Below are 57,671 nucleotides of genomic sequence, written 5' to 3' on the forward strand. Positions count from 1 at the left end.
AATAATTCAAGCTATAATGAAGTAACAGAGGTTGTTTGTACCATGAATCAGCAAATGCCAAAAGCCTTTGAAACGGTCCTCCCGGATACACAAGATTTAGATACACTCCTTGACTACGCATTTAGTCAAAAAGAGAATAAAGAATATGAGCACGCGTTATCAGCATTTCGACATATTCTACAGCTTTTTCCAGAAGATTCAGCTGCTCCTTTTATTACGATTGAAATTGGTAACATTCTGAAATTGCTAGGTTCTTACGATGATGCAATACAAGTATTTGTTGATGGAAAAACTAGCGCAGCACTTCATGATGAGTATCAATTTGAGCAGGAGTTTATCAATACGATTGCCTACTTACGAATTATAAAAAACACTTTAATTCATCGTCGACTAGGTCTTATTCCTTATCATAAAATTCCGACGGATGTGTTGGAAGAAATTAATGCAGAATTTCGCGAATGGCGTAATTTAATATAGTCAAAAATTAATAGGGGGTTATGAATTTATATGAAAAAAAGCACTGATATTCTTGGATTGCCTGTAATTAGCATAATGGAAGGCAAGGAGTTAGGAAATGTTAAGGGCCTGGTAATTAATCCAAATGGCGGCATTGTAACCGCATTGGTTAGAGATGAGATCAAATGGTATCTTGAGGCAAAATTACTTCCTTTTTCAGCAATTACCGGCGTTGGTGAATATGCCGTAACAATTGAGGATAGCAGTTCAGTAGCATCGATAACAACTGCACCTGAATTTGAGAAGTTGTTATCCGATGATATAAAAGTAATCGGCACTAAAGTGTTGACCAAAAGCGGCCGTATTCAAGGCAAAGTAACGGAAATTCTTATTGATGATGCCGGGCAAATTACTGCCTGTGAAATAGAAGATGTATCAGGACAATCAGCTGAGATTCCTGCACAACGCATTCTTACCTATGGTAAAGATGTGCTTATCATAAAAGAAACTACTGATGAACAACAACCTGTAGCAGCTGCAACTCTTGTCCAGTCTTCAGTTCAACCAATTGCAGAACCTGAGCCTGTAGCAGCAGTACCAGCAGCTCCTGCAGCAGATGCTGCACCAGCGATCGCTGAAGTTCCAGCACCGGCTGCTGCCACAAATGATGGTAATGCAGATGCTGCTCGCAAGTTTGATGATAAGCACCGTAAATATCTTCTAGGAAAAAAAGCTAATCGACGTATTGAAACCGATAATGGTATGGTCATTATTGATCAAGGCGGCGAAATTACAGAGGAAGTATTACAAAAAGCTAAGTTAGCTGGAAAATTCGTTGAATTATCGATGAGTATTCAATAAGTAAAGAGCCCCCCTTTTTACGGGGGCTTTGCTTCTTAATAGCGTAAAATAGATCGGAGTGTACAAAATGCCTGCAGCAAATACTCGCAGAGCTAATTTAATCTTGTTTCTTGGCTTAATTATTGCGTTTAGCATTATTAGTTTTGTTGCAGCTAACACCGCATTCATCGTTACAAATGAAATTTACAGTGGCGTTTCGGTCGCAGACATTCCACTTGGCGGACTTTCGGTGAAAGAAGCGGAAGTGAAAATTCGTGAAAGAATACTTACCCGAATGTCACAGCCGATTCAACTTCATTATAAAGATAAAACATGGCCAATTTCGTTAGAAGAGATTAATGTAGCAATTGATGCATCTTCATTAGCCCAAAAAGCTTATGAAATAGGCAGAACAGGAAATATATTCCACCAATTACAAGAGCGGTATTTGACAGTCAATCGAGGTTATATCATACCAATTGCAGTTGCTTATGATACTGCCAAATTAGAACTTATTCTTCATTTTATTGCACAATCCCTAGATACGAAGGCTCAAAATGCAACGCTCTTGTATAATGGTTCGGATGTTACCGTCATTCCAGAAGTGATAGGTAAAAAACTTGATATTCATAAAACAGTAGCAGAATTTACTACGCAGCTTAATAACCAATTAAATTTTTCTGTGCCATTAGTTGTAGATGAGATTAACCCGGTGATTTATGCTGCGGATTTATCCTCTATTGATAGTTTAATTACCTCCTATACTACACAATTTGATGCTTTTAATACAAATCGTGCTGAAAACATTCGACTTGCGGCACGTAGTATTAACGGTACGCTTGTAAAACAGGGAGATGATTTTTCTTTTAATCGTAATGTTGGTCTTCGTTTAGCGGAATATGGTTATAAAGAAGCGCCGGTATTTATTGAAGGAAAAATTGTACCTGATTGGGGTGGGGGAGTTTGCCAGGTCAGCAGCACTCTCTATAATGCCGTACTGCTTGCCGATATGAATATTGAAGAGCGTACTTCTCATTTTTACCCACCAGGATATGTACCAATTGGCCAGGATGCAACAGTGGCTGATAACCTGCTGGATTTTAGATTTAAGAATTCCACTGAAACCAACATATACATTAAAAGTGAGGTTTCCGATGACCAGCTGACTATTTACATCTTGGGTAAACAGCTGGAAAACAGACCAACCATTCAAGTTGTCGCGACAGATACCAAGGTTATTGAGCCAAAAACAATTATTAAGCAAGATGCGACACTAGATCTTGGTAAGCAGCTGACGGAAGTTGAAGGTCAAAAAGGGTTTCACGTCACAACTTACCGTATTAAGAAAAGTAATGATGGCAAAGAAATTAGTCGTGAGTTACTGGCAAATGATGAATTTAAAGCTGTAGATAAAGTCATTCGCGTAGGCACTAAAGCTTTGCCGCAGCAAAAATCCAAATAGCGAGTAATAAAAAGCAATAGCCGTGAATATTCACGGCTATTGCTTTTTATATTGTTAGTGCTTGCTATTTCTATAACAGTCGGAAAACACCGATGACTTTGCCTAATATAGTGACATCGCGGCTAAAAATCGGATCATAGGCTGGATTCTCAGGCTGTAGGCGAATCCGGTCGTGTTCTTTATAAAATCGTTTTACCGTAGCCTCATCATCAATCATGGCAACAATAATATCACCATTATTAGCTGAGCGCTGAACGCGAACAATAATCAGATCGCCGTCCAGGATGCCGGCATTCATCATGCTGTCTCCCTGGACAGTAAGCATAAATGTTTCCTCTTCACCAACTAATTCGGTCGGAAGGGGATATGTTTCTTCAATGTTTTCTATCGCCAGAATAGGCTGACCGGCAGTTACCTTGCCGATCAATGGTATCGGGGTAAGACGCTTTTGCCTCCAGGGAGCTTCATCAAGCACATCGATTGCTCTCGGCTTAGTTGGGTCGCGTTTTATAAAACCCATTTCTTCTAATTTGGCTAAATGACCATGCACAGTTGAGCTGGAACTTAATCCGACAGCCTCGCCAATTTCTCTGACGGAAGGGGGATAACCTTTAGAACGAAGGGTATCCTTAATATGCTTCAAAATTTGTTTTTGGCGGTTATTTATCAAACATTCTTTATTCACAGGAATCCACTCCTAATCAACGGATAAAACTCATATACTCATTATACCAATTTATGCATAAAAACGCAAACACTCGTTCGAAAAATAGTCATAAATCTATTGACCAGAACATATGTGCTATGTTATTATAAATTCAGGCGAACAAATGTTCAGAGGTGTTATATATGAATAAACTTACTTTTATATTATTTCTTACATTATTAGCCACGTCAGCTGGTAATCTTTTTACCGGTTTTAATGAAGCAGTCTCGTTACATTATAAAACTGTTATTGTGGAGACAGGAGATACCGTTTGGAATATTGCAGCAAAACACTCTACCAGACAGGAAGATATTCGCGATGTAATTGCCGCTATAAAACATGCCAATCAGTTAGATCAATCCGTTCAGATATACCCGGGTCAGACTTTGCGGATACCAGTCAAAGACAATTACTCCGGATGGGCTAGTATCAGTAAAGAATAAAAAGAGTTAGGTCCGATAATAAATATTATGTAGACTAATTTTTAATGCAATACCTGCCGTAGTATATTACGGCAGGTATTGCATTAAAACATTTTATTGAGGGCATTATTTTTAAACAAATTACCTTGCTCGATATATCTGCGAACCATTTTCTCCGATTTATGGCGAGTTTGCTGCATAATCGTGCGTTCGTCTACATCATGCTGAGCTGCGCTTGTTGCAAATCCGCGTCTTAGGCTGTGTCCGGCGAAATCATCCGCATTGCGGCCAATCAGAGCGGCATATCTTTTTACAATCAGCGCTACGGATTTATCCGTTAAGCGCCGGGGACGAACCTGTTGATATTTGTTCAACGGACGGAAGAGGGCACCCGTTCTAATTTGAGCGATATTAATCCAATTCTGCAAAGCAATGACAGCACATACCTCGGGATCTGAGTTATAAGGAATAGCTACGAATTCGCCTTGACCTTCCTGATCGCCTTTGGATTGACTCACTAAAATGATGATACCTTCCCGCGCAAAGGTTAAATCTTCAACATCTATCCGCACTAATTCGGAACGACGGAAAGCGCCCATGAATCCGGTGAGCAGAAGGGCCTTATCCCTGATTCCGGCAATTTCCTCCGTATTAAAACAACAGGCGATATCCTGCAAATCTTCAATGAGAAGAGGGGACTTACCGCGCTGTATTGTTCCTTTTTCTCTTTTTATTGCATCTAAGGCGTTTCGCACAAGACCGCCACGACAAGGATTTTTTTCTTCGCAGCCGGCGGCTTTGTGATTTTCAGAAATAGCACTAAGTCGTCTTGACACAGTATTAGCTTTTGCATCATCGGCTAAATCATTAATATAATTGACAATTGTTTCAGGCTCAGCAGGCAATGCCTGGAGGTCGTGATGATGACACCAATCATAAAAGTCAAGCCAATCAGCTTCATAGGCACGCAGAGTATTATCAGCTTTGGATTTTTTCATACGACGTTTGCTTTTCTCAGAAAGTTTTTCATTGTTTTCGATAAATTCGTTTTCCCGCAGAAAAAATTGTTTGTTTTTTGTATTCAAGCAAAGCACCTCGCAATAATCTAACATGATCATAACTCATCCTGAATTCATTGTCAACTTCCGATAACTATAAATTATCGGAAGTAATAAAAAAGTTATTTTCATGTAAGTTTTAATTCATTACAGCATTGAATATTCAGTCTATTGCTTGCAATTAAAAAACCAGGATTATCTCCTGGTTTTTATTATTCATTAAAATTTAATATTCAAGGCATCAAGTACGTTGTCAATTCGATTGAGCATCGTAACTTTATCTGAGCCTGCGAATAACAAGCCAATCGCATAATTATCTTCAGTTAGAATTATCGATCCACTATCACCAGGTATGCTCATAGGACCTGCCAATATCTGATCGGTAAAAATTCCATATTCCTTATTTCCCACATCTACTCGTACGGTTACGTCAGTTGCTAAGATAAAACTCGAAGTAATTCCGCTGCTGCGGCCGCTTTTTTTAATTTCTAGTCCAATCTCGGGTTCCTTGACGCCTGCGATTTTTCCTAGTCCTAAAATATCTTGTGTTATAGCAGCTTCGCTAACGGGCTTTGCAACTGCACAGTCAACAATATTAACAGCGTCATTCTCTCGCAATACGCGAACCTGATAATTGGGGCGGAAAATAGCAATGCATTTATTTAATGTTGTTTCAAACAATTTTGCTATTGGACACTGAGACGTGGATACGCGCCTATTTAATGGCACAAAGCGCTGCAAATATCCGATAGTGGCATCGACTTGCTCATTATTGCCATCGATTGAACCAGGCTGCAATATGATATCACCAATCGCGGCCCTGTCATCTGCACCATCGGAACTATTAGCAAGTACGTGGTTATTGGATAAAATTAGTGTTTCTCCGGTTGTGCGATCTTTAACAATTGCACCTAACGTACCTGCTGATACTTTGTAATGCCCAATGCTGATTCCTGGCCGGGCAGGTCTCATGAATCCTGTTCGGTCATTAAAAAGACGAATATCGCCAACCTCAATAACATCGGTCGGCCTATTATTAATTCTCTGTGGAATCAGCGTACTGCGCATCAAATTATCTTTAGCAAGCTTTTTTCTCACTAAAACTACGGTAGCTTTTTGACCGGAGTTCTCTCCCCTTATCCATTTATGCCCTTGACCAATACCGATAATATTATCATCACCCGAAAGCTCCTGAAAAAGAGGTGGTATGCCTCGCTTTAACACAAACAATCCCCTCCTGCTTCCGATTGCCTATTGCAGCCATATCTACGGAAGCAAATTTCTGATTTCATTCATTTTTTCTTTTGCTGCTTGCTCGCCGCGTTCTATTGCCAGTAACATATAATTAGAGTCCTTCATGTTTAAATCGTATACTCCTGGTCGGATAACGACATCTGCGTATTGACTTCCCTTCAGCAGAGTTACCTCACGTCCCATAATTTCAATACATTGCATGAGTATTTCACCTACAGTTTTAATCTCATTATTGGGTTGACCGTCATAGCCTAAATCTACGGCAATAACAACGTCTGCTCCCATATGACGTAAAATATCAGTAGGCAAATTATTCTTTACTGCACCGTCTACTAATGTCATTCCCCGGTATTTCTTTGGAAAGAAGACACCAGGTATTGAAATACTTGCCCGTACAGCTTCAACAAGCGATGTATTATGATAATATCGCGCATTCAATATGTCACGGCTGCCAGGAATGGGCGTGGTAAAGAAAACTGTATCTGCCGAATTAATATCTACTGCCGTAATCGCAACAGGAATTTTAGTATCTCGCACCGTTCGTTCTTGCCAAAAATTATATAAATACTTCTCTATGCGATCCCCTTTAATCAATCCGGTCGGCAAGACAGACCAAAAACGAAATTTTCCACTAAACAACCACTTTGCCCCATGCTTAACCAAGTCGCCCACAGTAACTTTGAGATCAATTAATTCGTTTGTCTTTAACGTTTGCGCATAATTTACCATTTGCTTTGGCGTATAGCCACAGGCATACATTCCCGCTATAACAGCTCCGGCACTAGTACCGGATATCATATCAATCGGGATACGTTCACGTGCTAAAGCTGCTAATACTCCTATATGCGAGGCACCTCGTAAGCCCCCGCCGCTTAAAGCAAGGCCAACTTTTACCGGGCGTCCCTTTTCGTGTTTTGTTCCGTTGACTCGTACAATCATGTAATCACCTCACTGACCTCCTATATTATCTTATGAAGATTAATAAGAAGGGTGAAAAAGACCACCCATGATTATGTAATAATCATGGGTGGTCTTTTTCGCGTATTTATATCCGATATCTTAACTTTTTTGAGCTAATATAATCATTCTGGGAGCTTCTGAATTGTAAGGCCGATAATCAAAGCCGCCATAGGTAGTTACTATTGACAATCCAGCTTGCGTTAAAATATCGGTCATCTCAGTTAATGAATACGCCCGCAGAACAAATTCATACTGCATTTTCTTCCCTGTTATTTGGTTAATGAGTTGGCGTTTCATCGTAACAATGCCTTGATTAAGTTCCACTTTATAAGAAAGCACATATTCTCCACTAGGGTGACGCCAATAACGATTAAGATTATTATGTACCATCCATTCACGATTCAATAGATCGATTAAAAAAACGCCCCTAGGTTTAAGTGATTGAGCAACTAATTGCAGTACCCGAGAGTTCTCTTCATCAGTAAAGTAACCAAAAGCGGCAAACATATTAATAACTGCATCAAATTGATTACTATAGTCCAACTCTCGCATATCCTGCTGACGAAAACTGACTTCAACGCCCTCTTCCTGGGCTTTTTGACTGGCAATATCCAAAAAATCTTGTGTAGCATCTACGCCAGTTAGTATGTAATTGCGTTTCGCCAAAGCGATTGCATGCCGGCCATAACCGCAATATAAATCAAGTATTGATGATTGTGCTGGAAGATTTAATACATCAGCAATAAACCGAACTTCTTGGTCGGTTCCTGCTAGCGAATATGTTTTCCAATCACCAAATGTTTCATGCATATCAGAATAGACACCACCATTTATACAAATCTGCCTAGCAGAAATAATTTTTAATGAATTATAGCGGATTAGTATACCGACGATATAGACAAACACAGTTACGCGTTGATCTCTTTGCTTGATATAGCGCAGCATCCGCGTGATCAAGTAATTCAAGTATAGAAATAGCATCTGTCGGATAATTGGCTAATCCTAAACTGATAGTAAGACACTGATTCGGCTGCTTTTCCCGATTAACAAACGGATATTCCTCAATAGACTGACGAAGGCGCTCAGCAATAGACAGCGCTTCATCAACGGACGTTTCTGGTAAAAGAACAGCGAATTCTTCTCCCCCATAACGAACAGCAAAATCAACATCCCGGCAAGAATTCTTAATAAGGGCTGCTACCTTGCGCAAGGTCTCATCACCCTGCAAATGTCCATTTGTATCATTATATTTTTTAAAATGATCAATATCAATCATGATAAGAGAAATGGTACGATTATAGCGGGAAGCCCGCTTGTATTCCCGTTCTAGTAACGTTTGAAAGTGACGATAATTAAATAATCCGGTCATGCCATCCGTAATAGCCTGTACTTCTACTTTGCATACGTGAGTAGCATGCTCAATCGTCATAGCAATTTGGCTGGCTAAAGAACGCAGCATGTCCAAATCATAATCTTGTAATATCTTTTCTTGAGAAGATTCAACATCAAGTATTCCGATTACCCGGTCATCCACTATTAATGGAACGGCAACTTCACTAACACCTGAGGCTGCGCCAGATATATAGCGAGGATCATTTGTAACATCAGGAACATACACCAATTCACGGTGAAGTGCAGCATATCCGGTGATTCCCTTTCCGATAGGAATACAGATTCCTTCCGGATACCCACGATGTGCACGAGCTTTTAATTCCTGAGTAGCATCATCAAGCAAAAGTATTGCTGCATTAGTAAATCCGAGCTCACGGGTAATACCGTCCAGTATTTCTTCCAGTACTTCATGTTCATTGACTGTCTTTTGCGCAATAGCAGTTACCCGGTAAAGTGCGGCTAGTTTTTTCCGGGCTTGTTCCAAATCCATTAAATGAAAATCCAGATTGGATATAGCAATACACAGTTCACGATTCACCGACTCATGTTGCTCAGTAAAGCAGACAAATTCTTCATCTAACAACACACTTTCCGTTGTACTGCGGATATATATGATAACTTTATCGGCAGTGAGGTGCGCTGCAAAACGCATGTCCAGGTATTCCTGCAGACCATGAGTTGATGTATGCTCAAACCGGTTAATTTCAGCAGGTATCTGCTCTGCAATGCATTGTTGCCAGCTTGACATGATTTGTTTAGCTCCGTCTAATCCGAACATCAACCGGCTAATTCGATAGATATTCTGACCAAGCAGATATTGTAGTTTGTGCTGTGATTGTTTAGAAATATACGCGTGGGTAATATTTCCTAGCATATCAGTTGCAATAAAAGCAGATGGCAGGGTCTCAGTAGCCATACTCAGCATTGCTGTATAAAGTGATATTTGACTCAACCGAATCGACCACCTAATGATTCATTATTTAGTATGGATTCGCTATTTGGTAAAGAAATCCTCCCCATCGTAAAAATAAGGCATCACGAAAGAAATCCCAGCTAGGTAACCAGGATTTCATCATGATGCCTTTTATTTATAGACTTTGAGCACCTCGATTGAGTGCCTGTTGATTAATAGTAAGCAGCTCCGGCTTTTTGGCGAACATTTTTGCAAAAGCTTTCAATACCGATTCGCTGTCCACAGCATTTGTTGCTGCAAGCAAAGCCCCCAGTACGACCATATTAGCAACTTTAGAATTTCCGAGCTCAGCTGCAATGTCATTTGCAGCTACATAATGAACTTGAAGATCATCACGTTTGGCTTTTCGCTCGATAAGCGAGCTATTAATAATCAAGATTCCCCCCGGTACGAGTAAAGGCTCAAATTTATCAAGCGAAGGTAAATTCATAGCAATTACAGCCGTTGGCTCCGATACGATAGGAGCTCCTATTGGCTCATCAGAGACAATCACGGAACAATTTGCTGTTCCGCCTCTCATCTCCGGTCCATAGGAAGGAATCCATGATACTTGTTTATTAGCCAGCATTCCTCCATATGTCATGAGCTGACCAATTAACATGACGCCTTGCCCACCAAACCCTGCCATAACAATTTCGTGAATCATTTCAATCCCCCCTCAGGAGTCTTAAAAGTTCCCAGTGGATAATAGGGAATCATATTCTTTTCCAACCACTCAGCAGAATCGAGTGGCGTCATTCCCCAATTTGTTGGGCAAGTTGATAAAACCTCAACCAAGGCAAAACCCTCACCCTTAAGCTGGATTTCAAAGGCCTTTTTTATAGCGGTCTTAGCCTTTGCCATATTAGCAGGATTATTAACGGCTACACGGGCAACAAACTTCGCTCCATCCAAAGTAGCCAGCATCTCCGATACACGTATAGGCAAACCAGTTCCATCTTCCTTCCGGCCATAGGGGGATGTATTTGTGACCTGACCCACTAGGCTGGTAGGTGCCATTTGACCTCCTGTCATTCCATAGATGGCATTATTCACGAAAATAGTGGTGATTTTTTCTCCCCGGGCTGCAGCATGAACAATTTCTGCACAGCCAATAGCTGCTAAATCGCCATCACCTTGATATGTAAAAACTAAAGCATCAGGGTGAACCCGCTTAACGCCTGTAGCAACTGCCGGGGCACGACCATGGGCCGCTTCGTACATATCACAGTTAAAGTACTCATACGCTAAAACGGAACAACCTACTGGTGCAATACCGATAGTCTTGTCACCAGCATCCAGCTCATCGATTACTTCTGCCACCAGACGGTGAATAATACCATGATGGCACCCTGGACAGTAGTGAAATGACACATCCTTTAAGGATTGTGGCCTTTGAAAAATTTTAGTAGACACTACTATTTCCCTCCCTTGCCCGACATAACGGCAATAATCTGTTCGTAAATCGCCTTAGGATTAGGCATCATTCCACCAGTACGGCCGTAAAAATATACCGGTTTAGCGCCATTAACAGCTAAGCGAACATCTTCTACCATTTGGCCGGCACTAAGCTCAATTGTAAGAAAAGCATTTGCGGTAACAGCAAGCTTAGCTAGTGGCTCGGCAGGAAAGGGCCAAAGTGAAATGGGACGCAGCATTCCGACTTTAATTCCCTCGGAGCGTGCTTTTTCAATTGCAGACCGGGCAATACGTGATGTTATGCCATAGGCAACGATAATTAGTTCTGCATCTTCGGTATGTAATTCTTCATAGCGAATTTCATTCGCTTCAATCAAAGCATATTTCTTTTGTAAGCGTATATTGTGTTTTTCCAATTCTTCGGGCTGAAGATACAGTGAATTAATAATATTGGGTTCTTTGCGACCTCTCATGCCCCCTGCTGCCCACGGCTTTTCTGGTGCAACGGATGAACTGGGAGTAAATTCTACCGGCTCCATCATTTGTCCTAAAGCACCATCGCCTAAGAGCATAACCGGATTGCGATACTTATCAGCCAAATCAAATGATAAGATAGTAATATCCACTAATTCTTGTACGGAGTTTGGAGCCAGAACAATATTGCGATAGTCGCCATGCCCACCGCCTTTAGTAGCTTGAAAGTAATCACCCTGACCTGGTTGAATACCGCCAAGGCCAGGTCCACCCCTCATAATATTGACAATCACACACGGCAGTTCTGCTCCCGCTATATACGATATTCCTTCCTGTTTCAAGCTTATGCCAGGACTGGAAGAAGAGGTCATTGTTCGTGCTCCGGCTCCTGCTGCTCCATACACCATGTTGATGGCAGCAACTTCACTTTCTGCTTGTACAAATACTCCGTCAACTTGCGGCATCCGTTTTGCCATATATTCGGTCAATTCGGTTTGAGGTGTTATCGGATAGCCGAAATAGTGGCGACAGCCGGCAACAATGGCCGCTTCTCCAATGGCTTCGTTGCCTTTCATTAAAACCTTTTCGGACACATTGATCACTCTCCGTTGTCAATTTATTTATGGATTTCAATCACAATATCAGGACATGTTTTTGCACATAAGGAACAGCCGATACATTTAGCTTCATCAATACAGGCCGCCGGCCGATATCCTTTGCTGTTAAACCGATTGGAAATTTCGATGATTTTCTTTGGACATGCTTTTGTACATAACGCACATCCCTTACAGCGTTCTTCCGTAAATACAGGTCTAGGCATTGAGATTCCTCCTTAATTAAATAAATACAAGTTAAGAATTGCCCGGCTGTCCAAGACGTTGTGAGATAAATGCTGCTTTTTGCTTTAACGTAGCAATAATAGGGTCATAACCATTGAGATTAATCAGGGAGCTGGCACTTGACACCGATAGAGCTGCAACTACCTGGTTAGCGGCATTATAAATAGGTACAGCAAAGCAGGAAACGCCCTCAATTGTTTCATCACAGCCTATGGCATAGGTATCTTGACGAACTTTGCTTAGTTCCAGCTGAATTTCATCGACATCAGTAATAGTAAACGGAGTAAAAGGAGATAGCTGCTTCGTAAGAATCGCATTTCTGATTTCTTCAGCAGCAAAAGCTAATAGCACCTTTCCAACAGCAGTACTATGAAATGCCAAACTGAAATCGAATTTAGGAATAATCAAAAAAGGACGCTCAGGCTCTACTTTGTCAATAATAATTAGTTCATGTCGCGATAATACTGCTAATAAGGCGACCTTACCCGTTTCATCAGCAAGCTCTGTTAGAACTGGTTTCGCTACTGATCGAATATCCAGCCGCTGAGCGAACAATTCACCAAGCTGTAGTAATTTTACCCCTAGTGCGTATCGTCCTGTCTCAGTCTGCTGAACGAAATCCCGTGCCAGCATAGTCTGCAGCAGGCTGTGAACTGTACTTTTTTGAACACCTAAAACCTTTGCCAGTTCTGTTATGCCTAGTTCCCGTGAAGATTTTCCTAATAAATTCAGGATTTCTAAGGCTCGATCTACAGCTGCAACGGTATATTGTACTTGTTTATCCAATAAATCACCACCTGCCGTTTCCACTAGCCGAACAACGTTCTTGTTCTTATTATCAATATATTCGAAAATTTGTTAAAAAATCCTGCTTTTTTAAACAAATTTGATTATGAATACAGAATACCCCGTGCATCGCACGGGGTATTCAAAAAATCCTACTTTTTAATTATATTCACTAATTCACCAGTTTTTATCATAGCCGCATTACCTTCATCGGTATCAATATGCATTTCCAGTTGATACGATGGACTGACGCGTACAAGAACTTGATCAAAGAGAAGTCCACGCTCACCGCCACAGCGCACTTGCACAATTTCCTTATCCGTCACATTCATACGGACAGCATCTTCCGGAGTCATATGAATATGCCTACAGGCGGCAATAACCCCTTCGTTTAACTGAACTGATCCTTTAGGTCCAACAAGCGTTACTCCTGGCGATCCTTTAAGATCTCCCGAATCACGTACCGGTGGTTTGATCCCTAATTTCACAGCATCAGTCAGCGCAATTTCAACTTGACTTTGGCTGCGTACCGGTCCTAAAATACGAACATTTTTGAAGGATCCTTTTTCAGTTACTAAATCAATTGTTTCCTGGGCTGCGAATTGTCCAGGCTGAGATAATTCTTTGATGGAAGTAAGTTCGTAGCCTTCTCCGTAAAGAATATTCAAATGTTCACGGGAAACATGGGCATGACGCCCCGAGACACCAATAGGAACTTTAATTTCTGCCATGTGAGTCGCACTCCTTATACATCTAATCTATATCATTTACTCAATGATTTCGGAAAAATACACAACTGTAACTGTATCACCAGGTGTAATCACTTTATCATAAATAGACTGGATAAAAACCAAAAAATCATCAATACTCGCAATATCCGGATTCTCACCTTGAAGATCTTCTGTAGTAAGCTGGGCAATCGGTTTGACTAAGACACGATCTATCATCGCGGTAAATATTTTCTTTTTCTGGGCAAAGCGTTTACCTACTGTAACCCAAACGATATCGCCTTCTGTATACTTGTGTGTTTTATCACCTAGCCGAATGGTACAAGTTTTACGACGACAAACTAATTGACTATGATAGTTCGATGAATAAAAATTTAAGGCTCGCATACTAGCTCTCTCCTCATCATAATTTGCCCAGCCAGGATTGAATGCGATCAATAGCCTCAGCCAGCCTTTCTTCGGGCTGAACGAGAGCAATTCGGACAAAACCTTCACCAAATTGACCAAACCCACTACCCGGAATAAGTGCAACACCTGCATGTTTTAATAAGTCAACCACAAAGTCAAAGGAAGATTGTTGTGTAGGTACCGGAGCCCACACATACATTGAAGCCCGGGGTCGATCTACATGCCACCCCATTCCTCTTAATCCATCAACTATAATATCCCTGCGCCGCTGATAAGTCAAGGCCGTTTCTCTCACGCAGTCCTGGGGGCCAGATAAAGCAGCTACAGCCGCTTGTTGTATCGGCTGAAATATTCCATAATCAAAATTTGATTTCACTTTTCCCAGTAAACTTATCACTTGTTTATTACCGACAACCATACCAGCACGGCAGCCAGCCATATTATAAGTTTTAGATAAGGAGTGAAATTCAATAGCTACTTCTTTGGCTCCCGGAATGCTAAGGAAACTGTCCGGCCGGTAACCATCAAACACTAGTTCACTATATGCAAAGTCATGGCAAACTAGTATATTATTGCGTTTTGCAAAGGCAACAACTTGTTCAAAGAAATCACGCGGTGCAGTTGCTGCTAATGGATTATTAGGGTAGTTAAGAATCATCATCTTTGCTCGTTTAAGAACAGAATCACTGATAGCGGAAAGATCAGGCAGATAGTGATTCGCTGCTGTTAAAGGCATACGATATAAATCGGCTCCAGCCATAAGTGGCCCTGCGCTGAAGATCGGATATCCCGGATCTGGAACTAACACAACATCGCCGGGATTTACAAGGCATAACGCAATATGAGCCAGGCCATCCTGCGATCCAATGAGGGAATACACTTCCGTCTCCGCATCCAAATCGACATTAAAGCGGTCTTTATACCAATTAGAAATAGCACTAGTAAAAGCAGGAATCCCCTTAGATAGCGTGTAGCCGTAATTATTTTGGTTCCTTACTCCCTCCTGCAATGCCTCAATAATATGAGGTGCAGGCGCTAAGTCAGGGCTGCCGATGCTAAGCGTGATAATATCTTTGCCTGCGGCAACTTGTTCTTTACGCAGATTATCTACTTCAGTAAAAATAGCTGATGTCAATCCATGCATCCGCTGCGCTTGGCGAAACTCCACTTACAGTCACCATCCTAGAGAAAATCCAACTTTTATTTAAATTCCAGGAAGAGTCTTTAAATCCCTTTCACTGCATTCTTTTTTTGTATATATTCATGAATAGCAACAGCCGCCTTTTTTCCTGCGCCCATTGCCAGAATGACGGTTGCAGCTCCAGTAACAATATCGCCACCGGCAAACACACCCTCTTTTGAAGTTTGGCCATTTTCGTCAGCCATAATATTGCCGCGGCGATCCACTTCTAACCCAGGAGTAGTTTGCTGTACCAGAGGATTAGGCCCTTGTCCTATTGCCATGATAACGGTATCAACTTCAAGAATGAAATTTGAGGAAGGTACGGCTATTGGTTTACGGCGTCCTGAGGCATCAGGCTCACCCAGCTCCATACGGATACATTCCAGTCCCTTTACCCAGCCTTTTTCATCACCAAGTATTGCTTGAGGATTTGTAAGCAGCCGGAATTGGACTCCTTCCTCTTTGGCATGCTCCTTTTCTTCCGCTCTGGCTGGCATTTCATCTTCGGAGCGACGATAGACAATATAAACATTTTCAGCACCTAAACGCAATGCTGTACGCGCAGCATCCATCGCAACATTACCAGCTCCGACAACAGCAACATTTCTTCCCGCATGTACAGGAGTGCCTGATGCAGGATATTTATATGCCTTCATCAAATTAACACGTGTCAAAAATTCGTTAGCCGAATAAACACCATTTAAGTTTTCGCCTGGAATCTCCAGAAAATGCGGCAGTCCGGCACCAGTTGAAATAAATACGCTATCGAAGCCTTCGTCATTCAATAATTCATCAATGGTAAATGTTTTGCCGACAATAGCATTCACCATAATTTCTACGCCAAGTTCTTTTAATTCATTAATTTCTCCGGCAACAATGTCTTTAGGTAAACGAAATTCAGGTATTCCATACATTAAGACCCCGCCAGGAGCGTGCAAAGCTTCAAGCACTGTTACTTTATAGCCTAAGCGTGCTAAATCACCGGCAGCGGCTAATCCTGCAGGTCCAGCGCCAATAATGGCAACCTTCCCCAGAGTACCCTCGAGCGCTTGAGCGGCCTGTTTGTTTTCTGCCGTGCGGGAATGATCAGCGGCAAAACGCTCCAATCTTCCGATGGCGACAGGCTCACCTCGCTTGCCAACAATGCAATACTTCTCACACTGATCTTCCTGTGGACATACACGTCCGCAGACTGCGGGCAGATTATTCTTGGTTTTTATTTCAGTAATTGCCGAATCAAAGTTCCCGTCTTTAATATGTTTAATAAATTCAGGAATATTAATCCCTACAGGGCACCCTTGCCGGCATGGCGCTGTTTTGCATTGCAAACAGCGTTTTGCTTCATTTTGCGCTGTTTCAGAAGCATAACCTAGCGAGACCTCCGAGAAATTTTTGCGTCTTTCTTGCGGTTCCTGCTCGGGCATTTTATTTTTTACCCATGACATTTGCAATTACCTCCTTGAGGCCGTTCTTGCTTTTCATGATTGTGATACATTCTTTGCCGTGCCATTAACCCCGCGAAATCAACTTCATGAGCATCAAACTCAGGTCCGTCAACGCAGGCGAATTTATTCTCATTAGCTACATTTACCCGGCAGCCGCCACACATACCTGTGCCATCTACCATGATTGGATTAAGGCTTACAATTGTATGAATACCATGCGGGCGGGTAACCTCGGCTACACTACGCATCATGACTACAGGGCCAATAGCCATTACAACTGCAATTTTTTCTCCTGCATCAATAAGTTCTTTAAGCGGGTCAATGACAAGGCCTTTATGGCCTTTAGAGCCGTCATCAGTAGTGATGTGGAAAACGTCACTGACTGCAGCCATTTCTTTTTCCAGTATCAACAGCCCTTCATTACGAGCACCAATAATAGAAATTACTTTATTACCAGCTTCTTTGTAAGCTCTGGCAATCGGATACACAGGTGCTACCCCAATGCCGCCACCGATACATACAACCGTGCCGAAATTCTCAATATGTGTAGCCTTTCCAAGCGGACCGGCTACGTCCAGGAATTGTTCACCTTGCTTTAGTGCGCCCATTTGCCGGGTACTGTGACCAACTTCCTGAAAAATAAGCGTAATAGTTCCCTTTTCACGATCAAAATCAGCAATGGTCAGCGGTATGCGCTCACCATCTTCATCAATCCGTACAATAACAAACTGTCCCGGTTGGCATTTCTTGGCGATCAGAGGCGCCTGTACATGAAATAACTTTACACTAGGTGCCAGTTCTTCTGCATAAACAATTGTATACAATCTTCTCTCCCCCTATCATTCACTTCTATTGCACGAGTCTCATGCCGCGTTGTTGTACTTCTGTCAGCAGTCTTTCTTCATCAATCGTAGTTAGACGGCGATTATCCAAAAGAATTTTACCATCTACAATAACCGTATGTACATCAGCAGCAGCAGCAGAATATGTTAACAGCGAAGTCCTGTCATGGCGTGGATACCAATGGGGAGCATGCATGTCAAATAAAGTAATGTCAGCTTTAAATCCAGGTTCCAGTTTACCTGTGACTTGGCCAAGACCAAGTGCATTTGCTCCCAAAGTGGTAGCCATGCTGACAGCAGTTGATGCAGGGACAAGCAACGGGTCACACCGATGCACTTTATGCAGCATTGCTGCAAGCCGGATTTCTTCCAGCATATCCAGATTATTATTGCTAGCTGCTCCATCTGTTCCCAACCCTACATTAAGGCCTGCTGACAACATTTCAGGAACTGGAGCAACACCACTTGCCAGCTTCATATTACTGCCAGGATTATGCGCAACACGAACATTTTTCTGCCTCATAATTGCAATATCTTCTGGTGAAACATGAACACAGTGAGCCGCTAATACCCCGCGGTCTAACACACCTAAATCATTCATTAGCGCAATAGGAGTTTTACCATGCTTTTCAAGGCAGGTTTTTACTTCATCAGCTGTTTCTGCGAGATGAATGTGAATTTCAGCTCCCAGTTTTTCCGACAAAGCAACTACTTTCTTTAAATACGCAGGAGGACAAGTATAAGGAGCATGGGGACCTAGCATAACCGTGATACGCCCATCAGCGGCATTGTGCCATTCCCTGTAAAAGCTCTCACTCTCAAGCAGTGCCTGTTCAGCCGTAGGCGCTACTCCCGCCATCCCTCTTGCCAGAACCGCACGAATACCACTTTGCTCTACTGCTTGGGCAACCTGGGGCATAAAAAAATACATATCTGCAAACGTGGTCGTTCCTGATTTAATCATTTCTGCTATTGCCAATTGAGTACCCCAATAAACATCTTCAGCAGTTAAATTTGCCTCGGCCGGCCAAATTTTATTTTGCAGCCAATCCATCAAGGCCATGTCATCTGCATAGCTCCTAAACAGCGTCATAGCTGCGTGGGTATGAGTATTAACAAAGCCGGGAACAGCAAGCTTATTCGAACAATCAATAACTCTGTCCGCTTGCCAATTTGCTTCAACATGACCGCAATATTTGATAAGCGAACCCTCAATTGCAATATCTCCCTGCTGTACCTCACCCTTTAATGTTAATAGCTCGGCATTTTTTAAGAGGATTTTACTCATTCGTTACACCTTCCCTTGTCGTTTGCGATACTGTTCAAGATAAAAAGTATGCATACTAGCTACATCTTCATCACTTAATACAACAGCTTCGCCAAGTTGATTGGCATATATATAGATTTGAGCCGCCTTTTCGACCAGTTCACATGCGGTCAGTGCTTCATCCAGCGATTGTCCGCAGCCAATTACACCATGGTTGGCGAGCAAAACGGCATTTTTATTTCCTAATGCCTGAACAGCGTTAGCCGCTAGCTCTTTTGTCCCTGGTAAAGCATAGGCGGCAACTTCGATTTCACCGCCGGCCAGCTGCACTAAATCTTCGATAATGGGTGGTATTGCCCGGCGGGCAACTGCGCAGGCGCTGGCAAAAATGCTATGCGTATGGACAATTGCCTGGACATCCGGGCGTGCCTGATAGATGGCAGAATGCAACGGCAGTTCGGAAGAAGGCTTAAGAGTCCCTTCAACTATTTGCTCATGATCATCAACAATGATAATGTCGTCTGCCTGCAGCTCCCGGTAGCTGCGCCCGGATGGTGTTATCGCTATCAGCTGACCGCAGGCCGTGCGGGAACTAACATTCCCCCACGTACCTGCAACTAAATTCTTATTCACTAAAGAAAGGCCGGTTGCTATTATTTCTTTTTTTAGTTGAGCTATTGATTTCAAAGCCCCGCCTCCGCTTATCCTGTTAAGCCTGCTGTAAATACTCGATTTGTTCCGCACTTAATTGATCAATTGAAATATTCATAGCCTGCAATTTCAAGGCCGCGACTTTTAAATCTAATTCACGCGGCAACTTATGCACGTCATTTTCCATGTTTTTATGATTCTCTAAAATATATAACACTGACAGCGCTTGCATAGCAAAAGACAGATCCATAATTTCCGTAGGATGACCATCACCTGCAGCCAAATTAACTAACCGTCCTTCGGCAAGCAGATAAATTTTCCGGCCATCTTTCAGAACGAACTCTTCGATATTCTTACGAACTTTTCTGATTGAAACAGCATGCTTTGCAAGATCATCTTTATTAATTTCAACATCAAAATGTCCTGCATTAGCCATCATAGCTCCTGACTTCATTTTTACAAAATGCTCACCGGTAATAACGTCTTTGCAACCAGTTAAAGTAACAAAAATATCTCCTAAAGCAGCGGCTTGCTGCATAGGCATTACTTGAAAACCATCAAAAACAGCTTCAATTGCTTTAACAGGATCAATTTCTGTAATGATAACATTTGCGCCCAGTCCTTTGGCGCGCATGGCCACGCCTTTACCGCACCAGCCATAACCGGCAACCACCACAGTCTTTCCTGTAACAGTAAGATTTGTTGTTCGCATAATGCCATCCCAGGTAGACTGACCTGTTCCATAACGGTTATCAAAGAGATATTTGCAATTTGCATCATTAACAGCAATCATCGGAAATTTCAACTTACCGGCATCTGCCAGACTTTGCAGTCGCAACACACCTGTTGTTGTTTCTTCTGAGCCACCAAGAATTCCTGCTGCTAAATCGGAACGCTGCCCATGCAGCAAGGACACTAAATCCCCACCGTCATCAATAATGATATCCGGTTTCGTATCTAATGCCTTATGTAAAAATTGCTCATATTCTTCTTCTGTTGTATTATACCAGGCATATACAGTGACTCCCTGTTCTGCCAAAGCGGCTGCCACATCATCCTGCGTGGATAAAGGATTGCTGCCGGTAATGCAGACATTAGCACCAGCATTTTTTAAGACAAGTGCCAAATAAGCGGTTTTCGCTTCTAAGTGCATAGTAATAACCAGGTTTTTTCCAGTTAATGGTTTAGTTTTTGATAAATCCTCATTCAATATGTTAAGGACAGGCATAAACTCTTTTACCCAGTTAATTTTATCATGACCCTGCGGTGCCAATGATATATCGCGAACGATTGATTTCATTTATTTTCCACCTTTCTCTTTCCTGATTTTACTAATCGCTGTATGATAGGGAGCTCTTAAGATACCGAGCTCAGTAATAATAGCTGTAACCAAATGATTTGGCGTAACATCAAACGCCGGATTAAACACATCAACCCCTTCAGGTGCGCATGGTATTCCACAAAAACTAGTAACTTCCGTAGAATTTCGTTCCTCAATTGGAATGCTGTCTCCATGGTCCATAGAGAAATCAAAAGTGGATAATGGTGCTGCTACATAAAAAGGGATATTATGCTGTTTTGCCAGTACGGCTACACTGTAAGTACCTATTTTATTGGCCACATCACCATTGAGCGCAATTCGATCAGCTCCGACAATAACAGCCTGGACCATTCCCTGCTTCATAACCCAGCCCGCCATACTATCCGTTATGAGCGTCACAGGGATATTTTCCGCCTTGAGCTCCCACGCCGTTAACCTTGCACCCTGTAAAAGAGGCCGCGTTTCATCAGCAAAAACCCGCACAATGCGTTTTTCACTCCACGCCTGACGGATAACCCCAAGGGCTGTTCCGAAATCGACAGTAGCCAATGCTCCCGCATTACAATGCGTTAAGACAGACATACCAGGTTGGTCAAAAAGGGTCGCACCGAATTCTGATATTCTTTTATTTACCTGACTGTCTTCATTAGCAATTGCAATTGCTTCTTCTTCTAATGCCTGAATCATATCTCCGTCCATACAATTCGAAGTAAAACGGTCTGCAACTGACATCATACGATCAATCGCCCAAAACAAATTAACGGCAGTTGGACGTGTCTTACGTAATTCTTCAGCTATTAGTGGTAGCTCCTGCTTAAAATCACCTTTTTGATCTCGTATTTCACAAGCTCCCAATACTAGGCCAAAAGCAGCCGCTGCACCAATTGCAGGAGCACCGCGCACTTCTAATCGCCGGATAGCCTCGGCAACAACTCTCCAATCCTTGCATTCGATAGCATCCACTGAATGGGGCAGACGCGTCTGGTTCAACAAGGTCAAACATTCTTCATTCCAACTCATTGACTTCATTTTGAGTTCACCGCTTTACTATAATTTAAAACCGCCATACTCAGCCAAAGCATGTTGACAAGTGCAGTCGGTATCTGTGTCCATAATATCAATACATTCCATAATCAGCTTCTTAATATTTTCTGCATTTGCTGCCATTGTTTCCAATACTTCGTGATGTGTTAAAGGCTGCGGGGAAATACCTGCTGCGAAATTAGTCACCATCGATACCGTGGCATAGCACATTTCCGCTTCTTTGGCGAGCGTTACTTCAGGAACATTTGTCATTCCAACCAGATCGCCGCCTAATTTAGCAAACATGTTAATTTCTGCGGGAGTTTCAAAACGCGGTCCTTCCGTACAAACGTAAACCCCTTTTGTGTGAACAGCAATCCCTGATTTTTGAGCAGACAGCCGCAATTTTTCCCTTAGTGACGGGCAATAGGGTTCTGTCACATCCAGATGGGCAACGCCCCGCTCTCCCCCTTCATAAAAAGTAGTGACCCGGTTTTTCGTAAAATCTAAAAATTGATCAATAATAACAAAATCTCCTGGTTTCATATCCAGATTAAGTGAGCCTACTGCAGTGGTAGCAATTATATTTTGAACTCCTATCTTTTTCATAGCCCAGGTATTCGCCCGGTAATTAATGAGATGAGGCGGAATAGAATGCTGAGTGCCGTGCCGCGGGATAAAGGCAATCGCTTTTCCTCTAAACTCCCCTACCTTGTAATTGACGACTCCATAAGGGGTTTCAATTTGTTCTTCCCGTACATTGTCTAAGATACGCGGATCATATACACCAGTGCCACCGATTATAGCAATTTTAATCATATTATCACCCTGCAAATTTATTTTCTACTACTAATCTTATAAAATAGCGCTTTTGTTATGCATAATAAAAAGCACTACGTCTATTTTACTATATTTTACTACCTTCTTTCCAGGTAAAAAAAAAGTTCTTCCTCACTTCACAGTTGAGGAAGAACTTTTCTGTTTATTACCAGTGTCTTATTTAAAGATACCGAAAGGTTTTCCCACAGGGAGAAAGGCTTTTCCAAACCATTTATTCAGGAAAGTTGCACCTGAACCATAAAAACCTAGTAATGAAATCGCTAATTCTGTCCAGGCAGCCATAGTATGTGCCCAATGTCCACCCATTCCAAAGGAATCGATAGCAAGTCCAATAAAAAGTACGTTGATTAAACACATGATGGAAAAGATAACTTTATTCGTTTCCATAGCAGCAATAGTACCGAAGAGTGAGAAGATCAGGTAACCGATAAAAGCAAAGCCTAATTGCTTTACATCTACAGCATTTGCAAGAACAGCACCAAAAGCTCCCATTTTAATCAGCCAAATTGCAGCCATTGATATCCAGAATAATCCATAGGCACCGAAGACAGTTGCACCAAAAAGATTGTTGTGCTTAAAGTCGTATATGCACGCCATCATTTGTGCAATTGATCCAAGAAAAATAGCCCATGGGATAACAAACGACATTCCAGTAGTCCAAGCCAATTTTTGCGATGCTGCAACGAAACATACCATTGCCAAACCAAAGAGTCCTAACGCAGACGGATCGGCCACCACAATTTGTACTTTTTGATCATTGTTGTTGCTCACTCATTTACCTCCTATAATTTAAGAAATGCATCATAAAAATACCATAAAAAATAACTATAGTCAATCGTTCTGAAGCTATAGTTGCAAGAATATTTTTAAAACCTGTTAATATAAGTAAGCGCTAGTAGCTTCTGTTAAATTCTTGCTATTTTTGGTAAAATTCTGTATGTTTTAAATACACTATATTTCTGTAAAATACTCTGTAAATACATAAAAGAAATCTATATATTAAATGAAGTTCTTTATATTAAAAAACATGTAAATTAGTAATTTACCAGCAGAAAATAAAAAAAGAACCTGGCTTAATAACCAAGTTCTTTCCCTAAACAAAAAACAACAATACATCATAAATTTACTCCCACCAAACCACCTAATGCACCTGCTGCGACACCGGCAACAAGTTTGTTTACTACTACAAGCATTGACAATGTTTCATTATTTAGTTCAACACCGATCCCTAACGAAACCAGTACATAAATAATTCCGACTGTCACCCCAATGATAAGTCCCATTGCTTGAGCCTGCTGAGTTGCATAGGCACTGCCAATAAAGATACTTGTTAAGCTAACTCCTACCATTATATATTGCATGTATGCTTCAATAAATGTATTATCGCTGGTTAGGCTGATCAGTGCTAAAAAAAGAATACAGAAAATCGATACGGCAACACTGGTGATTACGCCTTTAAGAATTAAAACGGTCATACCAGATGACTTAGGGGGCTGGGTGTTCGAGCGAAAACGCCGGGTTAACTTATTCACAGTGCTCCCTCCTACGAGTTTTACTGTAAATTTATGCAATAATCCGCTAAATATACCCAGTTATTAGCAATTACAGCTTCCACTGTTTAAGCATATCCATAATTTTATAATTAGTTAGGTCAAAATGTATCGGTGTCACCGAAATTTTTCCCTGTTTTATCGCTGTAATATCGCTGTCTGGAGCATTTTCATTTTCTACGACACTGCCGCCCATCCAATAGTAAGAGCGTCCGCGAGGATCAGTCCGTTGATCAAAGGTATTTTCGTATACACGTACACCTAATTTTGTTATACTGACCCCCTTTAATTCAGCTTCAGCTAAATCAGGAACATTAACATTCAGTAAGGTATTCGGAGGCAATTGCTGCTGCATTAATGTTTCAACCAAGCGGCGGGCAAAACGGGCAGCCGGCAGAAAGGCATCTGATTTCCAGGAATCTAAGGAAACAGCAACTGCAGGTATATTAAAAAGGGCTGCCTCAATTGCGGCGCTTACTGTTCCCGAGTATAATACATCCGTTCCTAAATTCGGTCCCTGGTTGATTCCGGAAACAACTACATCTGGAGGATCGGCAAGCAGGGCTTCAACAGCTAGCTTTACGCAATCAGTAGGTGTACCATCCACTCTCCAGGCACATATGCTTGGGTTATCAATACATTGACGGTCTACCCGTATCGGATGATGAACCGTAATTGCCTGACTTGTAGCGCTTTTTTCACTGGCAGGCGCTACTACTGAAACAGTCCCTAATGTTGACAATTCCTGCCATAAAGCCTGAATACCAGGAGCATTAATACCGTCATCGTTAGTTAAAAGAATATGCATGTTAACACCCTCCCTAAAGGTTATGCCTTTTCATTTTTGACTAGAATTCATAAGACTATACTCCCTGCGGATAAGAGAAGAAGGATGAGTATCTACTCATCCTTCTCTCTTTATTTTGCAGCTTGTTTACTCAGAAGATTCTCTTTAAACTCACTCGATGACTGAGTAAGCAAGATTTCACGATAACTTATGCTGCGGGTATGCTGAGTATGGCTCCAGACTCTTTCGTTACGGTGAAGAAAACCGAGAAAAGTAATAGGAATCCAGCTATAAACAAACAGGGGATAAAAAATCATGTAAAACCAGCATTTTAAAGGAGCTCTGATTTTAGCTAATACTATCACAGGAAAAATATACTGGCCTACCGCAATGATGGTCCATACCTCAAGAGGCAAGATCATATACAGGATATTGGTATAAAAAGGAACAATATGGTAGATATAGCTTGCTAACACAAAGGTAGTGGATAGAATGAGAAAATGCGGCTGTACTAAGTGCAGAACGCCATCAAGCAGGCGAATGTCACGCCGCCTTATTCCTTCCGACAGAAGTTTGCCGATATATCGTCCGCCAACATCAAAGTGACCTTGTGCCCAACGCTTGCGCTGATGCCAGGATTGTGCGAATGTCAGAGGTTTTTCGTCATACACAATTGCATCATGGGCCCAGGTCGTACGAACACCCTGAAGAAGTACTTTCATCGTAAATTCCATATCTTCAGTCAGGCAAGTAGCGCCCCAGCCGTGTTTTTCCAAAATATCGGTGGAAATACACATTCCAGTTCCGCCCAAAACGCTTGATAAGCCTAGGTTATATTTTGCCAAATGCCAAATGTGATTAACTACCCAAAAAGAGATGGCAAAAGTGCCAGCTATCCAAGTATCACAAGGATTCTTTGCATGCAGGTATCCTTGAATAACTTTTTCACCCTTACAAAGCTTGTTGTTCATTTCCAAAAGGAAATCAGGATGCACCAGGTTGTCAGCGTCAAAAACAACGACTGCATCATAGCGGCGTTCCAAACGAAGCAGCTTACTGAACATCCATTCCATTGCAAAACCCTTGCCACGCTGCTCCAAATTGAAACGTTCATGAACAATAGCTCCTGCCGACTTCGCAATGTGCGCCGTACTATCGCTACAGTTGTCTGCAACCACAAAAATGTCGTACATTTCACGAGGATAGTTGAGTATCTGGAGATTTTCCACTAACTGACCTATAACCTGTTCCTCATTATGGGCAGCAACAACAACGGCAAATGATTTCTGAGGGGTTAAAATCTTAATCTCTTTTCGACGCCACATCCCAAAAAACGCAAGGAAAAAGTAGTACAAAGTAAAAAAAACGATGATTAACTGCATCGGGATCATTATGTAGTCAAAAATATAGTTCATGGATTAGTCTCCTTTTTAAACACGAGATAAAAACGCAGTACTAATACCAAAATAATTGTAATTTTGGTTCTTTCAAATTGTCAAGTATAATTTGGTTACTAGATAATATAACCCGCAAAAAAATATGTATCCCGGGGAGGATACAAGTCTAGCACTAATTTATGATTGCTGAAGTCTAAGATTCAAATAAGCCAAACAGCGTATTCAGCATCCCAAACAGTGCATAGGCAAAAAAGCCAACAAATAAGTATGCATCATGAGCCAAAAACAGAATATAACCGCTTACCAGAACAGTGATTACAAGCGGGACAATCCGAATTCGTTCGCCATCTTTTCCTTTGAAGTCAGGATAGCGAACGGTACTGACCATCAAATAAGCAAAAATTACAGTAAGAGCTAACAAAAGCCAGCTAGGTGATTTTATGCCTAACATGACATACGTAGCAATTACACAACCACTTGCCGGTATTGGTAATCCCATAAAATAACCTTTTACCACTCCCGTATTCACGTTAAAGCGGGCCAGCCTTAGCGCGCCACAGGTAGCAAAGGCTGCAGCAGCCAGCACACCAACGATGCCATATTCTTGCAGAGCATAAACATAGGCTAAAATAGCAGGAGCAACGCCAAAAGATACCACATCACACAGAGAATCTAATTCTTTGCCAAATTCACTGCTAGTATTGAAATAACGGGCAACTCTTCCATCTAAGCCATCAGCAACTAGTGCTGCCACAATAAGCAGTGCTGCCGTTGAAAAAGCGCCGTTAAAGGTACTAATTAATGCAGAAACACCTAATACAATATTTAATGCTGTTAACGCATTAGGAATAAAACTTCTCAAGTGGGTAACCTCCCTATAATGGTCTCCCCGCCTTTTACACGGTCACCTTTTTTTACAAGGATTTCTACCGCTTGAGGAACAATTACTTCTGTACAGGAGCCAAATTTAATCAGTCCATACCGTTCTCCATGCTTAAGAGTTGTCCCTAGAGTAACCCAGGAAACAATCCGTCGCGCAATCAAACCAGCTATTTGGGTCACAAGCACACGCATATGTGTATTTTCTAAGCCGATCGAATGGCGCTCATTCTCACAGCCAGCAGATTCTTTGTAAGCTGGCCGAAAGCGGCCGCAAGTATATTGCTGAAACTTTATTTCACCGGCAACAGGGCTACGGTTAACATGTACATCAAAAACAGACAAAAATATTGTTACCTTTTTACCAGTTGCATTCAAGAATTGGTCTTCAAAAACCTCGGTGACCCCCATGACTCTGCCGTCAGCAGGTGATACAACAAGCGTATCATCCTCAGGAATACTGCGTCTAGGATTGCGAAAGAAGAAGGTAACAAAAGATGCCAACACTCCGGGAATAATTGCCCAATAAGGGTCAACAGCCACAGCCGTAACAATTGTTATGAGAATAAGAGTTCCAATATATATGTAACCTTCTTTAACTACAGGCGTTTTTACCACGTATCCACCTCCTCCAAAGCAACCCCCTTGTCTTTCTCTGTGAATTCTCAACCTATTATAATATACCCCTTTTACTTTGTCTAACTATTTTTTGTCCAATACTACCTTTATAACGAACCTAGGCAATGCAAGCATTCGAATCGCACGATGCGGCTGTTTTAACAAACGATACAGCCATTCTAAGTTTGCTTGCTGCATCCATAACGGTGCACGTTTTACCGTTCCTGCCATTACATCAAGCGTTCCGCCTACCCCGATACAAACAGGAACCTGCAGACGCTTAAGATTGCGTGACAGCCATTTTTCCTGCTTAGGTACCCCTAGTGCAACGAGTAAAATATGAGGCTGAGCCCGTGAAATATCTTCAATAATTTCATTTTCATCAGCAGCACTAAAATAACCATCGCGAGTTTTAATGATATTTATACCAGGATAGCGTTCTTCGGCGGTTTGCTTTGCCTTCTCTGCTACTCCCGGACCTGCTCCAAAGAGATAAATCCGGTACCCTTTTTTTCCGGCTTCTGCAAGCAGTTTCTGCGTCAGATCAAAACCAGCTACCCTCTCATACACCTGTTTCCCCTGATAGCGGGCTGCCCACACAACTCCTGCTCCATCCGGAACCACCAACGAAGCACTACTTAGTATATTTCTAAGTTCACTATCTTGCTGTGCCAGCATAACCATTTCTGCATTTGCAGTTGCAATTAAGTGAGGCTCGGAATCCTGAATAAAGGTTTCAATTTTTGCTACGGCTGATTCCATTGTAATAGAATCAACGGGAATACCCAATACGTTAACTTTTGAATGCACGTCTTTCCTCCTGCTGCCAAGTTCTCCCTGCTACGTAGCATTTTACCATACAATTAAAATCCGGGCAATCGCCAGGGAAGCTTCCAGAAAGGTCGATTGTCACGTTGATTGTTAGAGGGGGCAGATTGGCCGCCCCGTGTACGCGAGTCGGTCACTTTCGGCTCAGTCCCGCGGATGAAGGCACTGTATTCAGTATCAGAGCAGCCGGATGACGGTGCAAGCTTACCCGATTCGGCACAAATGGCTAATTTCGTTATCACATTAGGAGGAACTGAAAAATCAATTGCCCTGCTGTCACTTACCACCTTACTCATCATCGTTCCCCAGAGAGCGGAAACTTCGGTACCTGAAATGCCGACAGGCTTACGATTATCATTTCCTATATAAATTCCGACAACCAGTTCCGGTGTGTATCCCATAAACCAGGCAGTTTCATAATTATCGGTAGTACCCGTTTTCCCTGCAGCCGGCCGGCCAAGATTAGCCGGTGTGCCTGTTCCATTATCAAGTACACTCTTTAAAATATCCGTTATAATATATGCTACATCCGGTTGCAGGGCCGTCTGTTGGCTAAGCTGGGATTGCTCCAGCACCCGATCATTTTCATCAAGTACTTTAACAATCGCAACAGGCTTCGAAATAACCCCGCCATTAGCAAAACCGGTATAAGCTGTTGTTAACTCAAACAAGCTCACTCCTTGCGTAAGACCCCCAAGCGCTGAAGCCAAATTATTATCCTCAGGCACTATTGTTGAAATACCCATAGAACGCGCTAGATTCAATACATTTTCCATTCCTATTTGCTGCCCAACTTTCACTGCAGCAACATTGACCGACCACCGAACAGCTTTCTTAAGAGTAATAGAACCACGATATTTTTTATCATAATTTTGCGGTACATAACCACTGATATTAATGGGTTCATCAACAATTACTGAAGCCGCTGTCAAACCACTATTCAAAGCAGCAGCATATAGAATCGGTTTAAAGGCTGACCCTGGCTGCCTGATTTCCGATAGAACCCGATTTGTTTGACTTTCCTCGTAGTTACGCCCTCCGACCATTGCCCTTATATAACCGGTTCTAGCGTCAAGTGCCAGCACTGCTCCCTGAAACTCTCCCAGCACAGCTTCTGCTGCTTGCTGGGTTTTCGTATCTAAGCTTGTATATACTTTTAAACCACCCTTATAGACTCGATTCGCTCCATAACGGCCTACTAACTCATTTGCTATGTAATCGAGAAAATAAGATGCTTGTATCGCACGTTTTTTCTTGCCTGCTAATTGTACCGGCTCACGATTTGCGACAGCTGCCTGCTGCTCCGTTATATAGCTCTCTTTAACAAGACCGGCTAACACAACAGCCCGCCTATTAACGGCCGCATTCATGTCACTGTAAGGAGAATATATATTGGGCCCCCGTGGCAAACCTGCAAGTAATGCGCTTTCTGCCAGCGTTAATTCGCTTGCATGTTTACCAACATACAGCTGCGAAGCTGCTTCTATTCCGTAAGCACCTTCACCAAAATAAACCTGATTTAAGTAAGCCTGTAAAATTTCTTGTTTAGAAAACTTACGCTCAATTAAAACAGCTAACAAGGCTTCTTTTATTTTTCTGCCAAATGTCTGCTCTTGTGTGAGAAATAAGTTCTTGGCAAGCTGTTGCGTGATTGTGCTGCCGCCTTCAACTATGCCGCCATAACGTACATTTATCACCGCTGCCCGTATGATACCAATTGGATCAATTCCGAAATGACTGTAAAACCGGGTATCTTCATTTGCAACAATTGCTTGCTGAACATAAGGAGATATACTATTAATAGAAACAACAATTCTGTTTTCTTCAAATAATTTTGAAATCAGTTGCCCATTAATATCAAAAACCTGCGTGGCTGCAACCAGCTGGAGCTGATCTAAGTTATCCGTCTTAGGAAGGCTAAAGAAAGCATAGCCGACACTGGCGAATAACGACAATATCACGATTACAATAATGCTATCAACTATATACTCACGCCACCATTTTTTTTGCATGATTCGCCGGCCTTTACCTTGTTTTTCCATCGGGTTTCCAACTCCCCTCTGCACTTAGTATGCCCAATCAAATCCCAACATTTTCACTTGTCATGCGAATAATCAAATAACACCCCTTGCCTCATATAAAAGGCAAGGGGTGTTAATAAAATTAAAGGCTGTAATTAGGAGCTTCTTTTGTAATACTTACGTCATGTGGATGGCTTTCTTTCAAACCGGCGCTTGTTATGCGGATAAATTGAGTTTTCGTAATAAGTTCATCGATATTGCGTACACCACAATATCCCATGCTTGCACGCAACCCGCCAACCATTTGGAATAATGTATCAGCAACCGATCCTTTATAAGGTACACGGCCCTCAATGCCTTCCGGAACGAGCTTGTCCATATTTTCTTGGAAATAACGGTCTTTACTACCATCAGCCATAGCTCCCAGCGATCCCATACCACGATATACCTTGTAGCTGCGGCCTTGATATATAACAGTTTCTCCAGGACTTTCTTCTGTGCCGGCAAGCAGATTACCGATCATAACAACATTGGCACCTGCTGCGATTGCTTTGGCAACGTCTCCGGAATATTTAATGCCACCATCGGCTATAACGGGAACATTATATTCACGCGCAGCTTTGGCACAATTATAGACTGCTGTAATTTGCGGCACACCAATACCGGCAATAATACGGGTTGTACAAATTGAGCCCGGTCCAATACCTACTTTTACCGCATCCGCTCCTGACTCAATCAAATCACGGGCAGCTTCTGCAGTTGCAATATTACCGGCTATTAACTCAATATGAGGATAAGCCTCTTTGATCCGTTTCACTGATTGAAGAACCCCAATAGAATGTCCATGAGCAGTATCAATGACGATAACGTCTACCTTAGCAGCAACAATGGCATCTACACGGTCCATCATATCTGCTCCTACACCAACCGCCGCAGCAACAAGCAGCCGGCTTTTAGCATCTTTGGCAGAGTTCGGATACTTCTGCGCTTTTTCAATATCTTTAATAGTAATTAAACCCTTTAAATTGCCCTCTTGATCCACCAGCGGCAATTTTTCAATGCGATGATGTCTGAGGATTTCTTTTGCTTCTTCCGGCGAAGTGCCCACTGGAGCAGTAATTAAATGCTCGCGGGTCATAGTTCCGCTGATTTTTTTCTTCATGTCTGTTTCAAAGCGCATATCCCGGTTGGTAATGATCCCTACTAATTTACCTTTTTCCGTGATGGGAACACCGGAAATACGGTATTTTTCCATCAGACCATTTGCATCCTGCAGCGTATTTGTAGGTGACAGGAAAATCGGATCTACAATAATTCCATGCTCTGACCGTTTTACTTTATCAATTTCATTCGCCTGCCGCTCAATGGTCATATTTTTATGTATTACACCTATGCCGCCCTCACGTGCCATGGCAATTGCCATTCTGGCTTCAGTAACTGTATCCATACCCGAGCTCATGATCGGTGTGTTTAGTTTAATATTACGAGTCAGGTATGTCCCTACCTCTACATCGCGTGGCAATATCTCGGATTTAGCCGGAACAAGCAATACATCATCGAAAGTTAATCCTTCAGGTCCAAATTTATTTTCAAGCATATTTTTACTCCTTTCAAATGGTTTCGTATTTATTCTGCATAGTATATCATACATAACCTTGCCAAGGCTACCTCTTTTTATGTGAAAAAAAGGTTATATTTTGTAAAAAAACAAGAGATTTTGTAAATTTAAGAAGGAAATGAAAAGCAATAATGGAATTATAATGATTACTCATATCTTGTTTAGTAAAGTAATTTATAAAGCTATAAGAAGAAAGGAATTAAAACCATGTCTAATAACAAAGGTATTTTATTAGAGACTGGTACAAACGAGTTTGAAATTGTTGAATTTGCGGTAGGTTCTGTTACTTATGGCATAAATGTTGCCAAGGTCCGTGAAGTTATTAATCCTCTTGAAATTACAAAGATGCCCAATACCCACCCCTATGTTGAAGGAGTTTTTACTCTGCGTGGCAAGGTAATGCCTTTGGTCAATCTGGCAAGATGCCTTGGCAGTGAACACACTGCCACCTCACACAAAATCATTGTCAGTGAACTCAATAACTACTTCGTAGGCTTCCTGGTTGATGAGGTCTCCCGCATTCACCGTATATCCTGGACCGAGATGGAGGCTCCTCCCAACATTACCAACTCCGATATGGTTGTTGGAATAGTAAAAATGGCAGCAAAAATGGTTGTTCTCCTGGACTTCGAAAAAATTGTGGCTGATATTAATCCGGAAATAAATCGCAAATTAACTACCATCCCTTCTGCTAATGTAGGTGTAGTGGAAACTCGTAAAACGAAGACTATCCTGATCGCTGAAGATTCAAAAATGCTGCGTGACCTGTTGCTTAGTACGCTTCATGTAGCTGGTTACAACAATGTTATTAGTACTGAGAACGGTCAAATTGCTTGGGATACTTTAGAAAACATGGCATCAGACCGAACTCCGATGCAAGAAAAGCTGAATTTAATCATTACTGATATTGAGATGCCTCAGATGGATGGTCATCATTTACTTAAGCGCATCAAAGATCATGAAAACCTGCGTGCACTTCCGGTCATTATCTTCTCTTCTCTTATCAATGAAGAAATGCGCCGTAAGGGCGAAGCACTCGGAGCTGCTGCTCAGGTTACAAAACCGGAAATTACTCAGTTGATTGATTTAATTGACCAAAAAATTCTCTAAAATTGTCAGGACTAAACATAATTTGTTTAGTCCTGATTTTATTTTGTCCAACTGTTTAAACTAAGCATATACTGTCGTTGGAGGTATTTATGCTTGCAATAACTGGTGGTGTTGTTCATACTGTTTCAAACGGAACTATTGAAGGGGCCGTAATCTTAATTGATAAGAAAAAAATTATTGCCGTTGGCCAACATATTGCCATTCCTGCCAATGCAACCGTTATATCGGCTGCAGGCAAAGAAATTACTCCCGGGTTAATCGACTGTCACACCCATCTCGGTATTGCCGAAGAAGGTGTAGGACAGGCTCACGTAGACAAAAATGAAGTAAACTCCCCGCTCTGTCCACATTTGCGGGCCATAGATGCCATCAATCCCGAAGATCAAGGCTTATCTGACGCATTATGCGGTGGAGTGACGACTATTATTGTTACTCCTGGAAGCGAAAACGTGATTGGCGGACAAAGCGTTGCGATTAAAACACACGGTACCGTAATTGATCACATGATCCTTCGCCAGCCAGCAGGGATGAAAATTGCTTTTGGCGAAAATCCGATCCAAATATACATGGCAAAGGACCGTCCTCCCTCAACACGCATGACAATTGCAGGCATGATCCGGGAACAGTTGGTCGCTGCTCAAAATTATGCAAATAAGATCGCTTCAGGGACAGGCGAACGTGACCTGCGCATGGAGGCACTTGTACAGGTGCTGAACCGTGAAATACCGCTTCGAGCTCACGCGCACGCGGCAGACGACATTATGACGGCAATCCGTATTGCTGATGAATTTAATCTGCTGCTTACACTGGAGCATGCAACTGCGGGACATAAAATTGCAGAGGAAATTGCCAAGCGTTCTATTCCTGCCGTTATCGGTCCCTCCATCACCGCCAGAGTTAAAGTCGAGTTAAAGGACCGTACCTACCGCACACCGGCCCTGCTCCATGAAGCCGGGGTAAAAATAGCTTTAATCACCGACCATCCATTCTTGCCGATTAATTGCTTACGCTTAGAGGCTGCTTTAGCGGTAAAAGCAGGCTTACCCCGCGATGAGGCATTGCGAGCAATTACCTTGCATGCTGCTCAAATTATTGGAGTGAGTAACCGGGTTGGCTGTATAGAGGCTGAAAAAGACGCGGATCTAGTTATCTTTGATGGTGATCCATTCGCTATTTCAACACATGTTACTACCGTCATTGTCGATGGGCAAATAATAGGAAAAAAGCCCCAGGCTTAGCCTGGGACGCTCCTCTTTACTTTACAATATATACTTTTGCTTTTTGCATACCGAACTCATACGCTTCGTCTACAGTTGCCATAGCAATGTCAATTCGCTTCCCTTTAATAGCTCCGCCTGTATCCTCAGCGGTAGCATAAGCACCATGTCCGTCGGCAAATTCAATATATACACGTGAACCTAAGGGAATAAGCTTAGGATCGACGGCAATAATGCCTGGACGAACTTTCGTTCCCATGTGCGTCAAATCTCCCCATTTACCATTATCATGTGCACCGGGGGCATAAGCAGTTGCTACCATCTCGATAGCCTCTGATTTAAACTGACGTTCTGCAGCCTCGGCTGACGCTTTTGAACTAAGAGCGATCGCTCCTATGAAAAAAAGTAACCCTAAAGTCATAAAAAGTTTATTCATGATAGTCTCTCCTCTCTATATGCCTACGAGGTTAGCTGACGGGTTCGGGACAAGAGGATATCCCTACCGCAGAAATTCTGCGGATTCACCCCAAATATGGTTCCCCCGTTTTCCTGGGAAATTCGGCATAACACGTATTCTACAGCATACCTGGAAGTTTGACAACCCACCGTCATTTGCATGATCGTCTCTAATTACCTGTCCTGGCTGATTATCGTGCTCATCCTTCCGTATACGGACTTTTTTCTTATTATGCAACGTAAGGTAAGTGAATAACATGATAAACAGAGTGTTTTCTTTTAAAAAACCTTATAAAATTAATCCGGACAGTATAAAATCGCAAACAACAAATCAAGCTCCCGCCGGGAAATTTGATGTCATTATCGCAGGAGCCGGACCTGCAGGCAGCACAGCCGCTTATTTTATGGCACAGCAGGGACTGAAGGTTTTACTCCTGGAGAGAGGGTGCTACCCCGGTGCGAAAGTCTGCGGTGGAGTAAGCATCATTGCAGAGCATACTCATAAACTTTTTCCTAATTTCTGGGATGAACTTGAATGGGAACGAATGGTAACTGACCAGTCCTTCTGGTGGATGACAGAGGATTCCGTACTAAGCACCCGATATCAAAGCAAGCGGTTAGCAGCGGCTCCCTACAATCGCTTTACGATAAAACGTATCCATTTATATCAATGGTTGGCACAAAAAGCGATAGATGCCGGAGCTATCCTGCTTAATAATCACCATGTATCTGAAGTGCTTTTTAAAGACAATCAGGCAATTGGTGTAAAAATAGCTGAACCTCATCCTAATTATTATCTGGCCGATATCATCGTGTTAGCTGATGGCGCGAATTCCATGCTTGCCGAAAAATCCGGCCTTATTCACCGCGTATCACCACTTAATATGTCTCTTTATGTAAAAGAAACCATCTCCCTTTCCGCTGAGATTATCGAAGAACGATTCAACTTATTACCCAATGAAGGAGCCATAATCGGGTTATACGGTTATCCAACAGCCGGCATGAATGGAACAGCGTCTATTCATACTTTCAAAGACAGCATCAGCTTAAATGTCGGCATGTCCGTAGCTGATTTTGCCCAGTCGGGTACTCGGCCATATGAACTTTTGAATCGCTTAAAAGAACATCCCAATATTAAGCATTTACTTAAAGACGGTAAATTAAAAGAGTATGGCAGCGCGCTTATTCCGGAAGGCGGCTATACTAGTATTCCAAGCCTCGTACATCCGGGAATTATGATTACTGGCGATGCTGCCGCTCTTGTTAATGGTGTTCATGGAGTTAATCTAGCAATGTGGTCGGGTTTTTTTGCAGCTAAAGCTGCTACTGCCGCTAAAATAGTCCGTGACTTTTCAGAACGAAAGCTTTCTCTATACCGTACACTGCTAAACGAAAGCTTTGTCATGCAAGATATGAAAGCAAATGCTGGCGTAGCTAAAATGCAGCAGGATATTCCCTATTTATTTGACCTTTACACTCGAATGGCGAACGAAGCTGCTTTCCAGGTCGCAAAGGTTTATACGATGCCCAAACTTGCCAAAAGAAAGTTTATCTTTCAAAAACTAATCAGCATGCAGCCTTTAGGCAAAATGCTCAAAGACAGCTGGCGTGTGTTAAAGGTAATAAAATGAATACATTATACACTAAGATGAGCTCCCTTCATTTTGAGCCTGATGATTCGTGGCAGCATGTCATCATCGGGGATCAGAATATCTGTAAGGATTGTCAGAGTAAAGCCTGCCTGACAATTTGTCCTACCGAAGTTTTCTTGTGGAATCATGCGGATAATACGCCTATTGGCGTATTATATAAACAGTGCATTGAATGTGGCGCCTGCCGGCTGGTGTGCCCCTTTAAAAACATTGAGTTTTGTTATCCCAAAGGCGGATATGGTGTTATGTATACAGAAGAACACCCCATTTCGTAAGTAATACGAAATGGGGTGTTTTTTTCATTTAAGCATCAATACGCAGCTTACCTGCTTTGCCGAGATTCTCAAACGGCATATCACGTATAACGATAGTTACCGCTTCCGCCGGGCAGTTTGCAGTTTCACAAACCACTTCAGTTACTTTTTGTACTAAATTGCGTTTTTGTTCAACAGTACGCCCTTCAAGCATATCAATTTGAATAATTGGCATAACAGCACCACCTCTAAATTTATCTGAACGAATTATTATCAATAGTTCGTCACAGGTAAATTTTTCCCTGCTACGCTGTCAGCTATTTCTCATCAGATTTACCATTCTTACGTTTGAACCACCATAAGGCTCCATAAACGCCTATAACGACTAAGATAATACCAATCAATCTCCCCATATTTTCACTCGCAAATACGAGATCGTGACCTAAAAGCACCTTTATGACTACAGGAGGAAATTTTCCTAATACCGTAGCCAGAATGAAATCTTTAAAAGTCATGCGGCTAATAGCAGCAACAGCTGTAATAATTCCCGAGGGAGCTAACGGAAGTAATCTAGCTATTAAAAGCGCTTTAAAGCCGTTTTCAGCACTATAGTCATCTACCTGTTTTAGATAGGGACTTTTCGTAATCCAGCCTTCTACGGCGTGACGAAAAAAGTGACGCGCAAAGATAAACATGACTAAGGCTCCTGCTACTTCGCCCATCCAGGAAATAACAGTACCCCACCACAAGCCGAAAACAATGCCGGCAGCACCCGAAAGAATCATAAATGGGAAAACAATCGTAAAAGTCATGACAATAAAAAGAAACAAAGTAACAATAACAGCACCTGCTCCGAAAGAGCGAAGATACTCCGACAAGGCAATGATATCACCTTGCTTAATAATTCTATAGGCATGATCAAAAAAATCCGGCTGCCACAAGTACAGTAATATAGCCACTATGATAATAGCCAGCCATCCAAAAATTTTATTCATAGTTATCTCCCCTAGAATTACACACATCTTTATCCATATTACTAAATAAGGCTATAAAATACAATCTCTCAAAAGAGAAAAGCACCGCTTATTATGCAGTGCTTGGAGGTAAGCATATTTTTACCTGCTTATTCGTTAATTTCTTTTTGAAAAATTTCACAAGCGCTATTAGACCAATGAGTACAATCAGAGCAGCGACGTGCAAAATCATCTGCCGACACATTTAATAACGAATAGCCGTACCCCATTGCATTAATAATATGTTCAAACTCCTGGCATTCTTCTGCAATATTGCGCAGTTGTGCTTCATCATAATGGTATTGCACACAATTCCCTCCTTGGCAACCTACTTTATTCTAGTTTGCACTCCAAGGCTGGAAAATAATTTTAAAATAATAGTAAAATCATGAATAAGTTATTTACATATGGTAAATAACTAGGAATGTAAATTTTCTCCTCTCCCATAATTGGCGGCTTAAGGCCGCCCTTTTTTTTTAATTGCAGAACATCTGCCGGAATTTTTCTCCAAACCGTACCGCTAATTCAGGCCGAAGCAAATTCACGTGTTCAGGGATATTCACTGAACGCAAAGCAGCCTTACGAGCTTCTAATAAGATTTCAATATCTTTTACAATATCAGCAATTTTTAAATCTGGCAGCCCATGCTGCCTGATACCAAAAAACTGGCCCGGACCACGGAGCAGCAAATCTTTTTCCGCCAACACAAAACCATCACAGGTTTGAGACATAATGTCCAGTCGCTCTTTAGTGTCCGGATTTTTACTGTCAGAAAGTAATATGCAGTAAGATTGATACTCACCGCGTCCAATGCGTCCACGTAATTGGTGCAATTGCGCTAATCCGAAACGGTCAGCGCCATCAATAACCATTACAGTTGCATTGGGGACATTTACGCCAACTTCAATAACCGTTGTTGCAACCAACACTTTTATATCCGCTTGATAAAAAGCCTGCATGACCTGCTCTTTTTCTTGAGGTTTCAACCGTCCGTGAACCAATCCGCAAGGTACCGTGCGAAAAGTCGTTGCTTGCAATTGTTCATACAACTGCGTAGCAGACTGTGCTTCCAGCTTAGCGGATTCTTCCACTAAAGGGCAGACAATATAAGCTTGGCGGCCGGCCTGTACTTCCTTCAGTACAAAGTTATATACTCTTTCATGCATGTCTTTGTTAGCAACATAGGTTTTAATTGCCTTCCGTCCAGGCGGCATCTGGCGAATGGATGATACATCAAGATCTCCATATACCGTCAATGCCATAGTCCGCGGGATTGGAGTTGCTGTCATCACCAGTACATCGGGCATGTTCCCTTTTGCCTGTAAAAGAGCTCTTTGATTCACTCCAAAGCGATGCTGCTCATCGGTAATTACCAGTCCAAGCTGTTGAAAAACAACGTCTTCCTGAATTAAAGCATGCGTTCCAATGACAATATCGACAAGGCCAGTACTAAGCCTGTCCAATACTTCTTTACGAACGCGTTTTGTCAAGCTTCCAGTCAACAGCACAATGCGAATCCCTAATGGAGCAAGCATGCGGCTGAGAGTATGAAAATGCTGCTCAGCCAGTATCTCTGTAGGTACCATCAAAGCACCTTGATAGCCATTCTCCACCGTTTTTACCAAGGCCAGCGCAGCTACTACGGTCTTACCCGAGCCTACATCGCCCTGCAGTAAGCGCTGCATAGGAGTACTGTCTTCCATATCATCTTTAATTTCTCTAAACGCCTGCTGTTGATCATCAGTCAGCGAAAATGGCAGGCATTTTTGCGCTGCCAATAGCTGTTCACCATCGGGCCCGTGCTTAACTCCAATACCGCTGTGCTGGTGCTTCTTTTTTAAGAATAACAAGCCGCTTTGTAAATAAAATAACTCTTCAAATACCAGCCTTCTCCGCGCGTCAGCCAATAGAGCCATACTGCCTGGAAAGTGGATATTTTCTATAGCAGAAGTACGGTTAAGCAATTGATAGTTCTTACAGATCTCATCAGGAAGATTCTCAACAATTTTGGTTTGACTCTCAAGGGCCTGTTTAATCAGTGACCTTAGGAACTGCTGATTAATATTCTCACTGCTGGGATAAATCGGTACAATACGCCCTGTGTGCAAAGAATCATCGCCAGGAGATAGAAATTCCACTTCAGGCGTTGTTATTTGTATCTGACGAAACCGTCGTTCAACCTTACCGGAGACAATAAGCTGCATACCCGGTTTATACATGCGTTTAAAATAAGGCTGATTAAACCATACCAGCTCTGCTTCAGCTGACTGGTCATTCACCCGTACTTTCGTTATCGTTAAACCCCTTCGAGGCTTCACTTCATTAACGGCAGTAACAACTGCATAAAAAGTTTCCACCTGTCCGTCAAAAACCTCAGCTATTCGTTTTAACTGACTGCGATCCTCATAACGGCGGGGGTAATGCTCAAGCAACTGACCAATTGTTGTAATATTGAGTTTTGCCAATAATGCAGCCTTTTGTGGACCGACCCCTTTTAAATATTGAACAGGAGTATTCATTTAGGCAAACAAACGGCATTTAATTCGCACAGTAGTGCCTCTACATCAATATTGTGCATTTTAGCACCGTTTTCCAGAGTCTCCGTTGTTGAGGCCAAACAACCGATACAACCCATTCCATGGCGCGCAAATATCTCTCTGGCTTGGGGGGTTAAGCGGAGAATTTCCATAATAGGAGTATCTTTTTTTATCAAATTATTAGCCCCCTCTACGTACTTTTTGTTCTTTATTTTCAATATATGACATCAAACTCCTGCTAAATACTATTTATTTAAGAATTAATTCTTCCAGCCCTTGCATAGTTACCGTAATTTGTGCTAAAATATTGTCGTTGTATATGGAAAAGTCTTTGTCCTGCGAGGAGGTGGAAATAAATGGCCAACGTCTGTGAAATTTGCGCAAAAGGCGAGCGCAGCGGATTTAACGTAAGTCACTCCCATTTGAAGACCAAACGGACTTGGAAGCCTAACATTCAAAAGGTTAAAGCCATTTTGGATGGTGAAGTTAAACGAGTTAATGTTTGTACCCGTTGTCTCCGTTCCGGAAAAGTTCAACGAGCCGTTTAATGACTAAAGGACTGGTGTAAACCAAGTCCTTTATTTTTTCCAGTCTTCCCTTTAAATAGCTATTCCCGATATCTTGTCGGGAATAGCTATTTTGTTTTACTTCATTATATTTAATTACAAACATAGTAAGGCCCCCCCTTTCGATAAGGAGGCCTTACTAATTCATGACGTAAACGTAGGCTTGCCAGCTGCAGAGTCTACTTATTTTGTCAGAGCGGCCTGCGGATGACATCAAGGACACTGCCATCCCGGTACTCCACCACTCCGACAATCTGATCACTGACTGGAATAGGCTCCGGTTTGCCGGCGAGGATATAGGCCATTTGCTGCAAATCGTGAATGGACATGACAGGTACGCCTGATGCCTTCAGGTTATCCATTAGATCCGTACGACGCGGATTAACTGCTACGCCGCGCTCAGTTACGATAACATCCACTGTTTCGCCGGGTGTCACAATGGTATTGACCCGATCCAGAACCATAGGCAGACGACCTCGCAGGAGCGGCGCCACAACAATAGCGAGATTCGCCCCGGCAGCAGTATCACAGTGGCCACCCGATGCCCCCATGATAACGCCATTGGAATCCGTAATCACATTAACGTTAAAGTTAACATCCACTTCTGTAGCACTTAAAATAACCACATCCAGCTGGTTTACAATAGGCCCGCCGTTATGGGGATTAGCATAAAAGGACGCCGACATTTCCTGATGGCGGGGATTGTTTTTTATCGACTCAACGGATGGCAGATCAAAATCCTGCACATCAAATATGGTTTGTATCAAGCCTTCGTTGAGCATGTCCACAAAGGGAGCTGTAACACCGCCCAGTCCAAAGCCGGCTGTAATCCCCTGAGCGATCATTTTCTCCTTAATGAACCGTGCTGCAGCCAGTGAAGCGCCGCCGCTGCCTAATTGCAGCGAATAGCCGTCTTTGAAGTAGCCTGAGTATTCAATTACGGTAGCCGCATAATCGGCAATAAGCAGCTCTCTGGGATCGCGGCTAATACGCAAAGCCCCTGAGGCAATTCCCTTCGGATTACCGATGTTCTCCAGCTCGACGATGTAGTCTACTTGGGTCTGCGGGATGCTAATCCGCTGCAGTGGACGGTCTACTAAATTGTCTGTTAAAGCGATGACCGTATCGGCATAGGCCGCATCGACCATGGCATACCCCATAGAACCGCAGGCCGATTTGCCTTCAGTGCCGTTAATATTGCCGAACTTGTCGCAGCAAGGAGCGCCTAGAAAGGCGACGTCAATATGCAGTTCGCCGCTCTCAATCGCTCTGGCGCGACCGCCGTGAGAACGAATAAGGACCGGCCTGGCAAGCTTCCCGGCTGTCATAAGCTTGCCAAGTTTCCCCCGTCCTCCGCTTGTTTCAATATTAGTAATAACACCCGCCTCAATATAGGGAATGATGGCGTCATTGACGTCGTTTAAAGAGCTAGGTGCTAAGGTTAAGCCTTTGATCCCCTTTTTGGCAATAGCTTCGACAACAAGGTTTAAAATATAGTCTCCATTGCGAAAATGATGGTGAAAGGATATAGTCATACCATCTTTGAGGCCCGAGGCATCAATGGCCTGGTCAATAGATTCGAGAATTTTCTCTGAACGGGGTTTAGCAGAGCGGATTTTTGGACCCCAGAGGCGGCCCTCAGGTGTTATGGCAAACGGTCCCGCATAGGGAACGATGTTACTATAGCCCACGATTTGTTCGGGAATTTCTCTTCCTGCTGCATTAATCATGACAATACCTCCTCTATTTCTGTACGGCCGCCGCATAGTCCAGAATGCGCTGAGCCCGTACGACGATGGGGCCGTCAATCATTTTACCATCCAGAGCAATAACGCCGGACTTCTTTGCCAGCGCTTCTTCATAAGCTGCTAAAATGCGCTTGGCGTTATCTATTTCTTTGGCGGTAGGCTGAAATACTTGATGTACAAGGCGGACCTGGCGAGGATTGATCACTGACTTACCGTCGAAGCCCATGCCTTTAATCATGTTGGCTTCATCAACAAATCCGGTTTCATCATTCACATCGGAAAATACGCTGTCAATGGCTTGAATACCGGCCGCCCTGGCAGCCAATAACAACTCGGAACGGGGTACGAACAGTTCACGGCCTTCCTTACTCCGTGTAGTGCGCAAATCTGCAATGAAGTCTTCTCCGCCAATTGCCAGGAAGTCCATGCGCGGACTAGCTGCCGCGATATCATAAGCGCAGCGCAGTCCTTTTGCAGTTTCAATAGCAGCACCGATAACAATGGAACCAGGAACAAAGCCATTATCTTTCTCTGCCTTGGTAATAATTTCATCAAGCTCTTTAATATCGTCTACTGATTCGGCTTTTGGCAGACGGATGAGATCCGGTTTAGCAGGCAGCACTACCGCAAGATCATCGTATCCAAAAGGAGTGCTTAAGTGGTTAATCCGGATGCAAGTTTCACATGGGTAGCTGATCGATTGAAGAGCCTCGGCCACCAAATGGCGGGCAGCATCTTTTTCAGTAATGGATACGGCATCTTCCAGGCAGAAAATGATTGAATCAGCGCCATAGATACCGGCGTTCAGGAGCATTCCCGGGTTATTGCCCGGCACAAACATCATGCTTCTACGCATTCTGGCCATCTATATTCCTCCCTTGGCAGACGCTCTCTGCACAGCAGTCTGCAGCCTCGCCCTTATGGTGCAATCCAGGGCCCCTTTATCATTGGCATGCACCTGAGCATCAGTGATTCCCTGACTAAACAATGCCTCCTGTATCACTTGGGTAATGCGGAGTCCGTATTGCTTGATCACCGGGCTATTTAGCTCAATTATGATACCTGCACCAGGATTGGCAGGCGCAATGGTGATGATGATGTCATTGGACTCTACCGTTCCAGCCTGACCTGGCTGAAGTAATTTTTGCATATGGCACCTCCATGAAAATATTGGAAACTGATCTACTCAGATTAAGAATAACAGGATTAGCATAATAAATAAAATATTTAACTTTTATAAATGTTATAGAATTTTCTTATTCCCCCCTCCCTTTTCCGCTTTACAAAGAAGAGATGGCTCAGCCCGACTAGTCATGGGAATCAAGCCATTCTGTGCATCTTTATGAAGCCAATCCAGAAGAAGTTACAAAAGATTTTGAATTCTAATTAAATTGTAGTACAATTAGAGAAATAAATAAAATATATATTTTTTTGGCATTTCAATAATTTTTTCTTATTACGAGGTGAATAGACTCATATGGATGATAAAGACTGGTTGATGTTAAAAACCATTGCTGTAGAGAAAAACCTGACCAAATCAGCGGATCGCTTATATCTCTCCCAGCCCGCGCTCACGTACCGGTTACGCAATCTCGAAAAAGAGTTTGGAGCGAAACTTGTGGCCCGTCGCCCTACCGGTATACTTCTCACCCCTCAAGGGGAATATCTGCTGTCCTATTCGGAAGAAATGCTGTCACAGATGAATAAGGTGAAAGAACGCATTAAGAACATGGAAAATAAAGTCCAAGGTACGCTTCGGCTGGGAACATCCTCTGTATTTGCTCATTATGAGCTGCCGCAAATACTAAAAAGCTTTTTACACTGCTTTCCTGATGTGGAAGTTTTACTAAAAACAGGGCTTAGCCGCCACATCCATCGTATGCTGCAAAAAGAAGAGGTTTCAATTGCGATTCTCCGGGGCGATTATCATTGGGTGGACGAGAAGTTTTTGCTGCACGAAGAACCTATATGCCTGGTGTCAAGCAGCCCTATCGAATTTAGCGAGCTACCTTACAAGCCCCAAATCAGTTACCTCACAGACAGCTCATTGGAACCGGTAATACAGGATTGGTGGCGGGAATCATTCGCCTGTGCTCCCCAAGTAAACCTGGAAGTGGACAGCATGGATACCTGCCGTCAAATGGTGCTGCACGGCCTTGGCTGGGCCATCCTGCCAGAAATTGGCCTAGGTGAGCAAAGCGGTTTATTCCGGCGCGAGCTTTTTTGGCGAAGCGGCAAACCGCTGGTAAGAAGAACATGGTTAGCCTATTCCCCATCCTTCTTAGAACTATCCGCCGTCCGCGCATTTGTTGAATTTCTTAAAGAGCAATACCATGTGCCAACAAATTCTATCTAAATAGCGCCATTAACAAAGAAAGGGCTGTCCCGCAAAGTACGAAAAACCTTGCGGGACAGCTCTTATATATATCAGTAACAATAGACAATAAAACCTGAAAAGAAACACCGACTGTGCCTCATTGCAGGTTACTAAACGGCTTTTCCTGCTTCATAAGCTTGTAACAAAAGCTCGTTATTATTAGCTGCGGCATGCGGGTCTGTGCCACCCGCCTGTAAGAGGGTATCCACTACCTGTAAATTAAGCAGCTTAAGCACGGCTTCATTGGTTTGAAAGGATATTTGAAAAGCCTGCGAGTTGGGATTTCCTTGCGAATATACCATGATCAGGCTTTTAGCAGCATATCTGGGCTGGAAATTTTCATCAAACAAGCCGCAGAGCCGATCCCACAACAGCTTCATTTGAGCTGAGACCTGCCAAACATATACAGGTGAGCCGAAAACCACAGCATCAGCATCGACAATCGCTTGAAACATGTTCTGGAGATCGTCCTGCATAATACAGTGCCCGGTTCTCCGGCAAACGAGACAGCCTTGGCAGGGTTTGATGTTCATATCGTACAGATTGAAAACAGTTGTATCGGCACCCGCCTCTTGCGCCCCCCGAATCACTTCATTAACAAGAGTAGCTGTGTTGCCGTTTTTTCTCGGGCTCCCTATAAAAGCAACCACTTTTTTCATGTTGTAATTCCCTCCACTTAAAAATAAAATCATACTACTCTTCAAAAATCCAGACGGTTAAATAAACCCGCCATTGACGCGGATCGTTTGGCCAGTGATCCACTGCGATTCTTGCCCTGTCAGCCACAACACAACTTTAGCAATATCCTCTGTTTCACCCAGACGGCCAAAGGTATTCATCTTTGTCATAGTTTCGATTTGCTCTTTCGTTTTCCCCTCAGTAAAAAGTTCGGTGTTGACCGGTCCTGGAGCAACCGCATTGATCGTAATCCCTTTGGGCCCGAATTCTTTAGCCAATTGACGAGTAAACTGCTCGACGGCTCCCTTTGTACCCGCATAAATACTGTAGGCTGGGAACATCATTCCAGCTACCGAGGTAGAAAAATTGATAATCCGTCCGTTATTAGCCATGTGCCTGGCTGCTTGTTGACAGGCAAAGTAGGTTCCTTTTACATTGACGGCAAAAATTTTGTCAAAATCCTCTTCTGTTATAGCTGTGATCGGTTTGGTGATCATAATTCCTGCATTGTTGACCAGAATGTCAATTTTCCCATAGGCTTCCATCGCCTTTTGGAACAATCCCTCCACCTCGGCTACCCGGCTAATGTCTGCCTGAACTGGGGTTGCTTCGCCGCCCTGCTGTTTAATTCCGGCAACGACTTCGTTGGCTTTTTCCGAGTTTCCGGCGTAATTAATAATGACCTTCGCTCCATTCAGCGCCAGTTCTTCTGCGATAGTTCTGCCGATTCCCCGGGACGATCCCGTCACTAAGGCTACTTTTCCTGTTAGCTTTTTCTCCTGTACTTGTACCATCGTTCCTCTCCTCCTTTGATGCTACTCATGGAACCCCTCCAACATGGTTTCAACTACTTGCTTTAGCAATCCCTCCCTGTTTTCGTCCTTATGATCCAATACCATCCGGGGATGGTGGAAGGATATAGTGGATTCCAATAACAGCTGGACTACATTCTCTGGTGATTTCGCGTGAATCTCTTGCGCTATGATCGCCTTTTGCACAAGCATCAGCAGCTGTCTATTCAAATTATCCAAATGATCTATGATAAACGGCTTCAACAGCTCCGCGGCCATGTTAAAGGATTTATAAAGCTCAGGATCCTTTAAAACCTTTTCTTTTTTAAGTTGATGATATGTTAGAAACCATTTCACAATCAACTGTCGAGGCGGTACTTCCTTGTTCGCAATATGCTCCAATGTATTGTCCATGTGTGCCAGCCACCGTTCCGATATGGCGTCAAGCAATGCTGCTTTATCAGGAAAATGATTATAAAGCGCAGCCTGACTGATTTTGAGTTCCTTTGCAATATCCGTTAAACGGAATTTTTCAAAACTGTATGCCCGAATCTTTTCTTCGGCAATCTGCAGGGCCTTTTCTTTAATTTCTTCAGAAGATAGACCTGTTTTAGGCAATGTATCACCACCGCACTTTCATTGTGTCTAAATAGCATATCAAGAATAGTTTTTTATATTATATGTTATAAATATTATAATTTATAACACAATGTTTAGTCAAAGCTTTATTTGCTCATCGTCGGGCGCAGCAAAAACATAGCTGGCTGCCCTCAACTATATCTATGAGGGCAGCCAGCTATGTTATCCAGCTTATGCCTTAGAAAGCTACTCCCGTTTGTTTTTACTACTTTCCTTCCAGGTAATATCTTACCCACATAATTACTTCCGATAGTGAAGGGTGTGGTGTCATTGTCTCGCTGATACTTTGCACGGAGTGCGGATCTAAATAACGAGTCATCCTGGAGGCTCGTAACTCCATTACTGACTTAGATGCAATATGATCATTGACAGGTGTAAGTGTCGTTTCACCAGCATTCATAAGATTAACAAATGGTTGGAGCAAAATAGAAGCTTGCGGTCCAATTAAATGGGCGCCTAGAATGAGATTTGTTTTTTTATCTACCACAATCTTAACAAATCCATCATGCTCGTCTCCGGGATCAAAGCCAAGGGCAAAGCCTTTGGAAGTCGATGAATAATGATGTTTGGCTGTTAGAACCTCATAACCTGCTTGAATAGCCTGTTGCTCTGTCAGGCCCACATGAGCAACTTGAGGATATGTGAAGGTTACAACAGGTATTAAATCATAGCGGGCCCAGCGCCAGTCTTGCAGTTGTTGTTCACCAAATAAATTGTGGACTACTATTTCAGCTTCATAATTTGCTTTATGTCGAAAGGGAGCTGCACCATTTACATCACCAAAAGCCCAAACACCATCAACATTCGTTTCCAAAAACTCATTTGTAACAATCCATCCTCCGCTATCGGTTATGATACTTGTGTTTTCTAAGTGTAAAAAATCCGTATTGGGGCGTATTCCAGTGGCAATCAAAATTTCTTCTGCCCGGACTTCGCAAGATTCACTAGTTAGTTTGTCAGAAAAGGTTACGATCTTTTCGCCATTTTCTACCCGTACCGCGGTTGGTATATGGTTCAATACTATATTAATACCAAAACTACGAAGATCCTTTAAGATTTGGGCAGAAAATTCTTCATCTTCCTTAGGCAACAAGCGCGTATTGCGCTGTGCCAAAGTGACCTTCGTGCCAGCAGCTGTAAACACATGAGCAAACTCGGTACCGATAGGACCACCGCCCAAAATAACTAAACTTTTGTATGGTGTTTCCGGATACTTATCTCCAAACAGGGATTCAGACGTTATATAACCAGCCTCTTCTAATCCAGCGAGGGAAGGTATATTCGTACGCGACCCAACGGCAATAAAGATTTTATCGGCTGTAAACTCTTCTGATAGAGTACCATCATTTAATGCTACTTGTAATACCTTTTCATTTGTAAAGTAACCGGTTCCTTGATAAATATCAACATTTTTCGTTGTGTAATAGGCTAAAATATCATTGCTTTCATTTATTTTTTGCCATACACGCCGGGAAACGGTCTCCCAATTCATACGCGCCGGAGCTACGTCGACCCCGATCTTCGATAATCCATCAATTTCTCTAATATAATCTGCAGCTGTAACCATCACCTTAGTAGGAATACAGCCTCGAGTTAAACACGTCCCGCCAAAACGTCCTTTTTCTATCATAGCGCATTTTAAGCCCTGTTCAAGAGCTGCATCTAATACAATATTGGCCGATCCTGAACCGATTACCACAATATCATATTGCTTCATACCAGTAATACTCCTTTTAAAAATTATGCTTCTTATGTATAATACGCACTATGCCTGATAAGGGTTATACGGTGATGGCGAAAAATTCCCACGGCCTGTCACTAGATCAGCAATTTAAAAGTAAAAAAGTCGGTTGGTGAAGTTTAATAATCACACTAACCGACTTTTCGAAAATGTCCCCAAAGCCTTAAATCCTTTATCTGGATAAGAAGGCGCCGGTATTTCCCATGATGTGCAAAAAGGATTTTTTTCTTGTTGGATTGCTTATTTTACAATCTATGGGTATAATATAAGAAAAGGACTGACGTGTTGGTCGCACGCCAGCCCAGCAAGTTGTCTAACCGGAACGGTTAGCCTTAGTCGGGATTATTTAGAAATAACCGCGAACCTTGGTGAGAGGGCGGTTATTTCTTTTTTATGATTAATACGATTAACGTAGCAAATGCGACTGCAAAAGACAACGTCTCATATGTAGTCATAAAACACCACCTCCCTTTCTTAAAGGGTGTGTGTGGCCAACCGTCCCTCGACAACCTGTTGTAATTATTATAACATAATCTTCCAGGCTAAAAAGAGAAAATTCTTTTAATTGCTTTTAGGCTGCCGCTTTTTAAAAGAAGGCGGCTTCTTTATTTTTCACGTTGTGCAGTTGTGCAACGCCAGCCGACGTTCCCGGCAGTCCCGGTGCGAGTGATAGTGCTTCGTTCTGCATTCTGCCCTCGCTAGCCTCCCGGCAGGCTGCGACTGTAAGCGCCTGCGAGGCCTAAACACAGAGCTACAGCCGTCTTAGGGGAGGGTTTACTTCCAGTAGTTCACACAACATGCAGAGGGATTTGTTCCACTCATGGAGAAAATATCCAATAGAGTATCTAACAAGGGGGCCTGATCATGCCCACACTACAGCCCATAAAAACTAATCTTCTCAAACCTCTGCTCCTTGCATCCGGTTTAAGTGGGGTGCTATTTTATTTCTCCACTGGATTTTACGATAATTGGCTGCTAACCTGGCTGGCATCACTGCCGGTATGCTTTTATGCCTTGCAGTCCCGGGCTGGAGGAGCAGCGCTGGCTGCGTTCACTGCTTACGTCCTCGGTGCCATGAACCAGTTTGGCTACCTGCCTCCGTTGCTCTTTGTCGGTACAACAATGCTGAGTGCAGCAGCGTTCAGCACCTCCATCCTGCTATTGCGCTCTTTAACCCTAGCTAACCGCCAAATTTTTGCACCGTTTGCCTTTGCCGCTTCCTGGACCTCATTTGAATTTGTCCGTTCCCTTATTTCCTCTTTCGGCACTTTCGATAGCCTTGCCTATACTCAGGTCTACAACCTTCCCATTATTCAATTGGCGTCTTTGTCCGGTATCTGGGGCATAACATTTCTGCTTATGCTGATCCCTGCCTGTCTGGCTGTTGTTTGGCGCTATCGCTAGAATAGGAATATTTGCCGCCTGACAATCCTGCTCTCGGGCAGTCAGTGGGGACTGCTGACGGTCAGCGACAGCCGGGGCCGCCTCCTGGGCGTAACACCCACCAGCACAACTGCCGGTGAAGCCAGTCTGCTCAGCGAAGTATTACTGGGGAGTGGCCGCTCTCTGTATAGCCGGACTGGTGACTGGATGGGCTGGCTTTGCCTGCCTATGACTACCTGGGCCGTATTCCGGCTTAAAGCTAAAATTTGACTTTTTATTGACGGATTGCATATTTTACAATCTATGGGTATAATATAAGAAAAGGACTGACGTGCTCTAACACGCCAGCCCTACAGGCTGTCTAACCGGAAAACGGCTAGCCCAAAAGCTTCGTTATTAAGAAATAACCGCCATCTGAGCAGGGGCGGTTATTTCTTTTGGTTTATGACCAATACCATGAGCGTGGCAAATGCGACAGCAAATGTCAATGCTTCATAAACAGTCATCCTACCACCCCCCTCCTGGAAAGGAAGGGGCTAACCGTCCCCCGAGCAGCCTGTTAGGCTTATTATAGCATATTCTTCCAGGCTGAAAAGAGAAACTTCCCTCGTGCTTATCTATTTGTGCTTGTCTGCTGCTGCCACGCTTTTGACAAGATCGCGGTCAAGCTTGTCCATAAATGACGTAAATGCTTTAGTCATATCAACCCCGAGGCGGTCGGACAACACCAAGATCCACCAGAGGCATTCTGCCAGTTTCGCTGTAAGCTCCGGTTTTACTTCCCCGTCATGTATCCACCGGCCTTCCGCGGCCATGACCAGACGCCCGAGAGCGCCGATATCGGTGGAAAAAGCAAGCATGTCCTCTTCTGTGGTCCACGCACCGTTATGATTGCGTTCTTCGAGCTGTTGGTAAAAGCGGCGCACACGCATGGCGCGCTCGGTTGCCGCAGTGAAATCAATGGCCTTTGCTTTCGGCAGTTTTGTACTCATGGGATCTCTCCTTTATTTAATTGGGTATATTTACTCTTATTATACTTAAAGGTATAAGACAACAGTATGTCATATTCCCTTAGGTTTAATAGGTATTGCTTATTTTATACTGGCAATACCTTCGGCACGGCATTCAACGTAAACAGCGCAAAGAACCGGCTAAGGAAGTATTTCCCTAGCCGGTTCTTTGCGATTGCTTTCTCATTTGTCAGCAGATTAGACTACTGAAGATCTTGTTGTTTTATGCTCTCAATTAATTCTTCCAACTCTTCTTTATTGAACTGGTATTTTTCTGCGCAGAAATGGCAGCATAATTCAGCCTGTTCATCTTTAAGAATGTCTGTGAGCTCTTCAACCCCTAAGCTAATCAGGGCAGTCGTCACCCGTTCGCGGGAACACTGGCAGCGAAACATTAGGTCCAGCGGTTCATAGAGATTTAACTCTACTTCCATACCGGCAAAGATCTTCTGCAGTATAGCTTGTCCATCCATCCCCTGTTGAATCAGCTGAGAAATAGGCCCTAAAGCGGCAAGATTGTTCTCAATTTGCTCCAAAGCAGCGTCGTCAGCTCCCGGTAAAGCCTGTACCATCAAACCGCCGGCAGCAGCGACAGATAAATCGGGATTTACCAGCACACCAAGGCTGATGGTTGAAGGAGTCTGCTCCGATACATAGAGGTAGTTCGTCATATCTTCGGCAATTTCACCGCTAACTAATTCTGCACTGCCGGTAAAAGGCTGTTTTAAGCCGGTAAAGCGAGTAACATTAATATGTCCCGCCCCTACAGCCTGCCCAACATCTAATTTACCGTTATGCAGCGGTAAATCAGTGTGAGGCTCTTCGACATACCCTCTCACCCTGCCATCAGCCCAGGCATCGGCTACAACTGCTCCTAACGGTCCGTCTCCATCTATACGAATAGAAATACTTTCATCTGTTTTTAAATTGGCAGCTAATAACATTGCTCCTGTCATCGTTCTGCCAAGGGCTGCTGCCGCTATTGGATAGCAGTCATGCCGCTGTCTAGCTTCTTCAGTCAAATTAGTAGTTACAGCAACAAAAGCCCGCACTCCATTAGCTGTTGCCCGTAGTAAGTGATCCTGCAAAGTCCGCAGCCTCCATATCGTTATTTCCCTGGAAATAATTTACATTTAAATTTCGCGCAGTAAGTTAGCCATTTCAATGGCCGAAGTGGCAGCATCAAAGCCTTTATTGCCTGCTTTTGTTCCTGCCCTCTCGATAGCCTGCTCAATCGTTTCTGTTGTCAAAACACCAAAAATGGTTGGCACACCGGTTTCAAACCCCACGTGGGCTACACCTTTTGAGACTTCGGCACACACATAATCAAAATGTGGAGTACTGCCGCGAATAACCGTTCCTAAGCAGATCACTGCATCATATTTTTTACTCAGCGCCATTTTCTTGGCAACCATCGGTATTTCATATGCACCAGGAACCCAAGCTACTTCAATATCATCACTAACAGCACCATGACGCTCCAGCGCATCTATGGCGCCTCCAAGTAATTTTCCAGTAATAAATTCATTAAATCTGGCAACAACCACACCGAAACGCAAGCCCTGTGCTACTAATTTACCTTCATATACTTTAACCATTGTTTATGCCTCCTCATATTGTTTTAAAAAATGTCCGAGTTTTGCTTTTTTGACAGATAAGTAGCGCTGATTAAAACGGTTGGCCTTTATTTCAAGCGGAACACGCTCTGTAACAACGAGCCCGTATCCTTCCAGGCCTACTCTCTTACGGGGATTATTCGTTAACAGCCGTACCTTCGTCAAACCAAGGTCTGCCAGTATTTGGGCACCTATGCCGTAATCTCTCAAATCAGGAGCAAAACCGAGAATTTCATTTGCTTCAACAGTATCTTTTCCGGTATCCTGCAGAGCATATGCCCGCATTTTATTGGCTAGGCCGATACCGCGGCCTTCCTGACGCATATACAGCAGAACTCCTGCGCCCTCTTTTTCAATGCGCTGCATAGCAGCATCAAGCTGCTCACCGCAATCGCACCGGCATGAGCCGAAGGCATCACCGGTAAGGCATTCCGAGTGTACGCGAACAAGCACACTGTCTTGGTTGGTTATATCGCCTTTCACAAGAGCGATATGGCATTGCCCGTCCAACTCACTTTCATAGGCAAAAAGCTGAAATTCACCATAACGTGTGGGCATCCGGGTAACTGCTACCCGTTCCACATATTTTTCATGCTTCTTGCGATATTTTATAAGCTCGGCAATGGTAATCATTTTTAAATCATGCTTGCGCACAAATTCACTTAGCTGCGGCACCCGGGCCATCGTTCCGTCATCACTCATGACTTCACAAATGACTCCTGCCGGGTATAATCCGGCTAACTTGGCTAAGTCTACGGCAGCTTCAGTATGACCAGCTCTGCGTAACACTCCGCCTTCACAGTAGCGCAGCGGAAAAATGTGGCCAGGCCTGCGCAAGTCTTCGGCTTTTGAATCAGGGCAAAGTACCGTTTGAACTGTTTTAGCACGTTCAGGCGCTGAAATACCGGTTGATACATCATGAGCATCGATCGAAACAGTAAATGCGGTGCCCCGCAAGTCAGTATTGTTGGTTACCATTGCGCCGATTTCCAGTTCATCAAGGCGTTCACCAGCCAGTGGCATACAAATCAGCCCGCGTCCATGAGTAGCCATAAAGTTAATTGCCTCAGGCGTCGCCTTTTCAGCAGCCATGAGCAAATCTCCCTCGTTTTCCCGGTCTTCATCATCGACCACAACAACCATGCGGCCATTCTTGATATCCTCAATCGCTTCTTCAATTGTGCTGAATACATTTTCCATAACTCTCACTCCCTTAGCGCTTCTCTACATAAACCCATTCGAACGCAGAAACTCGGCGTTCATATTTTCTTTACCTGCCGGCGACTTCCCGGAAAGTCCCATTAAACGTTCAACATATTTGCCAATAACATCCGCTTCCAGATTCACCACTTCACCGACAGACTTCAGTCCAACCGTGGTTAAGCCTGCAGTATGAGGGATCAGCGATACAGTAAACCAATCGTTACCAAATTCAACAACAGTCAGGCTCGTACCATCAATTGCAATAGAACCTTTTTCTACAATGTAGCGCATCACCTGCGGTTCAGCAGTGATACGGACAATAACGGCAATATCATTCGTATTTTTTCCGCTAATTGTACCTACGCCGTCTATATGCCCACTGACGATATGTCCGCCAAACCGGTCACCAACGCGCAGTGTTCGTTCAAGATTTACTTTATCGCCTGTCTTCAGTCTGGACAATACTGTCCGGTCCACAGTTTCAGGCATAACATCAGCCGTAAACCAGTCATCGCCGTGAGCGACAACAGTTAAACATGTACCGTTAACCGCAATGCTGTCTCCAATTTTAACATCGCTTACGACTTTGCTTGCATTGATCGTCAAACGAACAGAACGGCTGGTGCGCACCATATTTTTTACCTTACCCAATTCTTCCACAAGTCCGGTAAACATCGCGCCCCTCCCTATTACTAAAATGTCCCATGAGTAAGAAATCAGCTCCAACTTGCTGCCAAGCCTGATCTTCTATGAGGATGGCTGCTTCCATTGTGGAAACGCCCTGTCCGCCAACCGGATTAGGAGCGCTGCTGCCACCCACTATTTTAGGTGCAACAAACCAATACAATTTATCTCCAAGCTTTGCATCGATAATTGCCCCATGAATCGCACTGCCGCCTTCGACTAAAATACTGGTTATCATACGGCTGCCCAGCAGTTTACACAATGCTGGCAGCGATACCCGCTGGGCGCATTCCGGTACAATAAGCACTTCGGCTCCAGCCTTGCGCAGAGCTTCCATTCGCTCAGCCGGTGCCCGAGACGTTACAGCAATAATCGTTTTCGCTTGTCCATCTGTGACAACTTTCGCTGCCAGCGGGGTGCGTGCCTCGCTATCCAGGATAATCCTGACCGGGTTTCGGCCTCCTTCAGGCAAGCGTGTTGTAAGCTCAGGATCATCGGCTAATACCGTCCCGATTCCTACCATGATTGCATCATATTGGTTGCGCAGCGAATGGACGAACAATCTGGCCTCAGGCCCGGTTATCCACCGCGAATGACCGCTGTGGGTAGCAATCTTTCCATCTAAAGTCATGGCTGCTTTTACCGCAATAAAAGGCAGTCCGGTTGTAATCCATTTAATGAAGCTCTCGTTCAGCTGCGCTGCCTGCAAAGCCATTACACCTTCAACCACTTCAATCCCCGCTTTGCGAAGCAGCTCCAGCCCAGCTCCTGCCACAAGCGGGTTGGGATCGGTCATGGCGACAACAACTTTTTTAATCCCGGCTCTGATTAATGCTTCTGTACAAGGACCCGTCCGGCCTGTATGCGAACATGGTTCTAATGTTACATAAATTGTGGAGCCTGCTGCTAACGGACCGGCTTCATTAAGTGCATGTATTTCTGCATGAGCAGTACCAACTTTTTGGTGCCATCCTCTGCCAACAATTTGCCCATCCCGTACAATTACAGCGCCTACCAGCGGATTAGGGCTGGTTCGACCAATTGCACGCTGAGCAAGCTGCAGTGCTTCTCTCATGTAGCGTTCGTCATCCAAGATGATTACCTTCCTTCTCAAAATAGAAAAAGGCTGTGCAAAGCGAAAATGCTTTGTAACAGCCTTTGTGCAATCAATCTAAAATATGCATGCCAACACCAAAAAATTAACGGACTTATCTCCGCTGTGGAATGCCTTTTCTCATCCAGACTATACTGTCGGTCCCGGAGTTACACCGAGTCAGCCATACGGCTTGCGGACTTTACCGCCGGTCAGGAATTAAAAGATTGCTCTTTTTCACCTTGCCCCAAAGGCTATAATTTATTTGTCTTTGTTATATGTTACCATTGTTAAATGATGATTGCAAGTAATTTTAACTGCGTCCTCTTAATTCTTGAATGGCCTTGGCCACATCCGGTGCGCCATAAACTGCCGATCCGGCAACAAGAACATTCGCACCTGCTTCAACAACCGCTTGAGCTGTTGTTTTATTAATACCGCCATCTACCTCTATATCCACTTTCAGATTACGGCTTTCAATCATCTGGCGAAGACGCTTGATTTTGTTTACCGATTCTGGAATGAACTGCTGACCGCCAAAGCCAGGGTTAACACTCATAATTAAGACCATATCGAGATCGCTTAAGACCTCTTCTATTGCCGTTAACGATGTAGCAGGATTCAGTGATACCGCCGCTTGCACGCCTGAAGCCTTGATGGTTTGGATAAGGCGATGCATGTGTGGTGCAGTTTCAGCGTGTACTGTCAGGATGTCAGCACCGGCCTTCACAAAAGGTTCGATCAATTCCTGTGGGTTAGTTACCATCAGATGTACATCAAACGGCAGCTTGGTGACCTGGCGAAGCGCTGCAATCACCGGCGGACCGAATGTAAGGTTCGGCACAAAGTGTCCATCCATAATATCAAGATGCAAAAGATCTGCACCAGCAGCCTCTACTTTTTTTATTTCATCAGCCAAATAGGCAAAGTTCGCCGACAAAAGCGACGGTGCAATTTTAATCACAACACTAATATCCTTTCTTATTCGCCCGCAACTCTTCCAGTACGCTTTTATAGGAGTTATAGCGAGTTTGGGCAATTTTTTCTTCAAGTACAGCTTGTTTTACCGCACATTGCGGCTCCCTGTCATGCAGGCAGGTACTAAACTTACATTCCGGAGCCAATGCCGCCATTTCCGGGAAGCAGTACGTAAGATGAATAAGCTCAATATCCGTAAATTCAGTAGCACTAAAGCCGGGAGTATCAACGACAAAGCCCCCGCCCGACAAAGGCAGCAGTTCAGCAAAGCGCGTAGTATGCTTTCCTCTGCCGATTTTGGCGCTAACTTCCCCTGTTACTAATTGGAGTCCGCTTTCAATAGCATTCAGCAGACTTGACTTACCGGCTCCGGAAGGGCCGGCAAAGGCTGTAATCTTACCATATAAGGCACTGCGCAACTGCTCCATCCCTATTCCGCTTTTAGCAGATGTAAATAGTACCGGATAGCCAATTTGCCGGTATAAGTCTACCATTAAGT

At 43.3% G+C, this 57,671-nt stretch carries 62 protein-coding genes and 2 riboswitches (1 of these 64 running past the window's edge); of the genes, 11 read left to right on the forward strand and 51 right to left on the reverse strand.

From position 1 onward, the window contains the following. From RTR76_RS04855 to RTR76_RS04865, 3 genes are all read left to right on the forward strand, one after another. The coding region (locus tag RTR76_RS04855) for a tol-pal system YbgF family protein (protein WP_396144238.1) at nt 1-477 on the forward strand (477 nt) is incomplete at its 5' end. Nucleotides 478-507: 30 nt separating this feature from the next. Beyond that, nucleotides 508-1,317: a PRC-barrel domain-containing protein gene (locus RTR76_RS04860; protein WP_312517288.1), complete on the forward strand. Its 810-nt coding sequence runs from the start codon at nt 508-510 to the stop codon at nt 1,315-1,317. A gap of 67 nt (nt 1,318-1,384) precedes the next feature. After that, nucleotides 1,385-2,758, forward strand: coding sequence for a VanW family protein (locus tag RTR76_RS04865; protein ID WP_312517290.1), 1,374 nt, complete (start codon nt 1,385-1,387; stop codon nt 2,756-2,758). A gap of 70 nt (nt 2,759-2,828) precedes the next feature. On the opposite strand, the gene lexA is transcribed toward RTR76_RS04865, so the two are convergent. Then, on the reverse strand, nt 2,829-3,443 hold the full coding sequence (gene lexA, locus RTR76_RS04870) for a transcriptional repressor LexA (RefSeq protein ID WP_312517292.1): 615 nt from the start codon (nt 3,441-3,443) through the stop codon (nt 2,829-2,831). Between the two features lie 164 nt (nt 3,444-3,607). On the opposite strand from lexA, the gene RTR76_RS04875 reads away from it, so the two are divergent. Further along, nucleotides 3,608-3,907, forward strand: coding sequence for a LysM domain-containing protein (locus RTR76_RS04875; RefSeq protein ID WP_312517294.1), 300 nt, complete (start codon nt 3,608-3,610; stop codon nt 3,905-3,907). Nucleotides 3,908-3,990: 83 nt separating this feature from the next. On the opposite strand, the gene RTR76_RS04880 is transcribed toward RTR76_RS04875, so the two are convergent. The 29 genes from RTR76_RS04880 to guaB all read right to left on the reverse strand — a co-directional run bounded on the left by RTR76_RS04880 (nt 3,991) and on the right by guaB (nt 32,405). After that, entirely contained in the window at nt 3,991-4,971 is a 981-nt protein-coding gene (locus RTR76_RS04880; RefSeq protein ID WP_396144241.1) for a site-specific integrase, read from the reverse strand. A gap of 192 nt (nt 4,972-5,163) precedes the next feature. After that, nucleotides 5,164-6,168 carry a hypothetical protein gene (locus RTR76_RS04885; RefSeq protein ID WP_312517296.1) on the reverse strand — a complete coding sequence of 335 codons (1,005 nt, stop codon included), beginning with the start codon at nt 6,166-6,168 and terminating at the stop codon, nt 5,164-5,166. A gap of 42 nt (nt 6,169-6,210) precedes the next feature. Next, entirely contained in the window at nt 6,211-7,137 is a 927-nt protein-coding gene (locus RTR76_RS04890) for a patatin-like phospholipase family protein (RefSeq protein ID WP_312517299.1), read from the reverse strand. A 120-nt stretch (nt 7,138-7,257) separates the two neighbouring features. Next, nucleotides 7,258-7,968, reverse strand: coding sequence for a class I SAM-dependent methyltransferase (locus RTR76_RS04895; protein WP_312517302.1), 711 nt, complete (start codon nt 7,966-7,968; stop codon nt 7,258-7,260). Between the two features lie 58 nt (nt 7,969-8,026). Continuing rightward, nucleotides 8,027-9,502, reverse strand: coding sequence for a sensor domain-containing diguanylate cyclase (locus tag RTR76_RS04900; protein WP_312517305.1), 1,476 nt, complete (start codon nt 9,500-9,502; stop codon nt 8,027-8,029). Nucleotides 9,503-9,638: 136 nt separating this feature from the next. After that, on the reverse strand, nt 9,639-10,169 hold the full coding sequence (locus RTR76_RS04905; RefSeq protein ID WP_312517308.1) for a 2-oxoacid:acceptor oxidoreductase family protein: 531 nt from the start codon (nt 10,167-10,169) through the stop codon (nt 9,639-9,641). Then, nucleotides 10,166-10,918, reverse strand: coding sequence for a thiamine pyrophosphate-dependent enzyme (locus RTR76_RS04910; RefSeq protein WP_312517311.1), 753 nt, complete (start codon nt 10,916-10,918; stop codon nt 10,166-10,168). The genes RTR76_RS04905 and RTR76_RS04910 overlap by 4 nt, the downstream gene beginning before the upstream one ends. Nucleotides 10,919-10,920: 2 nt before the next feature. Then, a complete protein-coding gene (locus tag RTR76_RS04915) occupies nt 10,921-11,988 on the reverse strand; it encodes a 3-methyl-2-oxobutanoate dehydrogenase subunit VorB (protein WP_312517314.1) in 1,068 nt (355 codons plus the stop codon). 23 nt (nt 11,989-12,011) lie between these two features. After that, nucleotides 12,012-12,215 carry a 4Fe-4S dicluster domain-containing protein gene (locus RTR76_RS04920; RefSeq protein ID WP_312517317.1) on the reverse strand — a complete coding sequence of 68 codons (204 nt, stop codon included), beginning with the start codon at nt 12,213-12,215 and terminating at the stop codon, nt 12,012-12,014. Nucleotides 12,216-12,246: 31 nt separating this feature from the next. Next, the gene (locus tag RTR76_RS04925) at nt 12,247-13,020 is read right to left on the reverse strand and encodes an IclR family transcriptional regulator (RefSeq protein WP_312517319.1); all 774 of its coding nucleotides are present in this window, start codon (nt 13,018-13,020) and stop codon (nt 12,247-12,249) included. A 152-nt stretch (nt 13,021-13,172) separates the two neighbouring features. Then, nucleotides 13,173-13,751, reverse strand: a complete 579-nt coding sequence (gene pduL / locus RTR76_RS04930; protein ID WP_312517322.1) for a phosphate propanoyltransferase — start codon at nt 13,749-13,751, stop codon at nt 13,173-13,175. A gap of 36 nt (nt 13,752-13,787) precedes the next feature. Next, nucleotides 13,788-14,135, reverse strand: coding sequence for an ASCH domain-containing protein (locus RTR76_RS04935; RefSeq protein ID WP_312517325.1), 348 nt, complete (start codon nt 14,133-14,135; stop codon nt 13,788-13,790). A gap of 16 nt (nt 14,136-14,151) precedes the next feature. Next, entirely contained in the window at nt 14,152-15,324 is a 1,173-nt protein-coding gene (locus RTR76_RS04940) for an LL-diaminopimelate aminotransferase (RefSeq protein WP_312517328.1), read from the reverse strand. A 56-nt stretch (nt 15,325-15,380) separates the two neighbouring features. Beyond that, entirely contained in the window at nt 15,381-16,784 is a 1,404-nt protein-coding gene (gene gltA / locus RTR76_RS04945) for an NADPH-dependent glutamate synthase (RefSeq protein WP_312517331.1), read from the reverse strand. Continuing rightward, nucleotides 16,772-17,608, reverse strand: a complete 837-nt coding sequence (locus tag RTR76_RS04950; protein ID WP_312517334.1) for a sulfide/dihydroorotate dehydrogenase-like FAD/NAD-binding protein — start codon at nt 17,606-17,608, stop codon at nt 16,772-16,774. Before RTR76_RS04950 ends, gltA begins: the two co-directional genes overlap by 13 nt. Nucleotides 17,609-17,633: 25 nt before the next feature. Continuing rightward, complete coding sequence (locus RTR76_RS04955) at nt 17,634-18,914, reverse strand: amidohydrolase (protein ID WP_312517337.1); 1,281 nt, start codon at nt 18,912-18,914, stop codon at nt 17,634-17,636. A 3-nt stretch (nt 18,915-18,917) separates the two neighbouring features. Continuing rightward, nucleotides 18,918-19,580 (reverse strand): class II aldolase/adducin family protein, encoded by a 663-nt coding sequence (locus RTR76_RS04960; protein WP_312517340.1) that lies wholly within the window; start codon nt 19,578-19,580, stop codon nt 18,918-18,920. Between the two features lie 22 nt (nt 19,581-19,602). Next, the gene (locus tag RTR76_RS04965; RefSeq protein ID WP_312517342.1) at nt 19,603-20,844 is read right to left on the reverse strand and encodes an adenosylhomocysteinase; all 1,242 of its coding nucleotides are present in this window, start codon (nt 20,842-20,844) and stop codon (nt 19,603-19,605) included. Beyond that, on the reverse strand, nt 20,845-21,894 hold the full coding sequence (mtnA, locus tag RTR76_RS04970) for an S-methyl-5-thioribose-1-phosphate isomerase (protein WP_312517345.1): 1,050 nt from the start codon (nt 21,892-21,894) through the stop codon (nt 20,845-20,847). It abuts the gene before it with no gap. 18 nt (nt 21,895-21,912) lie between these two features. Next, entirely contained in the window at nt 21,913-22,707 is a 795-nt protein-coding gene (gene mtnP, locus RTR76_RS04975; protein ID WP_312517348.1) for an S-methyl-5'-thioadenosine phosphorylase, read from the reverse strand. Nucleotides 22,708-22,884: 177 nt separating this feature from the next. Then, nucleotides 22,885-23,499: an acetate uptake transporter gene (locus RTR76_RS04980; RefSeq protein WP_312517351.1), complete on the reverse strand. Its 615-nt coding sequence runs from the start codon at nt 23,497-23,499 to the stop codon at nt 22,885-22,887. A gap of 344 nt (nt 23,500-23,843) precedes the next feature. Continuing rightward, nucleotides 23,844-24,260, reverse strand: coding sequence for a TIGR04086 family membrane protein (locus RTR76_RS04985; protein WP_312517353.1), 417 nt, complete (start codon nt 24,258-24,260; stop codon nt 23,844-23,846). Between the two features lie 70 nt (nt 24,261-24,330). Further along, entirely contained in the window at nt 24,331-25,086 is a 756-nt protein-coding gene (gene surE / locus RTR76_RS04990; RefSeq protein WP_312517356.1) for a 5'/3'-nucleotidase SurE, read from the reverse strand. Nucleotides 25,087-25,196: 110 nt separating this feature from the next. Next, complete coding sequence (locus tag RTR76_RS04995; RefSeq protein ID WP_312517359.1) at nt 25,197-26,480, reverse strand: glycosyltransferase family 2 protein; 1,284 nt, start codon at nt 26,478-26,480, stop codon at nt 25,197-25,199. Between the two features lie 175 nt (nt 26,481-26,655). Continuing rightward, nucleotides 26,656-27,324 carry a CDP-diacylglycerol--serine O-phosphatidyltransferase gene (pssA, locus tag RTR76_RS05000; RefSeq protein WP_312517362.1) on the reverse strand — a complete coding sequence of 223 codons (669 nt, stop codon included), beginning with the start codon at nt 27,322-27,324 and terminating at the stop codon, nt 26,656-26,658. Then, nucleotides 27,321-27,959 carry a phosphatidylserine decarboxylase family protein gene (locus RTR76_RS05005; RefSeq protein WP_312517365.1) on the reverse strand — a complete coding sequence of 213 codons (639 nt, stop codon included), beginning with the start codon at nt 27,957-27,959 and terminating at the stop codon, nt 27,321-27,323. The genes pssA and RTR76_RS05005 overlap by 4 nt, the downstream gene beginning before the upstream one ends. Before the next feature lie 84 nt (nt 27,960-28,043). Beyond that, complete coding sequence (locus RTR76_RS05010; protein ID WP_312517367.1) at nt 28,044-28,769, reverse strand: WecB/TagA/CpsF family glycosyltransferase; 726 nt, start codon at nt 28,767-28,769, stop codon at nt 28,044-28,046. Nucleotides 28,770-28,822: 53 nt separating this feature from the next. Further along, a complete protein-coding gene (locus RTR76_RS05015) occupies nt 28,823-30,829 on the reverse strand; it encodes a PBP1A family penicillin-binding protein (protein WP_312517370.1) in 2,007 nt (668 codons plus the stop codon). 121 nt (nt 30,830-30,950) lie between these two features. Continuing rightward, nucleotides 30,951-32,405 (reverse strand): IMP dehydrogenase, encoded by a 1,455-nt coding sequence (gene guaB, locus RTR76_RS05020; RefSeq protein WP_312517372.1) that lies wholly within the window; start codon nt 32,403-32,405, stop codon nt 30,951-30,953. A gap of 228 nt (nt 32,406-32,633) precedes the next feature. Here guaB and RTR76_RS05025 point away from each other — a divergent pair, with 228 nt between their 5' ends. Continuing rightward, nucleotides 32,634-33,536, forward strand: coding sequence for a chemotaxis protein (locus tag RTR76_RS05025; protein ID WP_312517375.1), 903 nt, complete (start codon nt 32,634-32,636; stop codon nt 33,534-33,536). 89 nt (nt 33,537-33,625) lie between these two features. Then, the gene (locus tag RTR76_RS05030; RefSeq protein WP_312517378.1) at nt 33,626-34,774 is read left to right on the forward strand and encodes an amidohydrolase; all 1,149 of its coding nucleotides are present in this window, start codon (nt 33,626-33,628) and stop codon (nt 34,772-34,774) included. Between the two features lie 16 nt (nt 34,775-34,790). Here the strand turns inward: RTR76_RS05030 and RTR76_RS05035 are convergent, their stop codons facing one another. Next, entirely contained in the window at nt 34,791-35,189 is a 399-nt protein-coding gene (locus tag RTR76_RS05035; RefSeq protein WP_312517380.1) for a 3D domain-containing protein, read from the reverse strand. 6 nt (nt 35,190-35,195) lie between these two features. Beyond that, a riboswitch (cyclic di-AMP (ydaO/yuaA leader) is annotated at nt 35,196-35,327 on the reverse strand. A gap of 139 nt (nt 35,328-35,466) precedes the next feature. Between RTR76_RS05035 and RTR76_RS05040 the strand changes: the two genes are divergently transcribed. Continuing rightward, the gene (locus tag RTR76_RS05040; protein ID WP_312517383.1) at nt 35,467-36,840 is read left to right on the forward strand and encodes an FAD-dependent oxidoreductase; all 1,374 of its coding nucleotides are present in this window, start codon (nt 35,467-35,469) and stop codon (nt 36,838-36,840) included. Beyond that, complete coding sequence (locus RTR76_RS05045) at nt 36,837-37,136, forward strand: 4Fe-4S dicluster domain-containing protein (protein WP_312517386.1); 300 nt, start codon at nt 36,837-36,839, stop codon at nt 37,134-37,136. The genes RTR76_RS05040 and RTR76_RS05045 overlap by 4 nt, the downstream gene beginning before the upstream one ends. A gap of 28 nt (nt 37,137-37,164) precedes the next feature. Here the strand turns inward: RTR76_RS05045 and RTR76_RS05050 are convergent, their stop codons facing one another. From RTR76_RS05050 to RTR76_RS05070, 5 genes are all read right to left on the reverse strand, one after another. After that, nucleotides 37,165-37,350, reverse strand: coding sequence for a 4-oxalocrotonate tautomerase (locus RTR76_RS05050; protein ID WP_396144248.1), 186 nt, complete (start codon nt 37,348-37,350; stop codon nt 37,165-37,167). A gap of 82 nt (nt 37,351-37,432) precedes the next feature. After that, entirely contained in the window at nt 37,433-38,110 is a 678-nt protein-coding gene (locus RTR76_RS05055) for a TVP38/TMEM64 family protein (RefSeq protein WP_312517389.1), read from the reverse strand. A 128-nt stretch (nt 38,111-38,238) separates the two neighbouring features. Beyond that, nucleotides 38,239-38,436 carry a hypothetical protein gene (locus RTR76_RS05060; protein WP_312517392.1) on the reverse strand — a complete coding sequence of 66 codons (198 nt, stop codon included), beginning with the start codon at nt 38,434-38,436 and terminating at the stop codon, nt 38,239-38,241. 168 nt (nt 38,437-38,604) lie between these two features. Continuing rightward, complete coding sequence (gene recG / locus RTR76_RS05065) at nt 38,605-40,647, reverse strand: ATP-dependent DNA helicase RecG (RefSeq protein ID WP_312517395.1); 2,043 nt, start codon at nt 40,645-40,647, stop codon at nt 38,605-38,607. Then, entirely contained in the window at nt 40,644-40,841 is a 198-nt protein-coding gene (locus RTR76_RS05070) for a DUF1858 domain-containing protein (RefSeq protein WP_312517398.1), read from the reverse strand. The genes recG and RTR76_RS05070 overlap by 4 nt, the downstream gene beginning before the upstream one ends. A gap of 180 nt (nt 40,842-41,021) precedes the next feature. Here RTR76_RS05070 and rpmB point away from each other — a divergent pair, with 180 nt between their 5' ends. After that, entirely contained in the window at nt 41,022-41,213 is a 192-nt protein-coding gene (gene rpmB / locus RTR76_RS05075; RefSeq protein WP_312517401.1) for a 50S ribosomal protein L28, read from the forward strand. 209 nt (nt 41,214-41,422) lie between these two features. Here rpmB and citF read toward each other — a convergent pair whose 3' ends face one another. From citF to citD, 3 genes are read right to left on the reverse strand one after another with little or no spacing between them, the layout of a single operon-like run. After that, nucleotides 41,423-42,961 carry a citrate lyase subunit alpha gene (gene citF / locus RTR76_RS05080; RefSeq protein ID WP_312517403.1) on the reverse strand — a complete coding sequence of 513 codons (1,539 nt, stop codon included), beginning with the start codon at nt 42,959-42,961 and terminating at the stop codon, nt 41,423-41,425. 13 nt (nt 42,962-42,974) lie between these two features. After that, a complete protein-coding gene (locus RTR76_RS05085; protein WP_312517405.1) occupies nt 42,975-43,844 on the reverse strand; it encodes an aldolase/citrate lyase family protein in 870 nt (289 codons plus the stop codon). After that, nucleotides 43,845-44,129, reverse strand: coding sequence for a citrate lyase acyl carrier protein (citD, locus tag RTR76_RS05090; RefSeq protein WP_312517406.1), 285 nt, complete (start codon nt 44,127-44,129; stop codon nt 43,845-43,847). It abuts the gene before it with no gap. A gap of 327 nt (nt 44,130-44,456) precedes the next feature. Here citD and RTR76_RS05095 point away from each other — a divergent pair, with 327 nt between their 5' ends. Further along, nucleotides 44,457-45,335, forward strand: coding sequence for a LysR family transcriptional regulator (locus RTR76_RS05095; RefSeq protein ID WP_312517409.1), 879 nt, complete (start codon nt 44,457-44,459; stop codon nt 45,333-45,335). Nucleotides 45,336-45,466: 131 nt separating this feature from the next. On the opposite strand, the gene RTR76_RS05100 is transcribed toward RTR76_RS05095, so the two are convergent. The 4 genes from RTR76_RS05100 to RTR76_RS05115 all read right to left on the reverse strand — a co-directional run bounded on the left by RTR76_RS05100 (nt 45,467) and on the right by RTR76_RS05115 (nt 49,181). Continuing rightward, nucleotides 45,467-46,015, reverse strand: coding sequence for a flavodoxin family protein (locus RTR76_RS05100; protein ID WP_312517411.1), 549 nt, complete (start codon nt 46,013-46,015; stop codon nt 45,467-45,469). A gap of 57 nt (nt 46,016-46,072) precedes the next feature. Beyond that, on the reverse strand, nt 46,073-46,828 hold the full coding sequence (locus tag RTR76_RS05105) for an SDR family oxidoreductase (RefSeq protein WP_312517414.1): 756 nt from the start codon (nt 46,826-46,828) through the stop codon (nt 46,073-46,075). Nucleotides 46,829-46,849: 21 nt separating this feature from the next. After that, entirely contained in the window at nt 46,850-47,443 is a 594-nt protein-coding gene (locus RTR76_RS05110; protein WP_312517416.1) for a TetR/AcrR family transcriptional regulator, read from the reverse strand. A 226-nt stretch (nt 47,444-47,669) separates the two neighbouring features. Next, nucleotides 47,670-49,181 carry a dihydrolipoyl dehydrogenase gene (locus RTR76_RS05115; protein ID WP_312517419.1) on the reverse strand — a complete coding sequence of 504 codons (1,512 nt, stop codon included), beginning with the start codon at nt 49,179-49,181 and terminating at the stop codon, nt 47,670-47,672. An 888-nt stretch (nt 49,182-50,069) separates the two neighbouring features. Here RTR76_RS05115 and RTR76_RS05120 point away from each other — a divergent pair. Further along, a complete protein-coding gene (locus RTR76_RS05120; RefSeq protein WP_312517421.1) occupies nt 50,070-50,609 on the forward strand; it encodes a hypothetical protein in 540 nt (179 codons plus the stop codon). Between the two features lie 596 nt (nt 50,610-51,205). Here RTR76_RS05120 and RTR76_RS05125 read toward each other — a convergent pair. The 8 genes from RTR76_RS05125 to rsgA all read right to left on the reverse strand — a co-directional run. After that, complete coding sequence (locus RTR76_RS05125; RefSeq protein ID WP_312517423.1) at nt 51,206-51,580, reverse strand: hypothetical protein; 375 nt, start codon at nt 51,578-51,580, stop codon at nt 51,206-51,208. Between the two features lie 221 nt (nt 51,581-51,801). Beyond that, nucleotides 51,802-52,686: an Hsp33 family molecular chaperone HslO gene (hslO, locus tag RTR76_RS05130; protein ID WP_312517425.1), complete on the reverse strand. Its 885-nt coding sequence runs from the start codon at nt 52,684-52,686 to the stop codon at nt 51,802-51,804. 45 nt (nt 52,687-52,731) lie between these two features. After that, a complete protein-coding gene (ribE, locus tag RTR76_RS05135; RefSeq protein WP_312517428.1) occupies nt 52,732-53,196 on the reverse strand; it encodes a 6,7-dimethyl-8-ribityllumazine synthase in 465 nt (154 codons plus the stop codon). A gap of 3 nt (nt 53,197-53,199) precedes the next feature. Continuing rightward, the gene (locus RTR76_RS05140; RefSeq protein WP_312517431.1) at nt 53,200-54,414 is read right to left on the reverse strand and encodes a bifunctional 3,4-dihydroxy-2-butanone-4-phosphate synthase/GTP cyclohydrolase II; all 1,215 of its coding nucleotides are present in this window, start codon (nt 54,412-54,414) and stop codon (nt 53,200-53,202) included. A 24-nt stretch (nt 54,415-54,438) separates the two neighbouring features. Continuing rightward, nucleotides 54,439-55,092 carry a riboflavin synthase gene (locus RTR76_RS05145; RefSeq protein ID WP_312517434.1) on the reverse strand — a complete coding sequence of 218 codons (654 nt, stop codon included), beginning with the start codon at nt 55,090-55,092 and terminating at the stop codon, nt 54,439-54,441. Then, nucleotides 55,061-56,176 (reverse strand): bifunctional diaminohydroxyphosphoribosylaminopyrimidine deaminase/5-amino-6-(5-phosphoribosylamino)uracil reductase RibD, encoded by a 1,116-nt coding sequence (gene ribD / locus RTR76_RS05150; protein WP_312517816.1) that lies wholly within the window; start codon nt 56,174-56,176, stop codon nt 55,061-55,063. The genes RTR76_RS05145 and ribD overlap by 32 nt, the downstream gene beginning before the upstream one ends. A 147-nt stretch (nt 56,177-56,323) precedes the next feature. Beyond that, nucleotides 56,324-56,453: riboswitch (FMN riboswitch) on the reverse strand. Nucleotides 56,454-56,507: 54 nt separating this feature from the next. Beyond that, nucleotides 56,508-57,158 carry a ribulose-phosphate 3-epimerase gene (gene rpe, locus RTR76_RS05155; protein WP_312517437.1) on the reverse strand — a complete coding sequence of 217 codons (651 nt, stop codon included), beginning with the start codon at nt 57,156-57,158 and terminating at the stop codon, nt 56,508-56,510. Between the two features lie 4 nt (nt 57,159-57,162). After that, nucleotides 57,163-57,671, reverse strand: the 3' portion of a protein-coding gene (gene rsgA / locus RTR76_RS05160) for a ribosome small subunit-dependent GTPase A (protein WP_312517440.1). Its footprint extends 367 nt past the window's final position; 509 of the gene's 876 nt are visible here — the last part of the coding sequence; the start codon falls outside the window, past its right edge; its stop codon occupies nt 57,163-57,165.

The organism is Anaerospora sp. (assembly GCF_032013335.1).
Classification (GTDB): Bacteria; Bacillota; Negativicutes; order Sporomusales; family DSM-15969; genus Anaerospora.

Bases quoted from the DNA above. Each gene is read 5' to 3' on its own strand.
- RTR76_RS04860 (WP_312517288.1), top strand. From the start codon at position 508: ATGAAAAAAAGCACTGATATTCTTGGATTGCCTGTAATTAGCATAATG.
- RTR76_RS04865 (WP_312517290.1), top strand. From the start codon at position 1,385: ATGCCTGCAGCAAATACTCGCAGAGCTAATTTAATCTTGTTTCTTGGC.
- RTR76_RS04875 (WP_312517294.1), top strand. From the start codon at position 3,608: ATGAATAAACTTACTTTTATATTATTTCTTACATTATTAGCCACGTCA.
- RTR76_RS04890 (WP_312517299.1), bottom strand. From the start codon at position 7,137: ATGATTGTACGAGTCAACGGAACAAAACACGAAAAGGGACGCCCGGTA.
- RTR76_RS04895 (WP_312517302.1), bottom strand. From the start codon at position 7,968: ATGCATGAAACATTTGGTGATTGGAAAACATATTCGCTAGCAGGAACC.
- RTR76_RS04905 (WP_312517308.1), bottom strand. From the start codon at position 10,169: ATGATTCACGAAATTGTTATGGCAGGGTTTGGTGGGCAAGGCGTCATG.
- RTR76_RS04920 (WP_312517317.1), bottom strand. From the start codon at position 12,215: ATGCCTAGACCTGTATTTACGGAAGAACGCTGTAAGGGATGTGCGTTA.
- pduL (WP_312517322.1), bottom strand. From the start codon at position 13,751: ATGGCAGAAATTAAAGTTCCTATTGGTGTCTCGGGGCGTCATGCCCAT.
- RTR76_RS04935 (WP_312517325.1), bottom strand. From the start codon at position 14,135: ATGCGAGCCTTAAATTTTTATTCATCGAACTATCATAGTCAATTAGTT.
- gltA (WP_312517331.1), bottom strand. From the start codon at position 16,784: ATGTCATGGGTAAAAAATAAAATGCCCGAGCAGGAACCGCAAGAAAGA.
- RTR76_RS04955 (WP_312517337.1), bottom strand. From the start codon at position 18,914: ATGAGTAAAATCCTCTTAAAAAATGCCGAGCTATTAACATTAAAGGGT.
- RTR76_RS04965 (WP_312517342.1), bottom strand. From the start codon at position 20,844: ATGAAATCAATCGTTCGCGATATATCATTGGCACCGCAGGGTCATGAT.
- mtnA (WP_312517345.1), bottom strand. From the start codon at position 21,894: ATGAAGTCAATGAGTTGGAATGAAGAATGTTTGACCTTGTTGAACCAG.
- mtnP (WP_312517348.1), bottom strand. From the start codon at position 22,707: ATGATTAAAATTGCTATAATCGGTGGCACTGGTGTATATGATCCGCGT.
- surE (WP_312517356.1), bottom strand. From the start codon at position 25,086: ATGCATATTCTTTTAACTAACGATGACGGTATTAATGCTCCTGGTATT.
- RTR76_RS04995 (WP_312517359.1), bottom strand. From the start codon at position 26,480: ATGAACTATATTTTTGACTACATAATGATCCCGATGCAGTTAATCATC.
- RTR76_RS05015 (WP_312517370.1), bottom strand. From the start codon at position 30,829: ATGGAAAAACAAGGTAAAGGCCGGCGAATCATGCAAAAAAAATGGTGG.
- guaB (WP_312517372.1), bottom strand. From the start codon at position 32,405: ATGCTTGAAAATAAATTTGGACCTGAAGGATTAACTTTCGATGATGTA.
- RTR76_RS05025 (WP_312517375.1), top strand. From the start codon at position 32,634: ATGTCTAATAACAAAGGTATTTTATTAGAGACTGGTACAAACGAGTTT.
- RTR76_RS05030 (WP_312517378.1), top strand. From the start codon at position 33,626: ATGCTTGCAATAACTGGTGGTGTTGTTCATACTGTTTCAAACGGAACT.
- RTR76_RS05035 (WP_312517380.1), bottom strand. From the start codon at position 35,189: ATGAATAAACTTTTTATGACTTTAGGGTTACTTTTTTTCATAGGAGCG.
- RTR76_RS05040 (WP_312517383.1), top strand. From the start codon at position 35,467: ATGATAAACAGAGTGTTTTCTTTTAAAAAACCTTATAAAATTAATCCG.
- RTR76_RS05045 (WP_312517386.1), top strand. From the start codon at position 36,837: ATGAATACATTATACACTAAGATGAGCTCCCTTCATTTTGAGCCTGAT.
- RTR76_RS05050 (WP_396144248.1), bottom strand. From the start codon at position 37,350: ATGCCAATTATTCAAATTGATATGCTTGAAGGGCGTACTGTTGAACAA.
- RTR76_RS05055 (WP_312517389.1), bottom strand. From the start codon at position 38,110: ATGAATAAAATTTTTGGATGGCTGGCTATTATCATAGTGGCTATATTA.
- recG (WP_312517395.1), bottom strand. From the start codon at position 40,647: ATGAATACTCCTGTTCAATATTTAAAAGGGGTCGGTCCACAAAAGGCT.
- rpmB (WP_312517401.1), top strand. From the start codon at position 41,022: ATGGCCAACGTCTGTGAAATTTGCGCAAAAGGCGAGCGCAGCGGATTT.
- citF (WP_312517403.1), bottom strand. From the start codon at position 42,961: ATGATTAATGCAGCAGGAAGAGAAATTCCCGAACAAATCGTGGGCTAT.
- RTR76_RS05085 (WP_312517405.1), bottom strand. From the start codon at position 43,844: ATGGCCAGAATGCGTAGAAGCATGATGTTTGTGCCGGGCAATAACCCG.
- citD (WP_312517406.1), bottom strand. From the start codon at position 44,129: ATGCAAAAATTACTTCAGCCAGGTCAGGCTGGAACGGTAGAGTCCAAT.
- RTR76_RS05095 (WP_312517409.1), top strand. From the start codon at position 44,457: ATGGATGATAAAGACTGGTTGATGTTAAAAACCATTGCTGTAGAGAAA.
- RTR76_RS05100 (WP_312517411.1), bottom strand. From the start codon at position 46,015: ATGAAAAAAGTGGTTGCTTTTATAGGGAGCCCGAGAAAAAACGGCAAC.
- RTR76_RS05105 (WP_312517414.1), bottom strand. From the start codon at position 46,828: ATGGTACAAGTACAGGAGAAAAAGCTAACAGGAAAAGTAGCCTTAGTG.
- RTR76_RS05115 (WP_312517419.1), bottom strand. From the start codon at position 49,181: ATGAAGCAATATGATATTGTGGTAATCGGTTCAGGATCGGCCAATATT.
- RTR76_RS05120 (WP_312517421.1), top strand. From the start codon at position 50,070: ATGCCCACACTACAGCCCATAAAAACTAATCTTCTCAAACCTCTGCTC.
- RTR76_RS05125 (WP_312517423.1), bottom strand. From the start codon at position 51,580: ATGAGTACAAAACTGCCGAAAGCAAAGGCCATTGATTTCACTGCGGCA.
- ribE (WP_312517428.1), bottom strand. From the start codon at position 53,196: ATGGTTAAAGTATATGAAGGTAAATTAGTAGCACAGGGCTTGCGTTTC.
- RTR76_RS05140 (WP_312517431.1), bottom strand. From the start codon at position 54,414: ATGGAAAATGTATTCAGCACAATTGAAGAAGCGATTGAGGATATCAAG.
- RTR76_RS05145 (WP_312517434.1), bottom strand. From the start codon at position 55,092: ATGTTTACCGGACTTGTGGAAGAATTGGGTAAGGTAAAAAATATGGTG.
- ribD (WP_312517816.1), bottom strand. From the start codon at position 56,176: ATGAGAGAAGCACTGCAGCTTGCTCAGCGTGCAATTGGTCGAACCAGC.